Annotated in this window: 50 protein-coding genes and 1 tRNA gene (1 of these 51 cut by a window edge); 30 read left to right on the plus strand and 21 right to left on the minus strand. The window is 37.3% G+C overall.

The annotated features are described in order from the left end of the window. The 4 genes from I7X29_RS09995 to glmM all read right to left on the minus strand — a co-directional run. Nucleotides 1–17 carry the 5' end (the start) of a rhodanese-like domain-containing protein gene (locus I7X29_RS09995; protein ID WP_198467105.1) on the minus strand. The gene continues 607 nt to the left of window position 1, outside the view, so 17 of the gene's 624 nt are visible here — the first part of the coding sequence; it begins with the start codon at nucleotides 15–17; its stop codon lies beyond the left edge, outside the window. A gap of 53 nt (nucleotides 18–70) precedes the next feature. After that, nucleotides 71–1,894, minus strand: a complete 1,824-nt coding sequence (locus tag I7X29_RS10000; RefSeq protein ID WP_198467106.1) for a vWA domain-containing protein — start codon at nucleotides 1,892–1,894, stop codon at nucleotides 71–73. Between the two features lie 26 nt (nucleotides 1,895–1,920). Next, nucleotides 1,921–3,732 (minus strand): vWA domain-containing protein, encoded by a 1,812-nt coding sequence (locus I7X29_RS10005; RefSeq protein ID WP_198467107.1) that lies wholly within the window; start codon nucleotides 3,730–3,732, stop codon nucleotides 1,921–1,923. A gap of 195 nt (nucleotides 3,733–3,927) precedes the next feature. Next, on the minus strand, nucleotides 3,928–5,313 hold the full coding sequence (glmM, locus tag I7X29_RS10010; protein WP_198467108.1) for a phosphoglucosamine mutase: 1,386 nt from the start codon (nucleotides 5,311–5,313) through the stop codon (nucleotides 3,928–3,930). 151 nt (nucleotides 5,314–5,464) lie between these two features. Between glmM and I7X29_RS10015 the strand changes: the two genes are divergently transcribed. From I7X29_RS10015 to I7X29_RS10045, 7 genes are all read left to right on the plus strand, one after another. Beyond that, nucleotides 5,465–6,619 (plus strand): ATP-binding cassette domain-containing protein, encoded by a 1,155-nt coding sequence (locus tag I7X29_RS10015; RefSeq protein WP_198467109.1) that lies wholly within the window; start codon nucleotides 5,465–5,467, stop codon nucleotides 6,617–6,619. 264 nt (nucleotides 6,620–6,883) lie between these two features. Continuing rightward, nucleotides 6,884–7,735 carry a hypothetical protein gene (locus I7X29_RS10020; protein WP_225883720.1) on the plus strand — a complete coding sequence of 284 codons (852 nt, stop codon included), beginning with the start codon at nucleotides 6,884–6,886 and terminating at the stop codon, nucleotides 7,733–7,735. A gap of 73 nt (nucleotides 7,736–7,808) precedes the next feature. Then, the gene (locus I7X29_RS10025) at nucleotides 7,809–8,834 is read left to right on the plus strand and encodes a hypothetical protein (protein ID WP_198467111.1); all 1,026 of its coding nucleotides are present in this window, start codon (nucleotides 7,809–7,811) and stop codon (nucleotides 8,832–8,834) included. Between the two features lie 94 nt (nucleotides 8,835–8,928). After that, nucleotides 8,929–9,951: a hypothetical protein gene (locus tag I7X29_RS10030; protein ID WP_198467112.1), complete on the plus strand. Its 1,023-nt coding sequence runs from the start codon at nucleotides 8,929–8,931 to the stop codon at nucleotides 9,949–9,951. A 67-nt stretch (nucleotides 9,952–10,018) separates the two neighbouring features. Then, nucleotides 10,019–11,044, plus strand: a complete 1,026-nt coding sequence (locus I7X29_RS10035; RefSeq protein WP_198467113.1) for a hypothetical protein — start codon at nucleotides 10,019–10,021, stop codon at nucleotides 11,042–11,044. A gap of 115 nt (nucleotides 11,045–11,159) precedes the next feature. After that, the gene (locus tag I7X29_RS10040) at nucleotides 11,160–11,966 is read left to right on the plus strand and encodes a hypothetical protein (protein WP_225879512.1); all 807 of its coding nucleotides are present in this window, start codon (nucleotides 11,160–11,162) and stop codon (nucleotides 11,964–11,966) included. Nucleotides 11,967–12,025: 59 nt separating this feature from the next. Continuing rightward, complete coding sequence (locus I7X29_RS10045; protein ID WP_225883721.1) at nucleotides 12,026–12,871, plus strand: hypothetical protein; 846 nt, start codon at nucleotides 12,026–12,028, stop codon at nucleotides 12,869–12,871. Between the two features lie 32 nt (nucleotides 12,872–12,903). On the opposite strand, the gene I7X29_RS10050 is transcribed toward I7X29_RS10045, so the two are convergent. Continuing rightward, nucleotides 12,904–14,934, minus strand: a complete 2,031-nt coding sequence (locus tag I7X29_RS10050) for a recombinase (RefSeq protein ID WP_198474407.1) — start codon at nucleotides 14,932–14,934, stop codon at nucleotides 12,904–12,906. A 143-nt stretch (nucleotides 14,935–15,077) separates the two neighbouring features. Beyond that, a complete protein-coding gene (locus tag I7X29_RS10055; RefSeq protein ID WP_198474409.1) occupies nucleotides 15,078–17,924 on the minus strand; it encodes a TonB-dependent receptor in 2,847 nt (948 codons plus the stop codon). A 351-nt stretch (nucleotides 17,925–18,275) separates the two neighbouring features. On the opposite strand from I7X29_RS10055, the gene I7X29_RS10060 reads away from it, so the two are divergent. Then, nucleotides 18,276–19,592 (plus strand): sugar MFS transporter, encoded by a 1,317-nt coding sequence (locus I7X29_RS10060; protein WP_198467117.1) that lies wholly within the window; start codon nucleotides 18,276–18,278, stop codon nucleotides 19,590–19,592. Here the strand turns inward: I7X29_RS10060 and I7X29_RS10065 are convergent. The 7 genes from I7X29_RS10065 to I7X29_RS10095 all read right to left on the minus strand — a co-directional run bounded on the left by I7X29_RS10065 (nucleotide 19,574) and on the right by I7X29_RS10095 (nucleotide 26,717). Further along, a complete protein-coding gene (locus tag I7X29_RS10065; protein WP_198474411.1) occupies nucleotides 19,574–20,248 on the minus strand; it encodes a hypothetical protein in 675 nt (224 codons plus the stop codon). The two genes, I7X29_RS10060 and I7X29_RS10065, sit on opposite strands and share 19 nt — an antisense overlap. A 78-nt stretch (nucleotides 20,249–20,326) precedes the next feature. Further along, the gene (gene lysS, locus I7X29_RS10070; protein ID WP_198474413.1) at nucleotides 20,327–22,015 is read right to left on the minus strand and encodes a lysine--tRNA ligase; all 1,689 of its coding nucleotides are present in this window, start codon (nucleotides 22,013–22,015) and stop codon (nucleotides 20,327–20,329) included. A gap of 44 nt (nucleotides 22,016–22,059) precedes the next feature. Continuing rightward, nucleotides 22,060–23,283 (minus strand): hypothetical protein, encoded by a 1,224-nt coding sequence (locus I7X29_RS10075; protein WP_198474415.1) that lies wholly within the window; start codon nucleotides 23,281–23,283, stop codon nucleotides 22,060–22,062. Between the two features lie 4 nt (nucleotides 23,284–23,287). Further along, nucleotides 23,288–24,142 (minus strand): hypothetical protein, encoded by an 855-nt coding sequence (locus I7X29_RS10080; RefSeq protein WP_198474417.1) that lies wholly within the window; start codon nucleotides 24,140–24,142, stop codon nucleotides 23,288–23,290. A 90-nt stretch (nucleotides 24,143–24,232) separates the two neighbouring features. Continuing rightward, entirely contained in the window at nucleotides 24,233–24,649 is a 417-nt protein-coding gene (locus I7X29_RS10085; protein WP_198474419.1) for a hypothetical protein, read from the minus strand. A 16-nt stretch (nucleotides 24,650–24,665) separates the two neighbouring features. Further along, nucleotides 24,666–25,619, minus strand: a complete 954-nt coding sequence (locus I7X29_RS10090; RefSeq protein ID WP_198474421.1) for an acetyl-CoA carboxylase carboxyltransferase subunit alpha — start codon at nucleotides 25,617–25,619, stop codon at nucleotides 24,666–24,668. A gap of 81 nt (nucleotides 25,620–25,700) precedes the next feature. Continuing rightward, complete coding sequence (locus tag I7X29_RS10095) at nucleotides 25,701–26,717, minus strand: hypothetical protein (protein ID WP_198474423.1); 1,017 nt, start codon at nucleotides 26,715–26,717, stop codon at nucleotides 25,701–25,703. A gap of 217 nt (nucleotides 26,718–26,934) precedes the next feature. On the opposite strand from I7X29_RS10095, the gene gcvH reads away from it, so the two are divergent. The 12 genes from gcvH to I7X29_RS10155 all read left to right on the plus strand — a co-directional run bounded on the left by gcvH (nucleotide 26,935) and on the right by I7X29_RS10155 (nucleotide 33,295). Further along, nucleotides 26,935–27,315: a glycine cleavage system protein GcvH gene (gene gcvH, locus I7X29_RS10100; protein WP_198474425.1), complete on the plus strand. Its 381-nt coding sequence runs from the start codon at nucleotides 26,935–26,937 to the stop codon at nucleotides 27,313–27,315. Further along, nucleotides 27,308–27,688, plus strand: a complete 381-nt coding sequence (locus I7X29_RS10105) for a VanZ family protein (protein ID WP_198474427.1) — start codon at nucleotides 27,308–27,310, stop codon at nucleotides 27,686–27,688. Before gcvH ends, I7X29_RS10105 begins: the two co-directional genes overlap by 8 nt. 44 nt (nucleotides 27,689–27,732) lie before the next feature. Beyond that, on the plus strand, nucleotides 27,733–28,464 hold the full coding sequence (locus I7X29_RS10110) for an energy transducer TonB (RefSeq protein ID WP_198467125.1): 732 nt from the start codon (nucleotides 27,733–27,735) through the stop codon (nucleotides 28,462–28,464). Nucleotides 28,465–28,563: 99 nt separating this feature from the next. Further along, entirely contained in the window at nucleotides 28,564–28,989 is a 426-nt protein-coding gene (locus tag I7X29_RS10115; RefSeq protein ID WP_198474429.1) for an energy transducer TonB, read from the plus strand. 240 nt (nucleotides 28,990–29,229) lie between these two features. Then, nucleotides 29,230–29,433, plus strand: a complete 204-nt coding sequence (locus I7X29_RS15445) for an energy transducer TonB (RefSeq protein ID WP_394368707.1) — start codon at nucleotides 29,230–29,232, stop codon at nucleotides 29,431–29,433. Nucleotides 29,434–29,558: 125 nt separating this feature from the next. Next, on the plus strand, nucleotides 29,559–30,287 hold the full coding sequence (locus tag I7X29_RS10125) for an energy transducer TonB (RefSeq protein ID WP_198474431.1): 729 nt from the start codon (nucleotides 29,559–29,561) through the stop codon (nucleotides 30,285–30,287). An 85-nt stretch (nucleotides 30,288–30,372) separates the two neighbouring features. Beyond that, nucleotides 30,373–30,843: a TonB family protein gene (locus I7X29_RS10130; protein ID WP_198474433.1), complete on the plus strand. Its 471-nt coding sequence runs from the start codon at nucleotides 30,373–30,375 to the stop codon at nucleotides 30,841–30,843. Between the two features lie 8 nt (nucleotides 30,844–30,851). Continuing rightward, nucleotides 30,852–31,274, plus strand: a complete 423-nt coding sequence (locus I7X29_RS10135) for an energy transducer TonB (RefSeq protein WP_009413544.1) — start codon at nucleotides 30,852–30,854, stop codon at nucleotides 31,272–31,274. A gap of 1 nt (nucleotide 31,275) precedes the next feature. Further along, nucleotides 31,276–31,695 (plus strand): energy transducer TonB, encoded by a 420-nt coding sequence (locus I7X29_RS10140; RefSeq protein WP_009413545.1) that lies wholly within the window; start codon nucleotides 31,276–31,278, stop codon nucleotides 31,693–31,695. 14 nt (nucleotides 31,696–31,709) lie between these two features. After that, nucleotides 31,710–32,165, plus strand: coding sequence for an energy transducer TonB (locus tag I7X29_RS10145; protein WP_198474435.1), 456 nt, complete (start codon nucleotides 31,710–31,712; stop codon nucleotides 32,163–32,165). 14 nt (nucleotides 32,166–32,179) lie between these two features. After that, on the plus strand, nucleotides 32,180–32,722 hold the full coding sequence (locus tag I7X29_RS10150) for an energy transducer TonB (RefSeq protein WP_198474437.1): 543 nt from the start codon (nucleotides 32,180–32,182) through the stop codon (nucleotides 32,720–32,722). A gap of 105 nt (nucleotides 32,723–32,827) precedes the next feature. Next, entirely contained in the window at nucleotides 32,828–33,295 is a 468-nt protein-coding gene (locus I7X29_RS10155; protein ID WP_198474439.1) for an energy transducer TonB, read from the plus strand. Between the two features lie 64 nt (nucleotides 33,296–33,359). Here I7X29_RS10155 and I7X29_RS10160 read toward each other — a convergent pair whose 3' ends face one another. After that, nucleotides 33,360–34,862 (minus strand): GH3 auxin-responsive promoter family protein, encoded by a 1,503-nt coding sequence (locus tag I7X29_RS10160; protein WP_198474441.1) that lies wholly within the window; start codon nucleotides 34,860–34,862, stop codon nucleotides 33,360–33,362. Between the two features lie 49 nt (nucleotides 34,863–34,911). On the opposite strand from I7X29_RS10160, the gene I7X29_RS10165 reads away from it, so the two are divergent. Then, on the plus strand, nucleotides 34,912–36,600 hold the full coding sequence (locus tag I7X29_RS10165) for a hypothetical protein (protein WP_198474443.1): 1,689 nt from the start codon (nucleotides 34,912–34,914) through the stop codon (nucleotides 36,598–36,600). On the opposite strand, the gene dnaB is transcribed toward I7X29_RS10165, so the two are convergent. The 3 genes from dnaB to I7X29_RS10180 all read right to left on the minus strand — a co-directional run bounded on the left by dnaB (nucleotide 36,597) and on the right by I7X29_RS10180 (nucleotide 39,900). After that, complete coding sequence (gene dnaB / locus I7X29_RS10170) at nucleotides 36,597–38,171, minus strand: replicative DNA helicase (protein WP_198474445.1); 1,575 nt, start codon at nucleotides 38,169–38,171, stop codon at nucleotides 36,597–36,599. The two genes, I7X29_RS10165 and dnaB, sit on opposite strands and share 4 nt — an antisense overlap. A 514-nt stretch (nucleotides 38,172–38,685) precedes the next feature. Beyond that, nucleotides 38,686–38,759: transfer RNA gene (locus tag I7X29_RS10175), tRNA-Arg, on the minus strand. 88 nt (nucleotides 38,760–38,847) lie between these two features. Beyond that, the gene (locus I7X29_RS10180; protein ID WP_198474447.1) at nucleotides 38,848–39,900 is read right to left on the minus strand and encodes a branched-chain amino acid aminotransferase; all 1,053 of its coding nucleotides are present in this window, start codon (nucleotides 39,898–39,900) and stop codon (nucleotides 38,848–38,850) included. Between the two features lie 157 nt (nucleotides 39,901–40,057). Here I7X29_RS10180 and mnmD point away from each other — a divergent pair, with 157 nt between their 5' ends. Next, complete coding sequence (mnmD, locus tag I7X29_RS10185) at nucleotides 40,058–40,717, plus strand: tRNA (5-methylaminomethyl-2-thiouridine)(34)-methyltransferase MnmD (RefSeq protein ID WP_198474449.1); 660 nt, start codon at nucleotides 40,058–40,060, stop codon at nucleotides 40,715–40,717. On the opposite strand, the gene I7X29_RS10190 is transcribed toward mnmD, so the two are convergent. Continuing rightward, nucleotides 40,680–41,705, minus strand: a complete 1,026-nt coding sequence (locus I7X29_RS10190) for an o-succinylbenzoate synthase (protein WP_198474451.1) — start codon at nucleotides 41,703–41,705, stop codon at nucleotides 40,680–40,682. The two genes, mnmD and I7X29_RS10190, sit on opposite strands and share 38 nt — an antisense overlap. Nucleotides 41,706–41,709: 4 nt before the next feature. Then, entirely contained in the window at nucleotides 41,710–42,126 is a 417-nt protein-coding gene (gene tsaE / locus I7X29_RS10195) for a tRNA (adenosine(37)-N6)-threonylcarbamoyltransferase complex ATPase subunit type 1 TsaE (RefSeq protein ID WP_198474452.1), read from the minus strand. A 231-nt stretch (nucleotides 42,127–42,357) separates the two neighbouring features. On the opposite strand from tsaE, the gene I7X29_RS10200 reads away from it, so the two are divergent. The 8 genes from I7X29_RS10200 (at nucleotide 42,358) to I7X29_RS10235 (ending at nucleotide 51,380) form a co-directional block, all read left to right on the plus strand. Then, nucleotides 42,358–43,416: a uracil-DNA glycosylase family protein gene (locus I7X29_RS10200; RefSeq protein WP_198474454.1), complete on the plus strand. Its 1,059-nt coding sequence runs from the start codon at nucleotides 42,358–42,360 to the stop codon at nucleotides 43,414–43,416. A gap of 6 nt (nucleotides 43,417–43,422) precedes the next feature. Continuing rightward, nucleotides 43,423–44,235 (plus strand): metallophosphoesterase, encoded by an 813-nt coding sequence (locus I7X29_RS10205; protein ID WP_198474456.1) that lies wholly within the window; start codon nucleotides 43,423–43,425, stop codon nucleotides 44,233–44,235. 67 nt (nucleotides 44,236–44,302) lie between these two features. Next, entirely contained in the window at nucleotides 44,303–45,319 is a 1,017-nt protein-coding gene (locus tag I7X29_RS10210; RefSeq protein WP_198474458.1) for a PD-(D/E)XK nuclease family protein, read from the plus strand. Nucleotides 45,320–45,448: 129 nt separating this feature from the next. Next, complete coding sequence (locus I7X29_RS10215; protein WP_198474463.1) at nucleotides 45,449–45,754, plus strand: cyclic-phosphate processing receiver domain-containing protein; 306 nt, start codon at nucleotides 45,449–45,451, stop codon at nucleotides 45,752–45,754. Between the two features lie 23 nt (nucleotides 45,755–45,777). Continuing rightward, the gene (locus I7X29_RS10220; RefSeq protein ID WP_198474465.1) at nucleotides 45,778–46,686 is read left to right on the plus strand and encodes a helix-turn-helix transcriptional regulator; all 909 of its coding nucleotides are present in this window, start codon (nucleotides 45,778–45,780) and stop codon (nucleotides 46,684–46,686) included. Between the two features lie 69 nt (nucleotides 46,687–46,755). Next, entirely contained in the window at nucleotides 46,756–47,835 is a 1,080-nt protein-coding gene (gene aroB, locus I7X29_RS10225; protein WP_198474467.1) for a 3-dehydroquinate synthase, read from the plus strand. 7 nt (nucleotides 47,836–47,842) lie between these two features. Beyond that, complete coding sequence (locus I7X29_RS10230) at nucleotides 47,843–50,434, plus strand: thrombospondin type 3 repeat-containing protein (protein ID WP_198474469.1); 2,592 nt, start codon at nucleotides 47,843–47,845, stop codon at nucleotides 50,432–50,434. A 13-nt stretch (nucleotides 50,435–50,447) separates the two neighbouring features. Then, nucleotides 50,448–51,380 (plus strand): PorP/SprF family type IX secretion system membrane protein, encoded by a 933-nt coding sequence (locus I7X29_RS10235; RefSeq protein WP_198474471.1) that lies wholly within the window; start codon nucleotides 50,448–50,450, stop codon nucleotides 51,378–51,380. Nucleotides 51,381–51,398: 18 nt separating this feature from the next. Here I7X29_RS10235 and I7X29_RS10240 read toward each other — a convergent pair whose 3' ends face one another. After that, complete coding sequence (locus I7X29_RS10240) at nucleotides 51,399–52,271, minus strand: DUF4249 domain-containing protein (RefSeq protein ID WP_198474473.1); 873 nt, start codon at nucleotides 52,269–52,271, stop codon at nucleotides 51,399–51,401. 21 nt (nucleotides 52,272–52,292) lie between these two features. Next, nucleotides 52,293–54,665, minus strand: a complete 2,373-nt coding sequence (locus I7X29_RS10245; protein WP_198474475.1) for a TonB-dependent receptor — start codon at nucleotides 54,663–54,665, stop codon at nucleotides 52,293–52,295. Between the last annotated feature and the right edge of the window lie 172 nt (nucleotides 54,666–54,837).

Here is a 54,837-nt window from a genome sequence, read left to right on the forward strand (position 1 = left end):
GTTATTGAATATTTCATTATTGTTAGTTTGTTTGTTAGTTTACTACGTTTTAGGGGCAGGGGTTAGTTTATTATTTTATTTTTTCGGAAAGTTCGACCAAGCGAATGAACTCTTTGCGATAGCCCTCCTCATCTTTTCCAGTCGCATTCTTAGCTAAATCTATTACTTGTTTATATGAGGATTTTGCTTTGTATTTAGAATTTCTTAGGAGCATTCCCCATTCGGCAACAGCGGCGGCAAAGCGATAATCATCATCGGTTTGGGTGAAGTCGGTGAGAGTAAAAGGAATAGGAGTGCTTTCTTCTACGCTTTTAGCATCTTTTACCACAGGGTCTTTATAACGTATTTTGAGGAAAGCTAATTCATTAGCAAATCCTTCTTTCACTTGTTTTTGATAACGCAACCCATCGGTAGTAGCTCCTTTGGTAGGTATCAATTCATACAAAGCAGTTACAGTATGTCCTGCACCTATCTCACCAGCATCTTTCTTGTCGTCTTCAAAATCTTCATTGGCTAAAGTGCGGTTTTCATAGCCTACCAAGCGGTATTCTTTCACGTATTGAGGGTTGAATTCTAACTGTAGTTTCACATCTTTGGCTACGGTGTAAAGTGTACCACCAAATTCATTTACCAATACTTTTTTGGCTTCGGTAAGATTATCGATATAAGCATAGTTACCATTTCCTTTGTTGGCAATGGTTTCTACCATATCATCGCGGTAATTTCCCATACCATAGCCCAATACCGAAATATAAATTCCATTGTTGCGCTTCTCTTCTACCAATCGTTGCAACTCATCACGTGAAGAAATTCCTACGTTGAAATCACCATCGGTAGCCAAGATAATACGGTTATTACCTTTTGGCAAAAAGTTTTTTTCGGCTACTTCATAGGCAGTTTGTAATCCTGCTCCTCCTGCTGTAGATCCACTAGCTACCAAATCGTCTATCACTTTGGAGATTTTCTCTTTTTCTTTCGCTGGAGTAGAAGGTAAAGCAATACCTGTTTGACTTGCATAGACTACAATCGCTATCCTATCTTCTGGACGTAAGTTATCCAAAAGCAATTTGAACGATGCTTTGAGTAGAGGCATTTTATTGGGCTCGTCCATAGAACCTGAGGTATCTATTAGAAACACTATATTAGAAGGTGGCGCTTTGGTAAGATCTATTTTCTTTGCTTGTAATCCAATGCGCAACAGATAATTATCAGGATTCCAAGGACAGCTACTTAGCGTTGTTGTAGCATTGAGAGGTGTTTTGCTACCTTCGGCTGGAGGTGTATAGTTATAATCAAAATAGTTGATAAGCTCCTCTATGCGCACAGCATCTTTATGAGGCTTTTGTCCGTAGTTGAGCATACGGCGCACATTGCTATAAGAAGCTCTATCCACATCGGCAGAGAAAGTTGTTACGGGGTCTTTCGCTGTTTTCTTAAAGCCGCCTTCATCTATTGCTTTATAAGTCTCGCGAGAAGTATTTAAAGTATAGCCGTTTTTTGTTCCATAATTTCCACTAACACTTCCTGCACCTCTTATACGTATAGAAGAACTAGTTACGTCTCGTCTTTTTGCAGTTTCATAACTTGTTACCACCACTTCTTGAAGGGCAACGTTATCTTCTTCTAAAACTACATTGATGACTTTTTGCCCATTAACTTTCACTTGTTTGGTTTTCATTCCTAAAGAAGAAAACTCTAGGATATCACCATTCTTTACTTTGATAGTGTATTTACCATCAAAATCAGTAGAAACTCCTTGGGTAGTTCCTTTGATGAGTACTGAAACTCCAGGTAAAGGATTGTTAGAAACATCAGTAACCTTTCCTGTTACTTCATACTCTTGTGCGTAGAGGCTTCCTATAAATAGGAAGCAGAATAATAAAATTTGTTTCATACCATTAGTTATTTGGATTTAGGTTATTATTTTATTTTTTCGGAAAGCTCAACTAAATCTATAAATTCTTTACGGTAGCCTTCTTTGTCTTCACCGAGAGCGTTTTTGGCTAATTCAAGTACTTGATTATAAGAAGATTGTGTTTTGTGTTTAGAATTTCTTAGGAGCATTCCCCATTCGGCAACAGCAGCGGCAAAGCGATAATCATCATCGGTTTGGGCGAGGTCGGTGAGAGTAAAAGGAATAGGAGTGCTTTCTTCTACGCTTTTAGTGCGTTTGATGTAAGGGGCTTTATAGCGTATTTTGAGGAAAGCGAGTTCATCTTTATGAGCTTGTGTATTTTGCTTTTGGTAGCGCAACTCGTCAGTTGTTTTTCCTTTAGCAGGCACTAATTCATAGAGCACTGTTACAGTATGTCCTGCACCTATTTCGCCAGCATCTTTACTATCATCTTTAAAGTCTTCATTGGCTAAGGCACGGTTTTCATAGCCTATTTGGCGGTATTGTTTCACATATTGGGGGTTGAATTCTAACTGTAGTTTCACATCTTTGGCTACGGTGTAGAGCGTACCACCAAATTCATTCACCAATACTTTTTTTGCTTCGGCGATATTATCGATATAGGCATAATTACCATTTCCTTTATTGGCTATAGTTTCGAGCATATCATCGCGATAATTACCCATACCATAGCCCAATACAGATATATAGACTCCGCTTTGGCGTTCTTTTTCTACCAAGCGTTTCAATTCGCCATCGGAGCGCACACCGACATTAAAATCACCATCGGTAGCTAATATAATGCGGTTGTTTCCTTTTTCGATAAAGTTCTCGCGGGCAATTTGATAGGCTTTTTGAATACCAGCTCCTCCAGCGGTAGAGCCACCTGCTTCTAAGTTTTCTAAAACCTTAATAATTGTATCTTTTTCTTTGGCAGGTGTAGAAGGCAAAGCTACCCTTTCAGCTCCCGCATAGACTACAATCGCTACCCTATCTTCAGGTCGCAAGCTCTCCAAGAGTAGCTTAAACGACTCTTTAAGTAAGGGCAATTTGTCGGGTGAATACATAGAGCCAGAGGTATCTATCAAAAACACTATATTAGAAAGAGGTGCTTTAGTAAGGTCTATTTTTTTTGCTTGCAACCCGATACGCAACAAATAGTTATCTGGATTCCAAGGACATTTACTTAGGGTAGTGGTCGCATTGAGAGGTGTTTTACTACCTTCGGCTGGAGGAGTATAGTTATAGTCAAAATAGTTGATAAGTTCCTCTATGCGCACCGCATCTTTATCGGGTTTTTGCTTATCATTGATCATACGACGTACATTGCTGTAGGAAGCATTATCTACATCGGCGGCAAAGGTAGTAAGAGGGTCGGTAGCAGTGCTTTTAAAGCCATTCTCATCAATAGCTTTATAAGTTTCGGTTAGTCTTCTCCCTTGGGGTTTACGTTTTCGTTGTCTTCCTGCTGAGTAACTTTTTACGGCTACTGCACAAGAAACAAAAGATGCTTTCCTTACAGGAGCATAGCCAACTAATACGGTTTCTTCTATCTCGGAAATTTCTTCTAAAGCTATATCAATTACTTTTTGCCCAGTAATTTTGACTTCTTGAGTTTTATAGCCCATAGCAACAAATTGCAAGGTTTTTCCTTTCTTTACCTTAATGGAGTATTTACCTTCTTTATTGGTAGTAACTCCTTGAGCAGTACCTTTAATCACTACTGATACGAATTGCAAAGCTCTGTTTGAAGTATCGGATACAGTACCAGTTACTTCGTACTCTTGCGCGTGGAGACTTCCTATAAACAGAAAGCAGAATAATAAAATTTGTTTCATATTGTCAGTTATTAGATGTTAGTTTATTAGAGGTTAATTGTTAGTCCTTAGGGGACTACCTAACAATTGATTAAGTACTAAAATTTATTTTATTGGACAAGTTAGACGAGTCAGACAATTCGGACTAGTTGGGCGGGTATTTTACAAAGGAAATGTAGTGTTAAAAGAGTACAACTGATTATCAAGCAATCAACCTTAACTAATCGCTGCCATTTCCTCCATAAAGCGAGTGGCTAAAGCATCGGCTTCTGCCTGAGATTTAGCCTCAGTATAGATGCGGATAATCGGCTCGGTATTCGATTTGCGCAAGTGTACCCAGCTGAAAGGAAAATCAATTTTAAGTCCGTCGATAGTGGTGATTTGCTCGTGTGCGTACTTTTCTTGCATTGCGTGCAACACCTTGTCCGGATTAAGTCCGCTAGTGAGTTGGATTTTATTTTTGCTCATAAAATAAGCAGGATAACTACGACGCAAAGCACTCACAGTAGTATCTTTTTCAACCAAAAGAGAAAGGAAAAGCACTACCCCCACTAAGGCATCACGACCATAATGCAATTCGGGGAAAATGACACCACCATTGCCTTCACCTCCTATCACAGCATTTACTTCTTTCATTTTGGTTACTACATTCACCTCACCAACAGCAGCCGTAGCATATTCTACCCCATGTTTTTCGGCTATATCGCGCAAAGCACGTGAAGAGGAGAGGTTTGACACCACATTACCTTTCTTTTTACTGAGGTAATAATCGGCGCAGGCAACAAGGGTATATTCTTCACCAAACATTTCGCCTTCTTCGGTAATAAGCGCAAGGCGGTCTACATCGGGGTCTACCACCACCCCTAAATCGGCTTTTACTTCCACTACCTTAGCACAGATATCGGAAAGATGTTCTTTAAGAGGTTCGGGATTATGCGGGAACTGACCGTTAGGTTCACAGTAGAGTGGTACCACCTCAGCCCCCAAGCGTTCTAACAAAAGTGGGATAGCGATACCTCCGGTAGAGTTTACAGCATCGACCGCTACTTTGAATTTGCGTTTGCGAATAGCTTCCAAAGTTGCCAATGGCAAGAGTGAAAGCACCGCGTCGATATGGCGTTGTATATAAGTATCGTTGTGAGTGATATGCCCCAGAGCATCTACTTCGGCAAAAGTAAACTCATTGGCAGCAGCAATGCGCAAGATTTCTTCGCCTTCCTGAGCGTTGAGAAACTCACCTTTGTTGTTCAGCAATTTGAGGGCATTCCACTGTTTAGGATTATGACTGGCAGTGAGGATAATACCGCCATCGGCTTGTTCCATAGTAACCGCCACTTCTACGGTAGGGGTGGTACTCAAACCTATATCTACCACATCAATTCCTAAACCTACAAGGGTGTATTGGACGAGATTCTGCACCATTTCACCCGAAATACGCGCATCGCGACCTACAACCACCTTCACACGGGTTTTATAAATATGTTTTTTGAGCCAAGTGCCATAAGCAGCGGCAAATTTTACAGCATCAATGGGGGTTAAGTTGTCATCGGGTACTCCCCCTATAGTACCGCGAATGCCTGATATAGATTTTATTAGAGACATATTCTTACAATTAAAATTTTATAATTTAGAATTAATAAGCGCAAAGGTAATAAATTATTGCGAATTACAAGTTACGAAAGTGATTTTTTTTATCGTTAATTTGCTAATTTACTAATTATTGACTACTTTTGTCGCATCAAACCATTCGTTTATGACAAAACATCAACTCCGCGTACAAAACGCTCTTAAATTCTTTACACAAAAAGATACTGAATTAGGCTTTCGCAAACTCTTAGATTGTGTAGCCGACACACAACAAATGCCTCTCTACCTAAAGGCTATAGAACTTACCAACTGGAAGGAAAACAATCCTAATGAGTTGGATCAACTTACGGAAAAGGCTTCTGCCTTACTTGAAGAAGTAGGGCGATGCACCGTAGAGGAGGTAATAACTGAAAAAGCTGTGCTTGTTGCTAAAGACATTAAAAAAACCTACAATTCGGGAATGTTTTCATTAGGTCCTGTATCACTTACTATTAATAAAGGACAAGTTTATGGCTTAGTAGGTGAAAATGGCAATGGGAAAACAACCCTTTTGCGCATCTTAGCGCACGACCTCTCTTATAATTCGGGCGAAATAACCTATTACTTCAAAAAAACGCCCACTAATGAATACGATTTACGCACTAAATTAGCTTACATACCCCAACGCACCGACAAATGGTATGGTAGTTTGAAAGACAATCTCAAGTTTACTTTGGCGTGCTATGGCATCCCCGCTGAAGAAAACGAACCACGCACTCTGCTAATGATTGCCCGTTTAGGTTTGTGGAAATATCGCAACCTAAACTGGAATGCACTATCATCGGGGTATAAAATGCGTTTTGAATTAGCGCGTACCCTATTACGCCAGCCAGAATTATTGCTTTTAGATGAGCCTTTAGGGAACTTAGATGTATTGGCACAACAAGTAATATTAGAAGACCTCAAAATGATAGCTAACTCAGTAAATCACCCTATCGCTTTGATATTGAGCTCTCAACAACTCTTTGAAGTAGAAAAAATATCTGACAAGGTAATTTTCCTCAAAAATGGACAATACCGCGAAAATGTTGAGACTACCCAAGAGGATACCCCTACCCCACTCATCGTAGAAATTGACACTACTAACAGCAGAGAGGAATTATTAGCAGTATTTAGCACTTTTAATCTTGAAAAATTGCAGTACAATGGAGGTATTTACATCGCTTATTTTGCTGAAGGTACAGAATATTCTACTGTGTTAGAAGCTCTTGGTAAAGCTAAAATAGAGCTTACTTATATACGAAATATTTCAGCTTCTACCCGCCGTTTCTTTGTGAGTTAGTTTTTAGGGGATAGGTGTCAGGTGTCAGGGGACAGGTGTTAGGTTTTAGGAGGTATAGGTTATTAATTATAAAACACTCATTATCAATTGAAAAAATATTTATTAGAACGTTATCCAGCAATTTGGAACATTCAGATTGTGTGGCTATTTCCATTAATACTCTTATCCCATTTAGTCTTTTTTGGATTGGGATTTATAATGCTCACTGATAGTACGTTAGGGAATTCCTATTACCTGTGGGGAAGCTTGTATAATGGCTTACCTATGTTGTTAAACTTTATTATAATTGTTTTGTTATTGGTAGGTTGCCTTATTTATTTGTTTAGAAACAATGCTTTTGAGCGTTTCTACCCTGTGAGTCGTTGGCAATTGTTTGGGCGTTTTGTAGCGTACCTTGTGATTATCTTTGGAATGACAAGCACTCATATTTCGTTTATAGCAGGTGAGAAAGCTAAAGTTCATTGGCGGTATAGTGATAGCTATATCCATAGTATTTTGCAACAGTATCCTGAGAATTTTGACTCTTCTTACGAAGAAGTACGATATAGTAATAAAAACCAAATAAATGAGTTCTTTATCGCGCGAAATGCTAAGAATATGAAGACCAATACGTTTATAGAAATAGTAAAAGACAAATTGAATACTATTACAGTTATAGTTTTTGTACTCACATTGTTGCTCTTCACGGTACGCATCACCTCATTGCGCACAGTGCTATTAGCTATTGTTTTTGGAGGTTTGTTTCTTCTATTTATCCATTTGTTAGGTTTACTTATTTTATATCTTGTGGGCAATAAAAATGATTTGTTCACTTCTATCACAATAACATGCGCAAGTTTCCTCGTTCTACTCGGCATTTCAGTAAATTCTAAAAACAAACTATATAGAGAGATTGCTATAAATAATGCTATTTACACTTTTTTTCCTATAATAGCTGTTATTTTTACAGACATTGTGGATAAATTTTATTTGTGGCACTTTATAAAAGACCATTATGGAAAGTTTTGGGATAACCTACGAGAATTGCTTTTTTTGGATATTGGTATATTGCTAACCATACTTTTTATAGGACTTTATACAGGAGTTATCAAGAGGTGTAAAGCAATGCCAGAGTAGAGGTTAGGTGTCAGGGGACAGGTGTTAGGTTTTAGGAGGTATAGGTTATTAATTATAAAACACTCATTATCAATTGAAAAAATATTTATTAGAACGTTATCCAGCAATTTGGAATACGCATTTAATATGGGCGTTGCCTCTCATTCTTGCAATCCACTTATTCTTTTTCTTGTGGGGATTTGCTACTATTACCGATGAGAATATGAGCAACTATTCTTTTGGTTTGGAAAACCATTTTGAAGGGTTGCCTATGGTGATGAGCTTTATTATCATTGTACTAATGTTAGTAGGATGGTTCATTCGTTTGTTTAAGAATAATGCTTTTAAACGTTTTTATCCTGTGAGTGAGTGGCAATTATTCAGGCAATTTGTGATATATCTCTTTATTATGGGAGGCATACTCAGTTCAGGGCTTTCGTTTACAATAGGTGAATCGGCTAAAGTACATTTGCGATATACCGACAGCTATATACACAATGTATTACAACAATACCCTAAAAATTTTAACTTTGAAGATGTAGAGAGACTCCCTGAAGCACAACAAAGGGAATACAACATAGCTAACAATGCTAAAGATATCAAGAAACGCTTGTTTGTAATGGAGCTCAATGAGGAAATTACAATGGTAGAAACAGCTGTTTTTATACTCACATCGTTGCTCTTTATAGTACGTATCACTTCATTACGTACAGCATTGCTAACTATTTTATTTAGTGGATTGTTATGTTTATTATTCGCTCTGTTAGTAGTATTCATATTATTTATGGATATTGAAAATTATGGAGAAGATAGTATATTGTTTTTTCTCTTATGGATTATCTATCTCTCAATACTTTTATACTCTACTACCTCCTCTAATAAACTACAGAGAGGTATCGCTATGAATATCACAATATTAGATTTCTTTCCTATCATAATAGCTACTCTTTTCTTTTTAGAAAAGAGATACTTTAGAAGGAATTATGATAATGATATTCATTATTCACTCTGGCATAACTTCGAGGAACTTATCATTTTTAGCTGTAGCATATTGCTTTCAATTGGATTTATAGGACTTTATACGAATGTTATCAAACGATGGAGAGCAATGCCGGAATAGAGGTCAGGTTTCAGGTGTCAGGTGTCAGGGGACAGGGGACAAGTGTTAGGTTTTAGGGGGTATAGCTTATTAATTATAAAACACTCATTATCAATTGAAAAAATATTTATTAGAACGTTATCCAGCAATTTGGAATACACACGTGGTATTGTTATTACCACTGATACTCTTATCCCATTTAGTCTTTTTTGGATTGGGATTTATAATGCTCACTGATAGCACGTTAGGAATTTCCTATTACCCGTGGGGAAACTTGTTTAATGGCTTGCCTATGTTGTTAAACTTTATTATAATTGTTTTGCTATTAGTAGGTTGGCTTATTTATTTGTTTAGAAACAATGCTTTTGAGCGTTTCTACCCTGTGAGTCGTTGGCAATTGTTTTGGCGTTTTGTAGTATACTTTGCTGTTATTGGCGGAATTACAAGTTCTAGTTTTTCATTTATGGCAGGTGAGAAAGCTAAAGTATACTGGCGGTATACCGATAGCTACATTCATAGTGTATTACGACAATACCCTGAGGATATTCGCGATTCTGAAAGGGAACAATTATCTGATGATCAACTAAAGGAATATCACATAGTTCATAATGCATCACAAATAAAAAAACAAGTGTTTATAGAAAATTTTGATGATGAAATTTTTCTTGTAATCATTATTGCTTTTGTTTTAACTATATTGATTTTTACAGTACGTATCACCTCATTGCGTACAGTGTTGCTCTCTATTGTTTTCAGTGGCTTGTTGTGCTTGCTGCTTGGCTTAGTGCTCATATTGGTTTTGGAGAGCAATATGTTTGCAATACGAGATGTATATGTAGTGCTGACAATCTTATGGTTGACTTACCTTTCAGTGATTGCTTTATCTATTTTCTCTAACAAAAAACAATACCGAGGTATTGCAATGAATACTTCACTATTTGGTTTTTTGCCTATGACAATTGTTACTCTAATAGCTATCTGTGAGAGATATAATTGGTGGTATTTTTTAGAAAAGAATTACAGTTATTGGTACGATATAAGAGAACTTATAATTTCAATAGTAGGGATACTGCTTTCATTTGTGTTTGTAGGGCTTTATACGAATATTATCAAACGATGGAAGGCAATGCCGGAGTAGAGTGTCAGGGGTCAGGTGTTAGGTTTTAGGAGGTATAGGTTATTAATTATAAAACACTCATTATCAATTGAAAAAATATTTATTAGAACGTTATCCAGCAATTTGGAATACGCAGGTGATACTGTTATTACCACTGATATTCTTATCTCATTTAGTCTTTTTCGCTTTGGGATTTATAATGCTCACCGACGGAAAGTTATGTAAGGGGTATTACCCGTGGGGGGACTCGTTTAATGGCTTACCAATGTTGTTAAACTTTATTATAATTGTTTTGTTATTGGTAGGTTGGTTTATCTATTTGTTTAGAAACAATGCTTTTGATCGTTTCTACCCTGTGAGTCGTTGGCAATTGTTTTGGCGTTTTGTAGTGTATTTCGCTGTTATTTTGGGGATTATCAGTACTGGTTTTTCATTTATGACAGGTGAGAAAGCTAAAGTATATTGGCGGTATACTGATAGTTACCTTCACAGTGTGCTACAACAATATCCTGAGTATATTAGCGATTCTGAAATGAAACAATTTTCTGAAGCTCAGCGAGAAGAGTATTACATAGCTCATAATGCATCACTTATAAAAGAGCGAGTGTTTATAGAAAAATTTGATGCGCAAATTAACTTTATAATTATTATCGCTTTTTTACTCACATTATTACTCTTTGCGGTACGTATTACCTCATTGCGTACAGTGTTACTCTCTATTGTATTTAGCGGATTGTTGTGTTTGCTGCTTGCCTTAGTAGTAACACTTATTGTATATGTAGACACAAGTATAAAATTCAAAACATTTGCTGCTTTATCCCTGCTATGGATTAGCTATCTATCGGTGGTTTTCCTATCAATTACATCTAAAAAGAAACTATACCGAGGCATCGCAATGAATGCCACTCTATTTGGCTTTTTTCCTGCTATAGTTATTACTTTTGTAATTATAGAAGATAGGTACAATTTGTGGGAGTTTATAGAATATTATTTAGATGATATTAAGAATGATATAAAAATACTTATCCTTTGGGGAATTGGAATACTGCTTTCACTTGTGTTTATAGGACTTTACACAAGTGTTATCAAACGATGGAAGGCAATGCCGGAGTAGAGGTTAGGTGTCAGGTGTCAGGGGTGTAAATTATGAATTGTTAATTATTAATTGTAAATTGAAAAAATATTTATTAGAAAATTATCCGTTGATTTGGAACACTAAGTTGTTGCCAATGTTAGGTCTAGCTGCTTGCGGACACGTTTTTTTCTTTCTGTTGGGCTATATCGTTGATAAAGGCAGTATATATGAAAGAGTTTATACCATAGGAGAAGAATTTTTCCCTCTTCCTTTTTTATTGCACCTTATTGTGAGTATCTTGCTATTAGTTTTTTGGCTAATGCAACTCTCTAAAAACAATGCTTTTAAACATTTTTACCCCAGTAATCAGCTGAAGTTACTCGGTTTATATACACAATACTTTATAATTATATTTGCGGTACTCACTTTCTCTCTTTCATTTATGGCAGGTGAAAAAACGCACTTACTTGTGATTGATAGACCGTTTTATGGCGCTGAGGAAGGAACTATTGTGCAAGGGCTACTCATCGCATCACTTTTCATCTCACTATTAGTGCTTTGTGTACGGATTACTGAGGTTAGAAGCTTATTGCTTACAATTGTATTTTCGGGGGTATTATCACTCGCTTTAGGGATGGTGTCGGCATTTTTATTCAGTATTTTTTCTGATGCCAATTTGTTTTTCTTACTTGTTGTTTGGATGTATGTAGCAATTCCTTTCATTGCTATATTGGTAGTTGTTACTAATTTAGCAACGATGCCCAAACTGTTTTCGGGGATTCTCATCAACTTTTCACTGCTGTTCTTTACCCCTGCCCTTTACGGAGCTATCTTATTAATTTTCAAAGAAGAGACTTTTGACAATATGCCTCTTTTGAATTATGGGGTACTCTTGTCTAATTTCCTTTTCATATTGTTATACGCTCCTATACTGCACCAATGGAGAGCAGTGCCTGAATAGGTGCTAGGTGTCAGGTTTTAGGAGGCAGATTTTACTAATTATTAATTGTTGATTATCAATTGAAAAAGTATCTTTTAGAACATTATCCATTAATTTGGAGTACACGAGTAGTGCCAATGCTAATAATAGCTCTTGGCGCGCATTTGTTATTCTTTTTGTTAGGACTTATTGCTTCTAACAGAGGAGGAATGGGATTTGCTGAAGACTTTTGGGCACTTCCGTTTGAAATCTATCGCATTGGGCTTATTGTCTTTTTTGTGAAATGGCTGATGGATTTGTACAGGTTCAATGCCTTTAATTGGTTTTATCCTAACAGTCCGCTAAAGTTGTTTGGAACTTTTGTACTCTTTTTTCTCGTAACTCTCAGTGTGATTGGTTTGCCGGCATCATACGCTTTAGGAGTGTTATGTACTTCTTCTTTTGTAGGCATCGAGAATAGTGATTTAATTGATATTCATTTGTTTATCACCAAAGCTCCTTTTTCACTTTTTGCCTTAGGGATTGCACTTATTATCTTCTGTGTGTATATTACCAAATTGCGAACTTTCCTGCTCACCATCGTTTTCACCAGTGTTTTAGCACTTATTTTAGCAATGTTATGCATTATAATTGCTATTGTAGGTGATATTGATTTTCAGTTAGTTTTATGGATATATCTATTCGCTTACTTTGCTGTAGCGATAGCCTCGGTTATAGGTGCACCTTTGCTTCCCAAACTCTACAGTGGTATTCTCATTTGTTTCAGCCTATTACTCTTCCCTGCTGCTATTTTCACCATTGCTTTGCTAAAAGTAGATATCGACCATTTTTCTCAATCACTTTATTACCAACTTTTAGCTGGGGCTTTTCTATTTGTATTTTTATACAATTACCATATCCAGCAGTGGAAGGCAATGCCGGAGTAGGGGTTAGGGGTCAGGTATCAGGTGTTAGGAGGTTAAGATTTTTTATTTCTTACGGGGAAGAAAAAAGCTCTGGGGCGTTCTTTGAAGGCTTTCCACACGCAACGTGCTAAGTATTTAAGTTCGGAAGCGGGAACTTCACGAGAGCGTAAAGCTATCCATAGTGACAGACCAAAACTCACAATAAAGTTGCCCAAACCGATAATGCCTATCCCTAAAACACACCAAAAGATATTTTCTAAGCTGATGATAAAATTCATACCGTACAAGCCGTAAGCTAAATTACCACTGGCAAAGGTGATGTGGCGTATATCGATAGGTAAACCGAAGAATTCACCTACTGCCCAAGCACTTCCCATAAACACTCCAAACCAAATATTTGAAACAATACTTGGCCATTTTTTTTGCATCCAATTGGCAATGCGTTGCATACGTTCTTTACCAAAAAATCCTTTGAGGAAAGGGTGTTCGGATAGGCGGTAATAGAAGTTGTTGAAGTTGTTCACGCTGGCTACATTCCCCGCAATAATACCCGATAGAAAGAGAAAGACCCCAGCGATACAAGCGTGCAAGAACACGGGTGTATGCCATATATTAAGGTCTTCTAACAGATGTAAACTCTTTTTAGTCGCAATATTATAGCCCTCTAAATAGCTCATTCCGATCACTAAGAGCATCGAGATGGGGAAAGCTCCAAACACATTACCTACAAAAGCGATGAACTGCGAACGAAATAAACGCGTGAAGAGTGCTGAGAACTCAGTATATTGACGGCGTTTTTGTTTATCGTTGTTGTCGTTTAGGTTCTCTAAGGTTTTGGCAATGGTAGAAGCGGTCATTGCAGGTTGTTTGGTAGCCAAAGTAGAACCTGTGAGGTAAATAAGCACAAAACCAATAGCGTAGTTAAAACTATAGTTTAAAGCGCGGAAAAACGCACTTTGGTCAGGTACCATAGACATATAGAGTTTTACCAAACACATAAAACTCACAATTACTCCTCCCCATAAAGCCGTTTTGAGCATTTTGAAATACTCCTTACCTGTAGAAGTGATGTAGTGTTCCCCTGTTTTACCGGTATGATTTGTAATCTCGTAGGTAATGTTGTAAACACTATCGTCTATCAGTTTGCGAATATTGTTTTTCTTAGAGTTGGTTTTTACCATATCTAAGTAGAAAGCAATTGCTTTTTCGCGCTTGTCGACTTCTTTTTTTATAAACAAGTAGTTATAAAGACGTTTGATGCGTTTAATCTGCTGACGGATGAGCAAAAGTGTTTGGTTCACACTAAAGGTTACCCCATATTTTTCGGCGTTAGCATCGGCTTTGTTCACAAAATCTTCACACTGGGCAGCTAAGATATTGAGTTGTTTATAGTCTAATTCGTGTTCTTGTATATAGAGATAAGATTTATTTTCTTTAGCGAGAGTACGTGCGAGTTGATTTAGTTCGTCGTCGAGCGCGATAAAGGGGCTGTTTAAATGAGCATACTCAGGCACCATACGGTGTACATCGGTTTGTAGAGCGAGTCCTCCCATACGTTGTGAGAGAATCATTATCGCTAAAAGGATTTGTTTAGAGGTAGCTTTGCGCTCTGTATCTTCATAAAAAGTATTGACAGAGAGGATATCAAAAAGTTCCTTCCAATTGTCTAACGGGATTTGCAACACCCATTTAGCATCGGAAGGTCGATAAAAAATTTGGTTTAGTACATATTGGATATTCTCTTGAGAAGGCTGGTCGGGCAGGAGCTGACGGCTGATGCGGCGGCGTAATTCTTTGAAAAAAGAAACACTATTGAGTAAGCCAGCATCAGTGAATAGAAGTGTTTTTTGTTTGTTAGCAAATACATTGTGGAGTTTTTCTCGGAAGAAAGCGATGCGATCGGGTTCGTGTTTTATTTCGGAGATGAGCTCATCGATATTGAGAGGAGATTTTTTATCTTTACTTTTGCGGCGAAAGTAGTTCACTACATCAAACACGAAATCGATATCTTCGTAGTTAGATGAGTGCATATAAGTCTCAAAGACTTCATAGATAGATTTATATTTTTTTGCGAATAGCAACATATTTTTCAATTAACAATTAATAATTTAGAATGGTGCAAAGGTACGAAAAATTTATCAATTTGCTAATTTACTATTTATCAATTGAAAAGAGGCTGCCCGAGTAGGACAGCCTTTTGAAATCTTATCTTTTATTTTTCAACTTATTAGAAGTTGTATCGTACGCCGAAGCTAAAGGTACGACCGTCACCGAAGTATACTTGGTTTCTTACATCAATATCTTGATAAGTTTTACTGCCATTAGTAGTGTGGATACTTGTATAAGACTCTGAAATATAGTAAGTATCAAGTACATTATAAGCTTGTACTGAGAAAGTAAGACGTTGCTTATCGGTAAGTTGCCATTTATAAGAAGCTCCTAAATCAAAGAGATTATAACTTGGTAATTTGAGAGCACCTTTTTCAGCTTCAACTTTTTTATTGAAATTAGAAATATTTAAATTCGCATATAGATCATCTACGTAACGCCAATCAACATCGAATTTAAGTCCTTTTATAGGTGGTAGTATAGTTAGACCCAAAGAAGCAGTTGTTTGCGCGGTAGAACCTACTTTCACTTTGTCTAAGAAAAGTTTTACTTGGCTAGCACTACCTGCTGGTACTACATTTCCTTGATCATCGATAGTTTCGTTGCTTTCATTAGTAAGATTACCAGAAGCATCTCCTTTATAGTACCAATCACCTAATGAAAGAGAAGCATTTACCCTTACATAATCATTGATTTTAGCATTCGCTTCAAGTTCTATACCTCGGTGAATTTCTTCAATACCTAAAATATTTGCATAAGCGCGAATTGTATTATTTTTAAGGTTATTAGATTTGCGTAAATAACGATCCTTCCAAGAAGTGTGATATAGGTTCAAATTGACATTCAAAAAACTTGATTTAAACCCGTAACCGAGTTCTACTCCAAAAATTTTTTCATTAGTAAGAGAAGGGTTTAAGAAGTTTCGGTAATTAGGATATACAGCATCAAACAATGGTTGTTTAGAGTAATATCCTACATTTGCAAACACATTGTGATGTTCGTTGATATTGTAATTTATACCACCTTTGATATTATAACCTACGATATCTTTGAAACCTGTTTTAGTACTCATAGCAGTTTCAGGTTTACCTGTAATAGCTAATGTACCTGGTTTTAAAAAATTATCTATACGCTGGTAGGACTGTATCGAAGTAGCTCCTTGTATGAAAGCAGAGAAATGATCATCAGAGTATTCAAATTGAGAAAAAAGACCAAACCATTTCACTTCTCCATCATTGCTATAGCCTATTTGGTTTTCTAAAGGCTCTGTTTTTTGGAACGGATTCCAAGAAACATTAGCGGGAACAACGGTGGTTACCACATTAGGATTATTTAGATTCTTATTCTTATTGTCGGCATAAGAGTTATTTCCTAACATATCAGTAACAACTTGGTGGTGATAGCCATAATAGTATCTACCATCTAACCCAATATTTGCTGTAAAATTATCATTAATTTGGTGTTGCAAGTTAGTAAGGAAGCCATACCAGTCGTGAGAGTTCACGGAACCATTGCGTATGAAACCTTGGTTTACAGAGCCTGCTGATTTTCCGCTAGGGTCGGTTACTCTTACACTTCTACCTGCTTCACCAGGGTGTTGCATAGTCTCCAATCCACTTACTGCCTGACCTTTGTTATATTGTACTGCTTTGTCAAAGTCAATCAAACCTTCTTCAGTACGAAGTGTATTTAAATAATGTTTTTGAAGGGAGTAAGATGTAGTACCGCTCACTGTTTTTGAAGAGAAAGAGTGAGCTTCTCCTAAAGAGTTGGTGCCCATACCACGTCCTAAAGAAGCGTATACTACGGTACTAAGTGAAGTACTTTCACTTATTTTCCAATCCCAGTTGAGCATTGCTACGGGTTTGTGATATAGATTTTTCTTAATAGTATATTCTTCACCATCTAAGTATCCCCAATCTGAATTGTATTTGCGATTAGGTTCATCACCATCGCCATAGCGTAAATAATCAGACAACAAAGGACTGTTAGAGCGTTGGTGATGCCATTGTGGAGCTCCTGTAAACATCAGCTGGAAACTGTGTTTATCGGAAGGTTCATAGCCTAAAGCAAAATAATAGCTATAGCCATCAAACTTGGTACCATCTACGTATTTACGTCCGGCATTTTTACTGAATAACACAGAAGCCGACCAACCTGTAAGGCTCTTACCTGTATTGTAAGCAACTAATCCTTTATACTCTTGGTTACTACCATAGCTAAAGTAAGCAGTTCCTCCTTCGGACATATCGGCAGCACGTGTTACCACATTAATAGTACCTCCTACTGAAGCTATTGCTAACTTAGAAGCTCCAAGCCCACGCTGTACTTGCATTGCTGAAGTAACATCGGCAAGACCTGACCAGTTACTCCAGTAAACAGTACCACCTTCCATATCGTTTACAGGCATACCATTTACCATTACAGCAATGTTTTTGGTATCAAAACCTCGAATATTGATTTTAGAGTCGCCGAAGCCTCCACCACCTTTAGTGGCGTATACTGATGGCGTACGATTGAGTACTTCAGGAAGTTCACGTGTACCCAATTTTTCGATAATTTCAGTAGCTTGAATAGTAGAGACAGCTACTGGTGTTTTACGTTCTTTAGCAATGTCTAACAGTGTACTTTTAGCGGTTACCACCACTTCGCCCAACGCCTGTTGGTCGGTAGAAAGAGTAACCTTTATGTGTGCTTTACCGTTTACTAATTTGTAAGGAACGGTCTTGGTTACATACCCGAGGTATGAAAACTCCAAGGTGCCTGTAGGGGCATTTACATTTAAGGAAAACTTACCCTGCATATCGGTGGAGACACCGTGGGTAGTACCCTTAACCAATACATTAGCCCCCATCAGAGGTGCATTATACTCACCATCAATCACTTCACCCGTTACTGTTCCACTTTGGGCATACGTAATTGTTGCGAGCAATAAAATTGCGACATTTAAAAACCAGCTTTTCATTTATATTTAGTTAATTAGTTTCTCAGCCGACGGTTAGTAGATTGCTCATACACAAAGTGACTAAAAAAACAAAAAGCTGTTTCACTTCTTATTTCAGGGGCAAAATTAGTGCTTTTTTATGAAATACAAACATTTTTATCGCTTTTTTTATAAACAAAGTAATCAACAAGTTATCAAACGACAAATATACAAGTAAATTAGGAATCTTAAACAGAAGAATAAAAATTCTTAAAATCTCTGACAATAAACAACTTACAATCATTAGTTATATTTATAACAAAAATATATTGTTAAATTTTAACGTTTCTTTAAATATAAAGTGTAGATTTGCAGGCTAAAAATTGACCAATAATGAATAAAACCAAAAAATGTTTTAGAGCGTCTGTGTTTATTGCTATTTTATTTTTCTTATTTGGTGGAATTACTGTATTAGTACAATTGTTAGTTCCTCATCTAAAAGACATTTTTGAACTCAATTACGCTCAAGCAGGATTTATACTCTTTTTTTTCTTTTTACCTTATTTGCTCTTTTCAATTCCAGCGGGAGTTACGCTTAGCAAAATAGGATACCAGCGCAGTATTACCTTAGGGCTCATTATTGTAGCTTTAGGGTGTTTATTGTTTTATCCCGCTGCCGAAATGCGTTCTTTTTGGGCGTTTATGATTGCTATTTTCGTATTAGGAAGTGGCATCACCCTCTTACAAGTAGCCGCTAATCCTTATATTGCAGCTTTAGGCAAAGAAAATTCTACTCACAGCCGACTCACTTTCTCTCAAGCATTTAACGCTTTAGGAACTACATTCGCACCTATCATCGGGGCAGTTTACTTGTTGAAAGACGAAGTAAAAACGTCTGGTGAAATACGATCGTTAGATCCTTTAGAACGAAATATGTATCTACAATCGGAAGCACTAACTATACAAACTCCTTTTTTATATATTTCACTTATAGTGATTGCTTTAGCTGTTGTATTTGGCATTGCACAACTACCTTGTCACACCACAGAAGAAGAGGTGGTTGATAGAAAAAGTTATTTTTCATTGTTAAAAAGAACGCCTTTACTTTTAGGAGCTATTGCTATTTTTCTATATGTAGGAGCTGAAGTAGCTATAGGAAGTTTTGCTATCAACTATTTGGTAGAAATAAATATGTCTGAAATATCACAATGCCCTATAGGAGGACCTATGTGGAAAGCTTTGGGAATCATTTTTAACAAACCAGACCTTATCAATGCCGATCCTAAGGCTATGGTTGCCATATTTTTGTGTTTCTATTGGGGAGGTGCTATGGTAGGAAGATTTATAGGAGCACAACTTAGTAGACACTTGTCTCCAGCTAAAATGCTGATGATTGTTGGCTTATGTAACGTTGTACTCATTTTGATAGCCATCAATACAGGAGGGCTTTTCTCGATGCTGAGCCTATTATTGCTAGGATTCTTCAATTCTATTATGTTTCCTACTATTTTTGCTTTAGCTTCTGAAGGGATTGACGAATTGAAAGCTCAGGCTTCTGGACTATTATGTACTATGATTGTAGGCGGCGGATTAGTGCCTATCCTATTTGGTTTCTTCACTGATCGCATAGGGTTTAGCTTAGCATTTCTCACCTTAGTAGCGTGCTATGGTTATATTGCTTTCTTTGGATTCTACAAAAGTAGTAGATGATTTTTCGATTGACAATTGAAAAATTCGTTGATTCTTTTCAACCCTTTATAAATTCCTAAAAGCGCTGCTAACCTTACCCCTTCATAAACCAATGGAGTTGCTAAATTTGCCAACTTTATTTTTGCTTGATATCTTGAAGAAAGCACATCGTTATCAATAAAATACAAAAAAGGAGAGGGGAATTGCCATACTATTAGTTCTATAATATAAAACAGAAGAAATGCACAAAATAACTGCCAGTGATAATGTAACAACTCCTTTTTCTTTGTTGCCAAATACAACAGCAAAGCGCCGTTTAGCAAGCTCAACACACCAAAAATACCATTGTTGTTGAATTGCATCACAGCACTAATACCTACCAATAAGGCTGTTATCAAAAGTAAATAACCTATATTTTTGCACAACATAAAACCGTATAAATAATCTCTAAACTTTATATTTAGAGCCAACAAACGATCACGTTGTTGTTTCTCTTCATCGTTTAAAAGCTCATAAGCTGTTCCTGCTGAGGGCATCATTTCTTTCATTACCTCTTTGAGCAAACGTTCGTCTTTAATCTGTTCAAGGAGTTCAGCAGGGTATCTTCCTTGTGCTAAAATCATTTTAGCTCGCGTGATGAGTCTTTCTTTATAGGCTAATTTCTCGGTGATATTCATTACTATATTTTTTAAAAGAAAATGCCAAAGATTATAACACAACCTTTGGCATCTATAATTTGCTAATTGACAAATTGACTAATTTGCTAATTCTACGAACAGTTCTTCTCCTTCTTTTACTACTTTAGCAACTTTCTTGCTAGTAAGTCCTTTGATAGCTTTATCCCATTTCTTGTTAGAGAAAGCTGTTTGTGTTTTAAGAGCATCTAAAAGAAGTTTTTCTGATGTTTTTAGCAATTCAAACACTACTTTTTCATCTTCTGACAACTCTACCCCTTTCTTTTCAGGACGCATTTGTGGGAAGAAAAGTACTTCTTGTATGCTCTCATTATTGGTTAGGAACATAATCAATCTATCCATACCTATACCTAAACCTGAGGTAGGAGGCATACCATATTCAAGAGCGCGTAAGAAATCTTGGTCGATGAACATAGCCTCATCATCACCTTTTTCTGAGAGTCGCAATTGCTCTTCAAAGCGCTCGCGCTGGTCGATAGGGTCGTTGAGCTCAGAGTAGGCATTAGCAATCTCTTTACCACATACCATTAGTTCAAAACGCTCAGTAAGTGCAGGATTGTCACGGTGTTCTTTGGTAAGAGGGGACATCTCTTTCGGGTAATCGGTGATGAATGTAGGCTGAATAAAGTTGCCTTCACATTTCTCGCCAAATATCTCATCTATGAGCTTGCCTTTGCCCATTGTTTCATCTACTGCAATACCAATAGAATGTGCAAAGGCTCTTAGTTCTTCTTCTGTTTTCCCTGTGATATCAAAACCTGTAAATTGCTTGATAGCCTCGGTCATTGTAACACGTGGATATGGTGCTTTGAAATCTACTGTATGAGCTCCAAAAGTAGCCTTAGTAGTGCCATTTACTGCCATAGCGCAATGTTCGATCAAACGCTCGGTGAAGTTCATCATCCAGTGGTAATCTTTATAAGCCACATAGATTTCCATCGCAGTAAATTCTGGGTTATGAGTTCTATCCATTCCCTCGTTACGGAAGTTTTTAGAAAACTCATACACTCCATCAAAACCACCCACAATAAGACGTTTTAGATAGAGTTCATTGGCAATACGCATATAGAGCGGAATGTCCAACGCATTGTGGTGAGTGATAAACGGACGCGCGCTAGCTCCCCCTGGTATAGCTTGCAATATAGGTGTTTCTACTTCCAAATAACCTGCCTCATTAAAAAACTGGCGCATCGCATTGAACAGCTTTGTACGTTTGATAAACACCTCTTTCACGTGTGGATTTACTACCAAATCTACATAGCGCATACGGTAGCGTTGTTCAGGGTCGGTAAAGGCATCGTGCACTTTGCCATCGGCATCTACTTTTGGCATTGGCAGAGGGCGCAATACTTTAGATAAGAGGGTAAAATTCTTAACGGCTACTGTTTTTTCACCCATCTTGGTGATGAATAAATAACCTTCTACCCCTATAAAGTCGCCTAAATCGAGGAGTTTTTTAAACACCTCATTGTAGAGCGTTTTGTCTTCCCCAGGGCACATCTCATCGCGATTGAAATACAACTGCATTGTGCCCTCGCTGTCTTGCAAAGTAGCAAACGAGGCTTTTCCTTGTACGCGCAAGGACATCAACCTACCAGCAACCACTACTTGCTTGCCTTCTTCATAACGGTCGGCTACATCCTTAGAGGTAGTATCGACAGGATATAATGGAGCGGGATATGGATTAATCCCTAATTCTTTCAATTTAGAGAGTTTTTCTCTACGAATGATTTCTTGTTCTGATAACATCTTTTTTAATGATTAATGTTTAATGATTAATAGTTAGTGGTTAGTTAATACATTTCATATTGGAAATAGTAGGTAACATCTTCTGAATCTTCCATATCCTTACGTTTAGATTCTATTTTTATTACACGTCCTTGTTTATCCCAATGGAATTTATTTGTTTGGTTATAACTTTCAAAAACCCAAAGAAGGGGATTTTTTTGGATAAACTTTCCTTGACCTCTTTCACCATCTTCTTTACCAAAAGTTATAGTGATAGGTAGGTGATTTTTAGTATTAGAAAGTGTGTATACCGTTTTATTTAGGTCATCTTCATCAATAATTTTATTACCTTCACGTTTGATTATGTTTTCATAAATTGACCAAGTATCGGTGGAAAAATTTGTTCTATAGCAATTTAAAAAATCATCTTGCAATTGGTAATAATCACAACTATAATAGAAATGCTTACCGTCATACGGAGGTGTTTCCTCTTTTACAACTTTCTTAAAAATTTCATTGTCGTTATACAGATATTGAGTAGTAGTGAGAGGTTCTGCATCTGACTGATATTCTACGAGTTCTCGCAATAATCCGTCTTCATATTTACATTCCATATATACTTCGCCATCTTGTCGCTCTATACGAGATAGTAATCCTTGTTCATTGAGACAGAGTCGCATTTGCACTTGTTTGTTTTCTTTTAATGTAATGCGCTTGACATTTTTCAAATTTAAAGAAAAAACAGGAGAGAGCATCAAGGCTTGATTGATCAACACATCTTTCACATATCTATCTGATACTTCTTTGGAGCGCGATGTAAGATGTTCTTTTTTCTGTTGAAAGTGCTTTAAACGTTTTTGAAATTCGGTATAATAGCTTGATTCAACTTTCTTTTTGAGTAGTTTAGGTGAAAAATATTCAGTAGCCCCTACTAAATCATTGTACAGTAAGGGAGTAGAACTTTTTTTACCATCCCAATAAACCACTCGCACACAGCCTTTACCCTCTTCATTATCAAAATGAATAGTAGAGTGTTTGTAATTATCAAAAGTTAAAGGCTGTGTACTGATCCAAGCGTAACGTATTTTGGGGTTTAAAGATTTGAAATTCTTTGCTAACTCAGCTTCTTCACGTGTGCCAAGATTGTTAGGAATACCACAATATTCTCCTATTACAATAATAAAAATAGGTTGTCCTGCTGCTATAAAATTATTGTTTTCATCGTCGTTTTGGGCGTGAGCAGGCACTAACATTAAGACGGTAAGACATAAAAAAAGTAAGTGTTTCATAAGTTTAATACATTTCATACTCATACGTATAAACTGTTTTCTCTTTTCCTTCAGTAACTACAATTTTGCTAATACGCCGGTTGTTATCCCAATGATACTCTGTTTTTTCTCCTTCAAAAATATTTTCCCAAAGAGTAGGCTGTTTTGCTATTATTTTACCTTCCTTACTTTTGTATTTATAAGTGATCGGTAAATAGTTCTTAGTCCTTGAAAGATGAATAGTAAGATCTAATTCTTTATTAACAATAAGATTTCCTTGCTTGATAACAGTTGCTCTTTCAATCACCGAGTGATTATAAGCTGAAAGTATCACAACATATATATCTAAAAAATCATCTTTGAGTTGTGCGTAATTACAATTGTAATAATTCCCAAAAGGCGGATTATCTTTGGATGTAGCTTTTGCAAAAATCTCATTATCATTATAAGCATACAAGGTTTCATCTATAGCACCCTTATTTGATTTTTCTATCTTTTTGCACAATAATCCATTTTCATAAACATATTCATTTATTGATGACTCCTCACCATCTTCAAAAAAAGACCTTGTTTTAATAAGTTGCCCCTTTTCATTAAGATAGATAGTTCGACTATTTTTTCCATTGCATTTTACTTGAATCACCTTAATTCCTTTTGTATTAATGGGCAAAAGTTCATAAGAACTCATAAACTGACTATAGTCTATTTTTTTAACAAGTTCATAATAAACAAATCTATCAGAAACTTCTTTAGAATGAGAAGTGATTTTCTCTTTTTTACTTTTGTATTGCTCAAGCCGAGCTTCATACACCTCTTTTTGCCCATATACAGATATAGACAGCAATAGACTAATACACAAAAGAAATAAGTGTTTCATCATTCTTAAAAAATAGATTGTATGATTTTCTGTTGGATTTCTAATAAATAAGTTCGTTTGATACTTCCTACCCTTTTAATAATATCACCCTGTCTACACTTCATTTTCTAAATACTTTTCTATCACTGGTGCAGCCATACGTTTAGCATTGCTCAAAAATATTTCTCTCTCTTGAAAATAATCAATGAGCATTGTCCTGTATTCTAAAGCCTTATTTAGTATATGAAGCGCTGACTGACGTATTACATCTGAAATGTCTGTTTGCAAGGTCATATCTCTAAGAGTATCAAATAAGGGTAAACTATCAACAAGAGCATTGTAGTCCACTTCTTTTTGAATAAAAGGTATTTTCCAAAAATTAGAAATATAACTATCTAATTTTTTATCTGTTCTTTCTAATACTGATAAGGCATAATCATTATAGTTAGTGTGTTGATATTCACTTATAGGAAATGAATTAATCACACCAAATGATGAATACAAATCATTTTGTAAAACTGCTGTAGTCATATTTTTAGCTTTTTTACTACTCCTTATACACTCCCATATTGAGATATTTATTCATACGCTTTTCAACTAAGCGGTCGGCAGGAAGTTTTTTGAGTTCTTTATAGGCGTCGAGAATCACCTTACGCACGGTCTTGAATATAGCTTCGCGATCGTGATGAGCTCCTCCAAGAGGTTCTTTGATGATTTCGTCGATGAGTTTGAGTTTTTTCATATCGGGAGCGGTGAGTTTGAGGGCTTCGGCAGCCTCTTTTTTATACTCCCAACTACGCCATAAAATAGAAGAGCAAGATTCTGGTGATATTACTGAATACCAAGTATTTTCAAGCATATATACCTTATCGCCAATACCGATACCTAAGGCACCTCCTGAGGCACCTTCACCTATGATAAACACGATAGTAGGCACTTTGAGTCGCGACATTTCCAAGAGGTTACGCGCAATAGCTTCCCCTTGTCCGCGTTCTTCGGCTTCAATACCTGGGAAAGCGCCTGGGGTATCCACAAAGCACACTACAGGAATATTAAATTTTTCGGCTTGTTTCATCAAACGGAGGGCTTTGCGGTAGCCTTCAGGATTAGCCATACCAAAATTGCGATATTGGCGCATTTTTGTGTTTGAGCCTTTTTGCTGACCAATAAACAAAAAACTTTGATTATCTATTTTGCCAAAGCCTCCTATCATCGCTTTATCGTCTTTCACATTGCGATCGCCGTGTAATTCTAAGAATGTATCACCAGCAAGCGCCTTAATATAATCCAAGGTATAAGGACGCTCAAGATGGCGAGAGATTTGTACTCGTTGCCAAGCTGTGAGGTTACCGTAAATCTCTTTTTTTACTTGGTTGAGTTTTTTTTCTATTTTTTTGCAAGCGTCGGTCATATCCACATCACTTTCATTCCCAATGGTTTGACACTTTTGCATTTGTTCTTCTAACTCTTTGATTGGCTGTTCAAAATCTAAATATTCCATAGACTTAACTATTAATTTGGTTTATTTTCAGAGGGCAAAGATATGAATTAATTAACAATTGACAATCAACAATGAACAAATTTAATTTGCTTCGCCATAAATTCGGCGTTCTGAAGGTTGCTCACACTGGTAGTGAAAAATAGTTTGAGGCTCTATTTTCAGCTTTTTAAGATCTGTAGTACTTTGTTGCAGTTCTAATATTTTAAACTTGTGATACTCAATATTGTTATAAGGATCTTTATAAACATTTTTAGAGGCGTCATACTGCAAAAAAGAGTCTTCAATATTAGACGAAACTGTCTCATCTTTAAGCTCCATATACATTGCTTGAGGATCGTTTAATACATCAAATCGAAGCATTTCTTCCAGCTCTTTATCAACTTCATCCTCGTCTTCTTTAGCAAAGGCGAATTCACTAAGTTCCTCTATAGGTATTTTTTTTATTTGCTTTTTAATACTTTTTACAGCTTCTTGATTCTGTTCAAGTGTTCTCATATTGATAAAAATCAAACAAGTATGCCCTTCTTTTTCTACCAAAGCTCCTGCTCCATCAAGTTGATAATGAGAACGCTCGCCATACCAAATGAGAAAATCATTATTGTCATTCAAAGTAAAACGAGCTGTATTTTTAAGTCCTTGCGTTAGCAAAGGCAACTCATTTGAAAAATCAGCAATAAGTGTTAGGCTATTGCCTATCTCTTTTTTACTGAATGTATGTACGTAACGACTTGGTAAACAATTAGGATTCTCATTGAACACCGAGAACGTTTTGCCGTTCTCATACTGAAGATAATTTTTTCCATCTTCAAAGTTAGCAAATCGAATACGTACCTCATCAGGTTTTAAGTTTTTGTTGTGATTGCCATAAACTAAAAAGAGAGGACTCTTCTTAGGTTTAAAGAGTACCATTCCATCGGGAAGCACTTCATAAGTACCTGGAATCATAGTCATATACCCATATAGCGCAAACATTTTGTTAGGAAAGAGAAAAATTCCTCCTCCTCTACCTTTATAACTTCCCACTAAATCTTTATTTTGAGCAGAAAGTCCACCAACAAACATTAAAAAAATGAATGATGTAAGAGCTTTGTTTTTCATAACGTTATTTTTTTGGGGACAAAGATAGTAAAATAATTGACAATGAACAATTGATAAGTACGAATAACAATTTTAGTTTAAGGTGCTGCATATTTTTTCTTTTTTAGGACATTTTTACTAGCCTCTTTCTTTCCTTTTAGAAACTTTTTTAAGAAAAATTTGGCAGTTTAAAAAAAACATATTACCTTTGGCTCGTTTTTAAAAAAATATTACTTTTATGGAGTTTCCTCCTGAACTAAAATACACCCCCGACCATATTTGGGCACGCCTTGAAGGCGATATTGCTACAGTGGGCATCACCGATTTTGCTCAACAGCAACTCAGTGATATTGTGTATGTTGAAGTAGAAACTATAGGTGATACCTTAGCTAAAGACACTATCTTTGGCACTGTTGAAGCTATCAAAACTACCTCAGACCTCTTTATGCCGATGAGTGGTGAAGTACTCAGCTTTCACGAAGCCTTAGTTAAAAAACCTGAAATGGTAAATGCCAACCCTTATGGTGAGGGCTGGATGATACAAATAAAAATCACAACACCAGAAGAATGGGATAGCCTGCTCTCAGCAAGTGATTATCAAAAACTTATCAATGCTTAAAACTCATAAATACACGCTATTATGGGTGATTTGGACAATAGCAGTTATCAGCTTAAGTCTCATCTCCTCTAACGAAATACCCCAACCTCCACGTATTCCTTATGCTGATAAGATTGCGCATTTTGGGTTTTATTTTGGTTATACCAGCTTGTTTGTACTTTCTTTTGGCAAAGAAACTCAATGGGTACAATCTATAAAAAAAGTATACCTATGGGCGTTTATTACTGCCCTTGTATTAGGGGCTACAATGGAGTTTTTGCAAGGTGCGCTCACCACCACCCGTAGTGCAGACCCTATAGATATGCTTTTCAACGCATTTGGCACAATTGTTGCTCTATTATTTATAGCAAAATATAAAGAATTATTTAAATAATTTCTTTCAAGTATATTTAGTAACCTTTTAAAAAGAAAATCATTATGCAACCTAAAAAAAATCCAAAAGCCGATTTGGCTAAAAGCAGTGGATTGTTCTTCGCAATAGGATTTGCTCTTGTTTCTGGACTCTCTCTTTTCGCTTTTGAATACACTCGCGAAGACAAAGGTCCAGATAAAGTTACCTTATCCGATGCCGACAAAAATCTCGACGAAGAACAAGAACAATTCGTAATGGAGAACCCTGATACTCCACCGCCACCACCACCTCCACCAGCTCCTGCTGTTGTAGAAGAAGTGAAAGTGGTAGACAACAAAACTGATATCAAGGACGAAATTATCGCTAGTACTGAAACCAGTAAAAAAGAAGAAGTAGTAGCTGTACAAAAAATTGAAACTCCTCAAGAAGAAGAAGTAGCTATTGATGTACCTTTTGCTGTGATTGAAGATAAACCAATGTTTGAAGTTTGCAAAAATGTTCCTAAAGACAAACAAATGCAATGCTTCAAAGAAAACTTGGACAAACACGTGAAAAACACTTTCAAATATCCACCTGCTGCTCTTGAAATGGGTATCCAAGGACGTGTGAATGTGAGTTTCCGTATCAATACTGATGGTACTGTATCTATCCTTGGTGTTCGTGGTACAGACAAATTACTTGAAGAAGAAGCTAAACGCATTATCAAGTCTATCCCTAAATTGATTCCTGGTAAACAACGCGGTAAACCTACCCCTGTAACGTTCGCTTACCCTATCAACTTTACTCTTTCTAACTAATTAAATTAACAAAATATAAAGTCAGTAGTGAGGACTCCTTACTACTGACTTTTTTAATTATACAACCTTTTATCAAACCCTATTACCATTCATTTTATTATGAAAAATCTAATCTTTACACTTTTAGCTACGTTCTTCACTATTATTAGCTATGCTCAACTAAAAGATCCTAACGGCAACCTTATCAGCCATTACCCTAAATTCGACAAATGCAAAGATGTAACTGAAGAGGAGGCAGCGTTGTGCTTTAAAACACAATTAAACAAATTTATAAAAAGACATTTCATCTACCCTAAAAAAGCTAAAGAAAAAGGACTACAAGGAAAAGCCATTGTTTCGTTTTGCATCAATGCCCAAGGGAAAGTTGAAATCATAAATGTTAGCGCAACCGATAAAATCTTCGAGGAAAACGCAAGGCGTCTTATCGAAAAACTTCCGCAATTAATTCCTGCTGAAGAAAACGGAACTCCTACCCCCATAATGTTTGCTTACCCTATTAATTACACATTAGGTGATAACTTTTAAAATTTTCCAAAAAATGAAAAAATATATACTTATCTCTTAACACTACTTTTTATAGGTTTTAGCTACGCACAAAACAAAGAAGAAGAAACTGATATACCCTACTCTAAAGTAGAACAAAAACCGAGATTTCAGGAATGTAAAGATGTTCCTGAAGATGAAACTTTCAAATGTTTTCAAGAAGTACTCAACAAACATATAGAAAACACGCTAAAATATCCTACTGAAGCTAAAGAGGTTGGGATAGAAGGAAAAGTAAATGTATCTTTTCGCATCAAAAAAGATGGCAACACAGAAGTTATAGGACTAAGAGGTGTTGATAAAGTTTTAGAACAAGAGGCTAAACGTATTATCGAAAGTATGCCTAAACTTATTCCGGCCAAAGATAAAGATGGGAAACCAACAGAAGTAGCGATAACTTATCCTATCAACTTTAATCTATTGTAGTGAGTAAATTTTCACCCTTTTAAACTTTGGCACACTTGTTGATTTACAGCTTATAACAAACTGTTAAAAAGCTTTTTAAACCTTTGTTGATAGTACATTTAATAACCTTTTAAAGAAAAATCATTATGCAACTTAAAAAGAATCCTAAAGCCGATTTGGCTAAACAAAGTGGGTTGTTCTTTGCTATTGGTTTTGCCGCTATCTCTGGGTTTACCTTATGGGGATTTGAGGCAAAAATGCAAGACAAAGGCAACCTCAGCTATCAATACGCTACAAATGACAAAGTAGTGATAGAGGAAGACCCCGTAGCAATTGAACTTCCTACTCCCGAAATGCCTCAGCAAGTTCCTCCTCAACCAGTCCTCACTCAGGAAATTGAGGTAGTAGAGAATGACAAACCTGTGGAAGAAGTGCTTATCGGGAATACTGACCCTAGTGATCCTACTCCCCCTGCGCTACCTGAAAGTATCCCAGTGGTAGAAGATGAAAATCCAGAAATAGTAGTCCCTTTTGCAGTAATTGAAGACAAACCTCTTTTCCAAGAATGTAAAAACGTGCCTAGAAGTGAGCAAATGAGTTGTTTTAAAGAACACTTAGACAAGCACGTGAAAAACAACTTCAGATACCCACAAGCGGCTCTTGATATGGGCATTGAAGGACGTGTGAATGTGAGTTTCCGCATCAATACCGATGGCACTATCACCATTTTAGGTGTGCGTGGCACCGATAGAATATTAGAGGACGAAGCAAAACGTATCATCAGTACAATTCCAAAGCTAATTCCAGGCAAACAACGCAACAAACCTACTGCTGTAACCTTTGCTTACCCTATCAATTTCAAATTAAGTCACTAATTTTTAAACCTTAGTCGTTAGTATTGTGTTGTTATCCTTAACACCCAATTACTAACGACTATTTTTATAAACAATTCTAAATCTAATGAAAACAAAAATACTTATACTATTTACATTTCTTTTTGTAGGTTATAGCTATGCACAAATAGTAAGTTGTGATTTTAATGCTAAAGGAGTGCAAGAAAAAGAAGAATATGCCATTCCTTTTCAAGTAGTAGAAGAAAAACCTAAATTTATGGCTTGTGAAGATGTTTCAAAAGAAAAAGAAGCAGAGTGTTTTAAAGAACAGCTCAACAAACACGTGATTAGGTATTTCTATTATCCTAAAGAAGCGATTGACAAGGGGATCGAAGGCAGAATAAATATAAACTTTCAAATTAACACTAATGGTTCTGTAACCGTTATTGGCGTTCGTGGAACTGATAAACTTTTAGAAACTGTTGCCAAAGAGATTATTGAAAAACTACCTACTTTCATTCCTGGCAAACAAGGCGGAAAACCTGTTCCTGTAACCTTTAGTTATCCTATCAATTTTAAGCTAACATACAAAAATTAACAATTATTATGACAAGATTTCTATTACTATTGTTTTTACTATTAGGTTATACTGTTTATAGTCAAGAAGACCCTTTTACTTTACCTTATACATTTGTGCAAGAAAAACCAATGTTCGAACAGTGCAAGGATAGTTTGAAAGAAAAGCAATTCGGTTGTTTTAAAGAGCAATTAGACAAACACATTTTCAAATACTACAAGTATCCTATGGCAGCACTTGAGATGGGTATCAGTGGGAAGGTGAAATTAAAATTCCGTATCAATACCGATGGCAGTGTTACTGTTTTAGAAGTACGAGGAATTGATAAACTATTAGAAAAGGAAACGGAACGTGTTATCAAAACTCTACCACCTTTTATCCCTGGCAAACATTTAGGCAAGCCCGTTGCTGTAACTTTTTCGCATATTGTCAATTTTAAAATTGAACAATAAAATGAAAAAGTTATTACTAATACTATTGTTTGCAATCACTTACTACAATACCTATTCGCAAACTGACACCCTTTTCTATGCTAATGTAGAGGAAAAACCGAGATTCGTAGAATGTAAAGAGGTAGCTAAAACTCAAGAAATCCAATGTTTTAAAGAACAGATGGATAAAATTGTAAGGGAATATATCAAAAGTATTACTTCTCAAGGCACTTGTGGTTTTATTCAGGGAAGAGTGAATGTGAGTTTCTGTATCAATCCTGATGGTACTACCAAAGTACTTCAAATGAAAAGTACAGATAAAGATTGGGAAGCTGTCACACAATCTATTATTGAAAGTCTTCCGCCTTTTATTCCTGCTAAACAGAATGGGAAACCTGTAGTAGTAAAAATGTTATGGCCTATACGATTTGAATTATTTTAAAAGTTAAGATACTAATGAAAGTAATTATTACCTTTATGATATTGTTCTTTGTAACTTTAACAAGTTACTCACAAGTACGTTGTGGAGAACCAATAGCTTCAGATATTTCAAATCTTGATACGATTCCTTATGGAATAGTAGAAAAAAAGCCAATATTTAAAGAATGTGAAAACTTAACTAACAATGAACAAACTATTTGTTTTAAACAACAGCTTGACAAACATATCGCAACACACTTGCGCTACCCTATAGAATTTTGTGGGCAAGGTAGAGTACTTGTAAGTTTTTGTATAGGTACTGATGGTTTTTCAAAAGTGTTGAGAGTAAATAGTTTTGGATTACCTAAAGTATTTGAAGATGAAGCCAAACGCATTATCGAAAGTTTACCGTGTCTTACTGCTGGTAAACAAAACGGAAAAACCGTAGCGGTAATTTTTAGTTACCCTGTGAAGTTTATAGTTCAACACTAACGATTTTTTATATTATGCGAAATAGTATCTTTATATTTTTAGTACTTTTACTGATGGGAATAGGTAATAGTTATGGACAAAAGAAAAAGAACAAGGCTACTCCACTACCAATATTGAAGGTAGATATACAAACGTGTACTTTACCTAAATACAATGATAATACTTATTATAGTGCTCCTACTGAAATAGAAGAAAATGACACGATTCCTTATCATTGGGTAGAGGAAAAACCGCGATTTAAGGAGTGTGAAGATATTCCAGAGGTACAACAATTGGAGTGCTTTAAAAAGCAGTTAGACAAACACGTAAATACGTATATACGTAAGATTATACCTCAAGGGACAGCTTGTGAAATGACACAAGGAAGGGTTATTGTACAATTCTGTATCAATACTAATGGCTCTGTAACAGTGCTCGCTACACGCGGTAAAGATGAAAGTTTGAAGCGCGAAGCCAAACGCATTATTGAAGCATTACCCCATTTTACTGTAGGAAAAGTAAAAGGAAAGCCCATAACAGCAACTTTTGCTTACCCTATTAATTTTGTCATTCAATAATAAAAGACATAAGCTACAAGAAACACATCGGCAATAGAATTAACTAATTTGATAATTGGCTAATTAGCCAATTATTCCTATTTTTGCTTCTTTAAATTTATCTTTATGAAAAAAATTGCACTTTTATTTGTAATGGCTGTACTGATAATAGCTTGTAAAAGCTCTAATTCTATCACTGCCAATAGCTATACACAAGAAGATGAAGATGAAGGTATATACGACATTCCTTTTGCTATTATAGAGCAAAAACCTATGTTTGAAGCTTGTAAGGATGTAGATAAAAACGAACAAGAACATTGTTTCAAGCAACATCTCAACGAACATATTATCACTCATCTTCGCTATCCTAAAAGAGCTTTAAGGAAAGGAATACAAGAGAAGGTGGTAGTAGAGTTTGCTATCAGGAAAAATGGTACCGTAAAAGTACTTGAAGTTATTGGCACTGATAAAGACCTCAAAGCAGAAGCTAAATTCCTAATTGAAAGTTTACCTTGTTTCATTCCCGCTCTCCAACGTGGTAAGCCAATAGCGGTGCGTTTTCGATGCCCTATCAGATTTAGTTTGGAAGATTAAACTTGCTTCTATTTGTAACCTTGTGGTTTTCATCCATAGATCATATCGTTACAGCCATTAGCCTCTAATGCCTAACCGGACTACTAACAACTAATCGCTCCACCACGCTTCTATCGTTTGCTAATCGTTGTATCTTGTTTTGACCACCGAGTTTGCCTTGTGACTTCATATAAGAGGCAAAACCACCTTCGGGAACTTCAGTGATTTTGAGCGGTTGGAGTACTTTTCCTTGTATAAGGTCGTAGTAATACATATTCTGTTTTTGCAATGCCTTGTCTATCACTTGGGCAAAGCGTTTCATATCAGTAGGTTTTTGCTCAAATTCTACAAACCATTCGTGATAAGGCAATTCACCTCCTGCCGGATTCACCTGAGGGGCAACCGTAAACTCTGTAATACGCGCTCCCGTAGCCTCTAAGCCCTCACGCATTGCCTCTTCCACTTCTTTGCCAATCACGTGTTCGCCAAAAGCCGAAATAAAATGCTTGATGCGCCCCGTAACTACTATGCGGTAAGGCGCCAACGAGGTAAATTGCACTGTATCGCCTATGTTGTAACCCCAAAGTCCGGCATTGGTAGATATAATGATCGCATAGTTTACCCCCAATTGTACATCCTGCAAAGCCACTCGTTTGGGGGCATCGCTGAAGAAAGTATCGGCTTCTACGAACTCGTAAAAAATACCCGAATTGAGCAATAAGAGCATTCCTTTTTCCGTTTGACTATCTTGATAAGCAAAGAATCCCTCGCTGGCAGGATAGAGTTCTATGCTATCCACTTTACGACCAATAAGATGCTCAAACTGTTGGCGATAAGGCTCGTAGTTCACCCCCCCATAAATAAACAAGTTGAAATTAGGAAACAGTTTTCCTACTTTAATGCCAGAGCGCGTGTACAATCGCTCGAAGTACATCAGCACCCACGAAGGTATCCCGCTGATAAGGGTCATATTTTTAGAAAAAGTTTCGGTGACAATGGCTTCTACTTTGGTTTCCCAATCTTCTATACAGTTAGTTTTGTATGACGGCATACGATTGCGCTGCAAATAAGCAGGCACATAGTGTGCCACGATGCCCGAAAGTCGCCCTGTTTTGATGCCGTTTTTTTCACCTAAAATAGGACTTCCTTGCAAGAAAATCATCTTTCCTTCTACAAAATCGGCTTTTTTAGTTTCGTGTATATAGCAGAGAATGGCATCACGTGCTGCCTGAATATGGAAGGGCATTGAGGCTTTGGTAATAGGGATATACTTCGCCCCGCTGGTAGTACCCGAAGTCTTGGCAAAATAGAGCGGTTTACCTTTCCAAAGTACATTTTTTTCACCCTCCACTACCCTATCAATATAAGGGCGCAAGGCTTCATAATCGCGTATAGGTACGCGAGCCACAAAATCTTGATAGGTTTTAATTTCCTCAAAATGGTGGTCGCGCCCAAAAGCTGTATTTTTAGCTTGTTCTATAAGTGACTGGAATACTTTTTGTTGTGTGTCTATTGGAGCCTTAGCCCAACGGTCTATCTTTTTTTTAACGATAGAGGCAAATATTTTGGATAAATATGATTTGATCATAATGAAGTCTGTTTGACTCCGCAAAGATACTACTTTTTTTAATTTCAATATGATGAAAGCACTAATTTTATGCGTTTTGTGTGGGATATTGCCCTTACAAGCGCAATTTATTCTTCCTTCTAAAGATGTTTCGCTCATAGCAGTTATCAATAAAGAATATCATTTTTATCACCAAAAGAAGAACGGTAACTATGTAGCGATGCAGCTCAACTTCCGCAGGGAATCCTTGCCCGATAGTACTTTCTACGCCTATACACCTTTTTGGACAATAGATAACAAAGAACTTAGCTACAATGATTTACAGTTGCGAAAAGACGCTTTTATTGAAATGAAAGATGTGCGCCCTACTATACTTGATGAAATGATTGGCAAAAACTTTGGTGACCCTACTGTGATGCTAAAGAAGCAGAAGACACATTGCTTTAGTTTGCTCAATACTTCGGTAGCCAGCGAAAGAAAATTAGAATTTGAGACCAAAGCATATAAGGGTGAGAGACTTATCATTGAAGACGAGGAGGGGTGGTCTCATATTGTTAAAGACACACTACCGCGATGGGAATCTTACGAATTTCAATATTATGCTTATTTCGTTTTAGATGCAGGTAAAGGAAGATACTTTTTCTTACTCTCTGACTTAAAAGGCGGAGACAATACCCCTTATATTTCAAAAATTTATTTTCCTCCGAAAGAAAAAAAGACAATCGCAGCATTAGATCGCTATAGTTGGCAAGAAAACATTAGCAAAATGGAAGAACTGCCTCCTATAGAGATGCGTTATACCAAATGGATGAACTATTGGAATGTAAATGAGTTTTTGACACTTCGAACCCAAGGAAAACAATATGAGTTGGTAAATCGCTTTAACCACAAAGTGTTACCTAAATCCTATGACACCATTTACTACAATGAATACGGAGTCATTGGCAAGAATAAAAATTCTTTAGAGTTTTATAATTACCAGCATCAACCTATCAAATTCAAAGGGGTGAAAGTAGCTTATTTGTACAACATAGGTATAGAAGTTCTTACTGAAAAAGGAGTAGAACTATACGATATGAACGGACAAAAAGTTGCAAAATTACCAAAAGCTTATAGAGGCTATTGCGGGCTCAGTTTTCGCGAGGAAGTGTATCAACTTAATAAAGATACGATTGAGAAACACATTACTCATTATATAGATTTTAAAGATATCCCTTTGATGAGTGATAGTGAAGTAGCTGATGAGAGATACCGCCTTATAGACCGCAATGCTGAAGAGGACATCGCCTTTATAAATGCAAGAAACTATTACGAGAGAAGCTACTTAAGTTGGGATAAAAAAGAAGAGCAAAGAACGCGTTTATTCCCGCACTTACTCAGTGTAAAACGCAAGGGAAAAGTAGGACTTTTTTACTACGATTATTCAAAAGCTATAAACTATACGAATGAAGAAATAGAAAATCTCTACAACAATTTCTTTTTTAAAGATAAAGATGGAGCTTCCATCTTTATACTTGGGAAGCTCCCTACTGTTATAAAATATATGAAAGGCAAACAGTTATTGCCTTTTGTATTCGATAAAATTAAGCAGAAAGAAAACGATGTTATCTATTTATACAAGGACGGCAAGATAGGATTCTACCCGCAAACCTCAGCCCAATACGACAAAGCCATTCCTCTCTCGACATCATTTTATGCAATAGAGAAGAATGGCAAAAAAGGGTTCTTGGATATTCACACACTCCAAGAGTATTTTTAGTAAGGTATATCGTCGTCGGTTGAGGTGGTGGAAGGAGCTCCAAAAGCCTGAACAGGGTTCGCCATTGGCACGGCATCAAAAGCTACATTTTCGTTCATTTTAGAAGTAAACTCTTGAGGTACTGTTGATAAGAAACCTCCACTGCTATATTCATCTAAATTTGCAAATCTACCTAAATGTCCTTCAAACTTCAAACGTATATTGTCTAACCCACCATTACGGTGTTTTGCTACGATAAATTCGGCTTGTCCAGCAGTAGGAGTTTGAGCTTCGTCGTCCCATTCCATTATTTTGTAATACTCAGGACGATAGATAAACGATACAATATCAGCATCTTGCTCAATCGCCCCTGATTCACGCAAATCGGATAGTTGAGGGCGTTTGTGACCAGGGCGTGCCTCTACGTTACGCGACAATTGTGAAAGCGCAATTACTGGTATGTTGAGCTCTTTGGCAAGAGCCTTGAGGTTACGCGAAATGGTAGAAATTTCCTGCTCACGGTTACCAGCTCCTTTGCTACCTCCGGCAGTCATCAGCTGCAAATAATCAATTACAATTAGCTGAATGCCATACTGTGAGGAAAGTCGGCGTGCTTTAGCTCGAAGGTCAAAAATAGAAATAGAAGGAGTATCATCTATATATAAAGGGGCTTTTTCGAGGTCTTTCACGCGGTTGTTGAGCACATCCCATTCGTAGGCTTCCAATTTACCGGTACGAAGTTTTTCGGAGGAAAGTCCTGTTTCTGAAGAGATTAAACGGGTAATAAGCTGTACTGACGACATTTCCAAAGAGAAGAAAGCCACCGGTATTTTTTGCCCTACAGCGATATTGCGTGCCATAGAGAGCGTGAGTGCTGTTTTCCCCATACCAGGGCGCGCTGCCACAATAATAAGGTCACTTGCTTGCCACCCCGAAGTGAGTTCATCTAATTTTGTAAACCCTGATGGCACTCCACTAAATCCATCGGTTTTATTAGACAATTCTTCGATTTTCTTTACCGCTTTATACACCAAATCACCTGCTGTTTCAGTAGAGCGTTTTAGGTTGTTTTGGGTAACCTCATAGAGTTTTTGTTCCGCTTGGTCGAGTAGCTCAAAAGTATCGGTAGTTTCGTCGTAAGCATCTTCTATAATTTCAGACGAAAGTTCTATCAAGCGGCGTTTGATAAACGTCTGCAAAATTAATTGAGCGTGGAACTCCACATTGGCAGACGACGATACGCGCTGAGTGAGGTTGATAAGATAGAATTCTCCTCCTGCAGCTTCTAAGTTGCCATCTTTGCGCAATTGTTCAGAAACTGTGATAAGGTCGATAGGTAACGATTGGTTGAAAAGTTCAAAGATAGCTTGATAAATTAATTGATGTTGTTTTTTGTAGAACACATCGGGGCTAAGCATATCGATAGCGTTATCAACACCGCGTTTATCAATGAGCATAGCGCCAAGCACTACTTCTTCGGCATTGAGGTTTTGCGGGGGGAGTTTACCGCGTTCAATACTCGTCTGTTGCTGAGTAAAACGCTGATATTGAGGTGTAATTTCAGGAACTATTATATTTTCAGATTCATTCATAGCGCAAAAGTACAAAAAAGAATGATAGTTGCCGTAATTATTTACTCACAGCCATTGTTAATAAGGTGTTGATAACAATTTGCCGATTTGCTGATTTTTTAGTATATTACAAATGTAGAAGGTATTGAGGACGGAAATAAAAATCCTGACTGCTTTCAATTTATAGTTAAACAAAAATAGATTGCTAATAAATAAGTTTATTTTTAGGGAGGTGTTTGCAAAACGCCCGTACACAACATACTATAAAAGTGATTGATTATCATATTTATAGACTTTGTCAAAGTCCAAGGACTTTGACAAAGTGCAGTGATGCATTTTATAGAAGAATAAAAACTTTAGTTGTTATTTTTCCTGACAATCAAGTAAAAGTATACAAAATTAAGAGAATTCAAGATTTTATAAAAAAGACACCTCAAAACTAATTAATAAATATTAGCCTTGAGGTGCTGGAGGTGCGGGCTTTATAGCTTATCAATAGAAGCGTCCCCCACCGCAGGATCTATGTCCTATTTTGTGACCTCGACAGGATTCAAACCTGTAACCTTCTGAGCCGTAATCAGATGCGCTATTCAGTTGCGCCACGAGGCCATTGTCGTTTTTGTTTTACGGGTGCAAAGGTACAACCTTTTTTGAAACCTGCAAATTTTTCAACAACTTTTTTTCAATTATTTTTTTCTTACTTCACTTGTACTCTCCATCCAAATGGGTCTTCAGCCTTGTTATACTGAATGTTAAGTATAGCTTGTTTGATTTTATCGGTATATAATTCAGCAGGACGATTTACACTGTAATCCTTGCCTTTATAGCCAAATCCAGATATAGGGCTAATCACCGCAGCCGTTCCGCAACCGAATGCTTCTTTCAATTCACCTTTTTCAGCCGCTTCGATAAGTTCAGTTACTTTCACTGGACGAATTTCGGTTTTGATACCTAATTTTTCGGCTACTGCAATGATACTTTTACGAGTTACCCCATCGAGAATACGCTCACTGGTAGGGCAAGTAACAAGGGTATCACCAAAACGGAACCATAGATTCATTGTACCTGCTTCTTCTAAGAATTGGTGAGTAGCATCATCTGTCCACATCACTTGTTGGTAACCTTCATTGGCAGCTTCCTGAGTAGGGAAAAACTGACCTGCGTAGTTACCTGCAGCTTTAGCAAAACCAAAACCACCATTAGCCGCACGGCTGTAATAGTCGGCTATTTTTACTTTTACATCACCTTTGTAATAAGCTTGTACAGGGGCGGTAATAATCATAAAGAGGTAGTTTTTAGCAGGGGCAGCTTGCACGCCAGCAGTAGTAGCAATCATAAACGGACGCAAATAGAGAGCATTGCCAAATCCTGGTTTTATCCACTCACTATCAATATCTACAAGAGTGCGAAGTGCTTGATCAAACCATTCTTCAGGGAACTCAGGCATTGCCAATCGTGAGCAGGATTTATTGATACGTTTGTAATTTTCTTGTGGACGGAAGAGAAAAACGTGTCCGTTGTCATCTTTATAAGCTTTCATTCCCTCAAAAACAGCTTGCCCGTAGTGGAATACGCTTGCTGAAGGCTCAAGGGTAATAGGAGCATAAGGTTTGATGGTTGGATTTTGCCACTGTCCATCTTTGTATTCACAGATGAACATGTGGTCAGCAAAAGTTTTACCAAAACTCAGTTTTGAAAAGTCTATTTGGTTGATACGACTTTCTTTTACTTTTTCAATCTTTAAATTCATATTGTTTTAGTTTTTAATTCTTAAATTTTTGTCAAAGGTACGAAATATTTTTTAACTTTGTCGCTTAAAAGACAAAAATCTTTATTGTGTATCCACCAATATACTAATTATGAAATAATTACTTGTTATTTACTACCTGTTACTTTTTATTTGAATTATGACTCACGAACTTATAAAAACCTCCGACGGCTCTACCAGCCTCTATATTCCGCAGTTAGATGAGACCTATCACTCGGTACACGGCGCACTTCAAGAAACTCAGCACGTGTTTATCAAGAACGGATTGCAACTGTTTGACCACCAGAGTATCTCTATCTTAGAAATTGGCTTTGGTACAGGGCTCAATGCTTTGGTTACTTACAAGGAACACAAAGTCTTAGAACTGAACATTCGTTACGAAACGGTAGAAGCCTATCCTATTTCGTGGGAGGAAGCCTCCCAAATGAACTTTTCGGAAGTGCTCTCCCCTACCCTATCCCCTATTTTTGAACAGATGCACTGCTGCCCTTGGGACGAAAATGTTGCTCTATCTCTTACTTTCAGCTTCAAAAAACGACTACAACGCTTTGAAACTATTAACGATGTCGACACTTTCGACCTTATTTATTTCGATGCTTTTGGAGCGCAAGTACAACCTGAATTGTGGCAAGAAGCTATTTTCCAACAAATGTACACTGCCCTCAAACGAGGAGGCTATTTGGTAACTTATGCTGCCAAAGGCAGTGTACGCCGTGCGATGCAGGCTTGTGGTTTTACGGTGGAACGATTACCAGGACCACCTATGAAAAGGGAAATGTTACGTGCTCACAAGGATTAAAGCCTAAATGTCCGTTTTTTACATAGAGTGGAAAAGGTAAGTTGTTAGTATACAATGCTCCAGTTCCTAAACCTTGAGGCATTGGGCTGTGAAGTGTGTACGTCCACTGCGCGATGGCATTGAGCCCTATGTTACTCTCCAAAGCCGAGGTTACCCACCAACCTATACCCAATGTTTCGGCAAGCGTTATCCATTCTTCAGAACCTCGATAACCTCCTATGAGCGAAGGTTTTAAAATGATATACTGCGGTTGTATCTCTCTTAAAAGTCGTTGTTTTTCTTCAGAAGTAAATACCCCTATCAATTCCTCATCAAGGGCGATCGGCAGGGGTGTTTGCTCACATAGTTCAGCCATTGCTTCCCATTGTCCTGCGCGTATAGGTTGCTCGATAGAGTGCAATTGCAGGGCAGCTAATCGTTCTAAATACACTAGAGCCTCAGTTGCTTGAAACGCACCATTAGCATCCACCCTTATCTCTATATCACTTGCTGAAAACTCATTGCGCAAGGCTTTTAAAATACGATATTCCTCTTCAAAATCAATGGCGCCTATCTTCATTTTGATACAGTGAAATCCCTGAGCGAGTTTTTCTTTTATCTGCACTTTCATAAAGTCGGGGGAGCCCATCCAAATAAGTCCGTTGATAGGAATAGCGTCTTTACCCGTTGTAAAATCAGAAGGAAAGAGTTCGTGCCACTGTGATGCTGCTGCCGATCTAAAGGCTTGTTCCACACCGAATTGTATAGAAGGAAAAGTAATAAGTTCTTTGAGCAATGCCTCTTCACCCAAATGCAGGTGTTGTTCTACCCATTGCAATTTAGCTTCATAATCAGGTACATCATCGGCACTAAGTCCACGAAAGAGGTTGCATTCTCCTATGCCTTTTTTGCCCTCTTGTTCTATTACCAAAAAAAAGGTTTCTTTGTAGGTAAGCACCCCCCGTGATGTCCCCGAAGGACGTTTAAAATTGAGAATATGTTTGATCATAATATCAATTTGCTAATTCGCTAATTTTTAATTTTCTATGATTTTTATCTACTTGTATCAATTCGACTATGGTATAAGTCTCTGGCAAGTATTTTTCAACTCTTTCTGCCCATTCAATAAAACACCAATCGCCAGAGTAGAGGTATTCTTCAAAGCCTATATCAAAGGCTTCTTCCTCATTTTTGATACGGTAAAAATCGAAGTGGTAAATCTTATCATTAGTGCCTTCATAAGGGTTCACCAAACTAAAAGTAGGGCTACTCACATTATCGGTACTGCCTAAAGCTCGTACCAAAGCCTTAATAAGGGTTGTTTTGCCAAAGCCCATTCCTCCTCTGAAAATCACTACTTTGGAATGCAAATAAGGAAGAATTTTTTCGGCAATGGCGTCTATTTCGGCTAAAGTATAAGTAAATTCCATAAGGTTTGTTTCTTTTATTGGGCAAAGGTACTAATAATTGAGAAATTAGCAAATTAACAAATTTTCTAATTAGCTGGTCGTGGTTTGACCGGATGGAGGTGTATTTTTGCCTCGAAAAACAATAAAAATGCTTTTATGATGATTTTAGACAACTTTAGTAACAAACTAAAAACCACCGTTTAAATCAATTTTAATCCTTATATTTGCAACGAAAAACTAAAACAAACCAATATGAGTAAATTCGTACCCGAATTAGAACAATGGGCAGCTGAAGTGATAGAAAAAATCACCCCCATTGCCGAACAAATTGATTTAGCTTACTACCCTCTACAAACAGAAGCTAAAATGAACCCCGAACTCTTGATTATTGGGTTAAACCCAAGAGCAGTAGATGAAAAAGAAGCTCGTCTTGACAGTCAAAAAAACAATTCTATATGGGAGTTCAAAGACGGTAAGATGAGCACAGAACGCTTGTTAAAAGGCAATCCTTGCTATTCTGAAAAAGATACCTGGACTGTTATCAAAGGAATAGAAAATATCAACTTTGTTAAAAGGTCAATAGAAAGTGGCAATTATTGCTTTATGAACTATATTTTCTTCTCCACAAAGGATGAAAATACATTAAAAGGTTTAAAAAACTTTAAACTAATTGAAGATACTTGTGTAGATTTTACTAAAAAAATTGTAGATATCATCAATCCTAAGCAAATTATTGTGTTAGGTGTAACCGCAAGTGATAAGTTAGTTACCAATAAGAAGACTATCTTGCAAAGTAACAATGCTAGATTAGTGGTTGAAGGAAACATTTCAGGAAGAAAGGTCTTTGCTATATACCACCCTTCGAGACTAAAGAGCTATTTGGATAAAAATATCATCAATAAGTATTTAAGTGAACTTTTAGAAGGAAAGAAAGTTACTCCTATCAACCTTAACAATAAGATAAACATTCAAAATGTTTTATCTGTACTCAAGGAAAAAGGCTTTGAGTTTACCAAACTACCAAAGGGCGAATATTACAAATTTATAACAAAAGGACTTAATGACGATGAGTTGGATTTTCGTATTGACTTACAAGACAAAATCCCTTATATTGCTTTCCGTTCTTCAAACCAAAAAGATTTTTTAAACCTAAATGCTACAGATTTCTATTTAGAACATTTCCCTAAGGCAGAGACTACACCACATTGGATAGGGCGAAAGAATCTTTATGTTTATTCAGAGAATAATGTAGATCAAGAAGTGATTTCTGACCTCCTCTCTCTTCTAAACGCTATCAAAGCACAGCAATAGCAACCTATGAAAATACAATACTGTTCGGACTTACACCTCGAATTTGAAGATAACCTAAACTTTTTAGACAACTACCCTATAAAACGAGTGGGTGATATTCTTATTATTGCGGGCGACCTTGTACCTTTTGTAAATCTCTCTAAAACTCTCTATAAGAGTGAGATTGCCGACCTTTGTAAGGGTTTTGAGAAAGTATTTTGGTTACCCGGTAACCACGAGTATTACCTCTATACGCACCACTATGCTAGCAGTCGCTATGAGCAGCCCCTGAAAGAAGTGCCTAATCTCTACTTGGTAGACAACTACAGTGAGCATATAGGTAACACCCAGCTGATATTCAGCACTATGTGGAGTCACATCAGCAAAAAGAACGAGAAAGCTATAAAGTACGGAATGAATGATTTTCGGTATATCACAGTGCTAAATCCTGCTAAAGGAGGTGAGATAGATTCTTTAGAAATAGCTGATTTCAATCATTTCAATAAAGTAGCTGTAAACTTTCTCAAAAAAGAGGTTAAAAAAGCTACTCAAGCCAAAGAAGCAGGTAAAATAGACCATATTATTGTCGCCACCCACTACGTACCTACCAAAGCACATTACCCAAAAATATATACAAGTAGCCCGCTAAATGATGCCTTTGTGCAAGACTTGACCGATTTTATCGTCTCAAACCCTATAGATTATTGGATTTATGGGCATCACCATTTTAACCAGCCCAACTTTAAGGTAGGTAACACCCAGCTACTCACCAACCAATTAGGCTACGTAATGCGAGATGAACACGAAGGATTTGATTGGGAACGATGGGTGGAGGTGTAAAAAAGTTAATGTTGTATAAAAAAAAATGTATATTTGCAGTGTTAATATAACCATATAAAGTATTCTTATGAAACCAAATATTTTTGACATTGCCACTAAAGAACTTAGTCAGGATGCTTTTATCACTTGGCTATTGGCTTTTGCTGATGATGACAATCAGCAATATGACAAGGAATTAAACCTATGTGCAAAAGAATTTGTTTCTATGCTCATAAAAAAACAAATTCCAAATTTTAATGAGCCCATACTTACAGTTGAAGCAGGGCGTCAGTGGGAAAACATTGATGTATGGGCGGAAGTAAATAGTAAATATCTTATTATAATAGAAGATAAAACCATTGGTTCAGAACATTCTAATCAATTAGAACGTTATAAGGAAATAGCAGAAAAATGGTGTTCAGAAAACAAATATGAAACACCTATTTGTATTTATCTTAAAACAGGTAACGAAAGTTTGAACATTTTTAATGCAATAAAAGAAAAAGGGTTTGCCATCTTTGATAGAACAGACTTCATAACTTTACTTAACAACCATAAAGAGATTAAAAACAATATTTTTATTGATTTTTATGAACGTATGATGAACTTAGAAAAGTTAAGTACTGACTTTGAAAACAAGCCTTTAGATGAATGGAATGGCAATGATTGGCAAGGTTTTTTCAAGCTTATTGAAACTAAAATCAATATACTAAAATGGCATTATGTAAACAATCCAAATGGAGGTTTTTGGAATGCTATTCTTAATTGGGAGTATTGGGGTGATTATCCTGTATATATACAACTTGAAGAAGGAAAATTGTGTTTTAAATTATCTACAGATCCTGACGACATTGATTTGCCTGATAATTTTGACAGAGCAAACACTCGTAATGAGCTTTACAATTTAATTATTGAAAAAGCAAGCATTTCAGGATTAGACGAAATTAGAAAACCTGATAGATTTGGTAATGGCAAATATATGACGGTTGCTGTTGTTGATAAAGAAAACTGGTTAGCCAATGAAAAAGGTTTTGTAAATGCTCAAAAAGTAGTTGAAAATCTAACTAAATATCTAAAATTCTTACGAGAAAAAATTCTAAAATAACAATAGTTATAAAACTCCCCTCCCCACTCGTAAAAAAGTGGGGATATTTTTTTTCAAAAAACGCCATCATCGGTCATAGTTTGTCCATTTAATATTGTATCTTTGCAGTGTAATTTTTAAAGTAATACAATGAATCTTTACTTAGACGACCTCCGCCCTACTCCTGAAGGCTTTGAGCGCGTGTATAGCTATGAGGATTTTGTAGCTTATCTTCAGCGTTATAGTTTGCCTGATTTTATCTCGTTTGACCACGATTTAGGGGAAGAGTTTTCGGGTTATGACTGTGCTAAATATTTGGTGGATTATTGTTTAGACCGTCAGTTGCCTTTGCCTGATTTTGCAGTGCATAGCCAAAACCCTGTGGGCAAAGAAAATATTGAGCGGTTGCTAAATAATTTCAAAGAACAACAAAAAACAATTTTAAAGGCAATTTAACTACTTAACACTTTTCACTTATTATGGCAAAACCTATCCAAATAGCACGTTTGGTGCATATCATTAGATTGCTTACTACTCATAAAAATGGACTATCAGCTCAGAGTATTGCTGATTATTTGGCTGATGAAGGCGATGAATATGCTTTCAGTAACCGCACTATTCGCAGGGATTTCGACGATATATACATCGCTTTTGGTATTGACATCACCCTTAATGCAAAGGAAAAAGTATGGGCTATCAACCCCGATAGCATTGCCAATAAACAAAGCATATTAGACCATCTGTTGTTAGTTGATGCGCACCGCAAGGCAAAAAATACGGGTACCCTTCTCTTAGAAGTACAACCTGAAAAGGGCTTGGAAATGCTCGACCCTATCCTTACAGCTATTTCTCAAAATGTATTGATTACCTTTACTCATACTTCCTTTGGTTGGGAAACTACTAAAGCATATCAGGTACTGCCTTATGCTGTGAAAGAATATCAAGGTCGTTGGTATCTCATTGCGACTGATAACAAACAGCCTATCAAACTCAAAGCTTTTGCTCTCGACCGTATCAGCAATTTAGAGGTAACCGACATCCAAGTGAAACGCAAAAAAATAGATATGGAGTCGTTTTTTGATCATTTCTATGGGGTTGCCATTGCTGAAGGCGATCCCTTGCAAAAAGTAATACTTTCCTTTGATTATGAACAAGGTAAGTATATCAAATCACTAAAACTACACCCTTCCCAAGTAACTCTAATAGATAATGAGGAAGAACTACGAGTGCAACTCACTCTTGCTTTTCCTAATGGTAAAGCTCCCTACGATTTGGTGATGAAACTCTGTTCGTTTAGCTGTTCAGTAAAGGTTATAGCACCTCAATCTTTAGCTGATGAGGTTGCTAACTACCACAAAGCCGCTTACGAACAGTATCAGTCCTCGTAAAAAAATAGCCTTTCGTAACTCGTTATTCGTAATTATTTTTTACCTTTGCCCATTAGAAATAAAAAACTTATGGTAACCACTACAATTGAAGCACAGAACTACTGCATATACTTCAACGAAGAAGGAACGCGTTTTATCAATGATTTGATAGCTGAACGCCGTCCCTCTAAGCTCTTCCTTTTAGTAGATAGCCATACTAACGAACACTGTTTGCCGGTATTCCTCCCCGATTTGGCTACCGATATTCCCTTAGAAATTATAGAAATAGAAGCGGGTGAACCTAATAAAAACATCGATACTTGTACCCAAGTGTGGTATGCCCTTTCTGAATTGGGGGCTGACCGCAAATCATTGCTCATTAATATAGGTGGGGGCGTTGTTACCGATTTGGGGGGCTTTGTCGCCTCTACTTTTATGCGCGGTATCGATTTTATCAATGTACCTACGAGCTTGTTGGCAATGGTCGATGCCTCGGTAGGTGGTAAAACGGGAGTAGATTTAGGTGCTTTAAAAAACCTTATAGGAGTGATCAACAATCCGTTAGGGGTAGTGGTCGATACTCGCTTTTTAGCAACTCTACCTGCTGAAGAACTCCGCAGCGGAATGGCTGAAATGTTCAAACACGGTCTCATCAGTTCACCTGAATATTGGCAACAAATGTGTCATCTAAATGAACTTCCTGCAGAATATTTAGGAGTGCTCATTCGTGAATCGGTAGTGATAAAAAATGAGGTTGTACGCCAAGACCCTACCGAAAAAGGATTGCGCAAAACGCTGAACTATGGTCATACACTGGGGCACGCGATAGAATCGTATTGTTTGCAAAACCCTGAAAGAGAACGCTTGTTGCACGGTGAAGCTGTTGCTATTGGGATGGTACTTGCTACTTATCTTTCGGTAAAAGAATTGGGCTTCCCACAAGCTGAATGCGATCATATCAAAGCTGTTTTAGCTGAATACTTCCCCAAACAATCTTTTTCTAACGAAGAAATTACCGATATTTGTCAGCTGATGCGTTTTGATAAGAAAAACGTGGGCGGCAATGTTTATTTTGTGCTTTTAGAAGCCATTGGCAAACCAAAAATCGACTGTATTGTTCCTTTTGAAGAGATTTATAAGGCTTTTGAGTATTATTTAACTAATAACTAATAACAAGATGAGAAAATTTTTAATCCTTTTTTTATTTTGCTTCCTATGGGTAGGGCAAGCTAAAGCACAGAGTTATTGGCGCAAAACCAATTTCACTACCCAGCGTGGCACTCATTCCACCGACCCTTCTTTTCAGTATTTCACCTTGGATAAAGCAGCCTTTGCCCGTGTACTACAAGCAAGTGAAACGAGTCGAAGTACTGTTATCGTGACTATTCCTAATGCTGAAGGGAAGCTCATCAACTATTACATTACTCCCACACAAGTGCTCTCGGAAGCGGTAGCTCGCAAATTTCCTTCTATTAAAACCTTTGTGGGCAAGGGGGTAGACGATGCTACTGAGCACATCCGCTTTACGTGGAGTGATTACGGATTGGATGCTATTATGCAAAAGAATCTGCATTATAGTTTTGTAGAAGCTGAAGATCAAGAAGGAGTTCATTACAGAGTTTATAAACACGAAGATACCGAAAGACCTTTGGTAGACTGCAAAACTTTGGATGTACCAGCACTTGTAGCAGAAAGTCAAGCATTACAACGCGCTACTTTTTCAAGCGCTAATGTGCATCGCACTTTTAGAATTGCCATTGCTTGTACCTATTCATTCACCACATATTTCAATGGAAAAGCAGCCGCTTTTGCACAGATTGTCAATATCTTAAACAAAGTGAATGAAGTGTATGGACAACAGCTTTCCATAGCCTTTCAGTTGGTTTCAGACGATAGCATCGTTTTTGATAATAAAAATACAGACCCTTTTAAGGATATTGAATACAAATATTGGGAATATAGATCTGATGTATTACAACAAGTACTTGATGATAAAATAGGTAGTGCTAGCTATGATATAGGGCACTTATTCCACAATGGTAATGATGGTGGCAATGCAGGTTGCATAGGTTGTGTGTGTGAAAGTGGTGAAAAAGGACAAGCTTTTTCCTCTTATCCATTTGGAAGAAGAGGAATCCTTAACAGTGCTTTTGCCATAGATGTAGTCGCTCACGAAATAGGACATCAAATGGGAGCACGACATACTTTTTCATACCGCAGAGAGTTAGGCTCTGGCTCACAAATGGAACCAGGAAGCGGCACTACCATAATGAGTTATGCAGGTGTTAGCCGCGATTACGACGTGCAACAACACGCCGACCCTTATTTACACCACCGCACTGTGTACGATATTACAAATAACCTGCAAAGGAAATCTTGTGCTACTGAAAATTCTACAGGTAACACACCTCCTGAAATCCCTAATCTAAAAAGTTATACCATTCCGTATAGCACTGCCTATTTATTAGAAGGCACTGCTACCGATGCCGATGGCGATGCGCTATTGTATACGTGGGAAGAAAGTGATAATTACACTGAATCTGGCAACTATTATTTTTCACCTACGATGCGTTCGGGAGCTACAGCCCGCTCTATGAAACCCTCTGCACAATCGTATCGTTATATACCTCGCTTAGAGCGCATTGTAGCAGGTACACTCACCCAGCAAAACCCCAGAAAAGGAGATGCTTGGGAAACAGTTCTCAACATTGGGCGTACCCTTCATTGGACGTTTATGGTAATCGACCGTCCTTTGGCAAGTAATCAAACGGGAAATACTGTTTATAAAACCATTGAGGTTGTAGTAAGTGCCGATGCAGGCCCTTTTAAAGTAACTTCTCACAACCAAAATAGCACTTGGATTGTAGGACAGAAAGTAAAGATTGAATGGGATGTTGCCAATACCGATAAAGCCCCCGTATCGGTAAACAAAGTGAAAATACTCTTTTCTACTGATAACGGAGCTACTTTCTCACATACTTTGGCTACTGGCTTACCTAATAATGGCAAAGCTGAAGTAACTATACCTGCAAATATAAAAACTACTCAGGGGCGTTTTATGATCAAAGCTGAAGAGAACATCTTTTTAGCAGTAAATGCGGGAACTATTACTATAAAAGAAGATGAAGATACCGATGGTGATGGTATAATGTCCAGCGTCGATAACTGTCCGTTTGTAGCGAATCCCGACCAAAAAGATAGCGATGGCGACGGCATAGGTGATGCTTGTGACGATGATATAGATGGTGATGGCATTCTCAACGCATTCGATAATTGCCCTACCGTGTCTAACACTACCCAACAAGACCTCGACAACGATGGTATAGGTGATGCTTGTGATAACGATATCGATGGTGATGGCATTCCTAACGCTCAAGACAACTGTCCGCTGATTTACAACCCCGATCAAGCCGACCTCGACAGTGATGGTATAGGCGATGCTTGTGATGATGATATTGATGGGGATGGTATCCCCAATAAAGAAGACCCTCAGGTAGATTACGTACTCATTTCCAACGCCTTTACTCCTAACGGTGATGGCATCAACGATACTTATACGATTGCTCACGCCGAAAAATATCCTAACAACACTCTTTATGTATATAATAATTTAGGTCAGTTAGTATATGAAGCGAGAGGCTATAAAAACCAATGGGACGGCAAAATGTCTAACGGAACATTGGTAGCGCGAGGGTCGTATATAGCGATATTTAGCATCGATGGCTCTGACGAAAAACAAACTAAATACTGGATTTACATCAATTATTAGCAAAAGATAAACTATGAAAAAGATATTTTTAAGTGCTGCTTTATTGCTCGCTGGGGTAGCTCAAGCACAAACTATAGATCCCTCTTATATATTCTATTATCAGCACCAAAACTTGGTAAACCCAGCAGCTGTAGGGTTAGAGAGAGGTCACACCATTTCGGTGGATATACGCAACCAATGGCGCGGAATGACTGAAGCGCCTCAAACGCAAACTTTCTTCACCACTCACCGCCTTTCCGATCGCGTAGGGGTAGGACTTTCGCTTGCTAATAACAAAGTTTTTATACAGAAACAAGCCGGTATCTACGCCGATTTTTCCTACTCAATTCCTATTACTTACAACTCTAATTTAATAGGAGGTATAAAATTTGGGGGAGATTTTTTCAATGTAGATGGCAGTGATTTGCGCACCTACAATAATTTGTATAATATGTATTACCCTAATGGGAATCGTAAGCACCCCACTTACTACAACGACCCTTATTTGCAAAGTATTTCAGGGAAGTTTCAAACCAACTTTGGTGCAGGACTCTACTACGACCACCCTGATTTCTATATAGGTATGGCAATTCCTAATATGTTGGCTTCTGATAAAGTGCGTATGGATAATGAAGTAATGACTTCTATTGCCGATAATATGTTCTTCTATTCTATGGTGGGCTACTATTGGCGTGTAGCTACCGATTTCACTATAAAACCACGTTTCCAAACGCGATTTGGCAAAGGTGAAAAACCTTCTATCGACCTTACTATAGCAGGCAATTTTGCTAATCGCGCCGAATTAGGAGTCACTTATCGCACTGATAAAGCGGTAAATGCTTATGTATTCTTTGAAATTCCTGATTACTATGTAGCAATAGGTTATGGGTTTGAAAGTTACTTCCAAACCCATCTCAACTTGCAATCGCGTAACTCTCACGAGTTCTTAGTACAATTCAAATGGTAGTGTGAGCCACACGGGCGATTATTTTACTGTATATTGAAGTGTAGTGTATTGGGCAACACGAAAAGCACCAAGAGGGTTTTCGCGTTTGTTAGTTGTATTCACGATGTTGCCTATGGGGCGCGTAGGAATAGTAAATGGGCTTTGTCCTTCTGATAATCGAACGAGCATTTGCACAAACTCCTTATATTGAGGATGAATACGGTAGAGAATAATATTCACTACATCATCTTTTTTGAGTTTATTATCATTATCAACCCCTGTCATTACAAAGAAGAATTTATTATTAGCTATGTAATTATCGTCTAAGGTGCCATAAACTGTTTTGGAAATATTATTCTGTGCAATCTTAATTAAATAGGCATTTGCAACCCCATCATTGATACCATCAAAATAGAAACGCACCTCTTTGCGGTCTTTTAAAAAGCCTCCGTTTTCTTTCTGTACAATTCTGTTAGAAGGTATTATGGGGGCTTCAAGCATTTTATCTTTGGCGGTATAAGTTTGCCCGTTGAGTTCTACAATCAATTCATAGTTTTTGCCTAACTCAGGGGTGATACCCGCAGGAAATACATAACGACTACCTCCTTTTAATTCAGGTAGATTATCGGAAGTGATAGTTGTGGTACCATCCCAAAGGGTAAGACTGTAGGTTTGGGTACCCGAAACTATCTTCACCACTGCATTATCTATCGCAGGTGAGTGCGTTTCACCAAAATAAGGTTCAGTATAACTGATATCGACTATTGGGTAGGCTTTGGTTTCTCCTTTTTTCCAGTCGAGAGCTGCATCAATCACTAATTTCTTAGGAGCAGTATCTAAATTCAAATCAATAACTTCTTCGCAAGAAGTTAAAGCAAAGGTACTGAGGAATATGATATAAAGGTTTTTCATTTTATTCTACTATTTATAGGATTAGAAACTAAAGTTATAAGTTATACTAGGTATGATACCAAAGATGGAGAGCTTCACTGCTTCATTTTTATGAGTATCTTCGTTTTCACGGAAAGAAACACTTACGGCATTTTTGCGGTTATACACGTTGTACACACCAAACACCCACTCACTTTTCCAGCGTTTTGCTCTATCCGATTGTGGAGTATAGGTAGCCGATAAGTCTAAGCGGTGATAAGTAGGCAAGCGGTATTCGTTGCGCTTGCTATAATCGGGGACAGTTTGTCCTAAGTAAGAATAACGCCCTACAGGGTAGTTTGCAGGCAAACCCGATTGCAAGTTGAATATAGCCCCAAACGTCCATTTAGGTGAAAGTTCGTAAGTAGCTGTAATAGAAAGGTCGTGAGGCTTATCATAAGGAGCATTATACCAATCGCCGTAGTTGATACCTATTTCTTCAGGGGTACGCCCTTTGGTTTGCATTTCCGATTTAGAGAGTGTATAGGCAATCCAACCGGTAAGTCTACCTGTATTTTTACGCAAGAGCACTTCCAAGCCATAAGCTCTGTTTTCTCCTGAGAGCAACACACGTTCAATAGCTTCGTTAGCTATTAGGTTTGCCCCATTGATATAATCCAAACGATTTTGTACCTTTTTGTAGTAAGTTTCTACCTCTATGCTGTATTTATCGTCAAAAACATTAGAAGCATAGCCTAATGCCACTTGGTCGGCGATTTGAGGTTTGATAAACTCATCGCTGGGCGCCCAAACATTCAAAGGTGAGGGAGAGGCAGTGTTAGAAATCAAGTGTACATATTGGGCAGTGCGCGCATAACTCGCTTTTACTGATTTGGTATCGCTAAAAGCATAACTCATTGTAAAACGCGGTTCAAAATTAGAGTACAAATCGATAATGCGGTTACTGCCGTAGTATTTAGTACCTATAGCAGTACCTTGGTAGTACACTTGTCGGTTAGCATTGTAGCCCACGGGATTGTCATTAGGATAAACATTCACAGTGCGTTTGCCCAAACTGTAGAAATTGCTAAAGCGCAAGCCGTAAGACACCGTAAGAGCTTCAGCTAATTTTTGTTCTACATCGGCATAAAAGCCCATTTCGGCAGCATAGCGATGTTCGAGTATGCGTTCTTTGATAGTAGAAGCTGAGGTTTTAGGCACAATTTTTCCTGGTTTGAATATGTAGTACAAGCCCTGTACTCCGTAAGTAAGTTTGAATTTTTCGGAAATATAGTTTTTGAAGTCGTATTTGAGGTTAAAATTCTCAATTCCCGACGTCCATTTCATATCAATAAAACTAAAATCAAACTTATAGTCGTAGTTGCTGTAGATAGCCGAGAGGTTAGAGAAGAGTTTATCGGTAAACAAGTGATTCCAACGCAAGTTTACTAAGGCATTGCCATAAGTATTGGTGAGGTTCTCAGTAAGTACAAAATTATCCCTACCAAAATAACCTGAGAGATAGAGCGCATTGTTTTGGTTGAGTTGATAGGAAAGTTTGGTATTGAGATCATAGAAATAAGCTGAATTTTCGTTATCGCTCAATTTGAGAAAAAGATGAGCATAAGAAGCGCGCCCTCCTACTAAAAATGAGGCTTTGTCTTTCACAATAGGACCTTCGGCAAGCAAGCGTGAGGAAAGTACCCCTATACCGCCAGTCGCTGCAAATTTATTTTTATTACCTTCTTTTTGATAAATATCTAAAACTGAAGCTATACGTCCACCATAGCGCGCAGGAATTCCGCCTTTGTAGAGCTTCATATCGCGCACGGCATCGGCATTGAAGACACTGAGGAAACCAAAGAGGTGAGAAGCATTAAAGATGGTAGCCTCATCAAGGAGTACCAAGTTCTGGTCGGCAGCGCCACCACGCACGTTAAATCCTGAGGAAGCCTCGCCTGCATTGCTCACCCCAGGCATTTGCATTAAGGTTTTGATAATATCTACCTCACCTACAAGCACAGGAAGTTTCTTGACGGTAGTAATAGGAATGGTAGCTACACTCATTTCGGGTTTGCGTACAGCCGCTTTAGGAGCAGAATGCGCATTGAGTTCCACGCCTTTAAGCTCTATAGCCTCAGGTTTTAGTTTATAGTCTCTACGGATATTTTTGTTAAGCTCTATGGTTTCTTGGTGAGTACCAAAGCCTATATATTCAATCACGATAGTATATTTACCTTCGGGTAAAGTGATAGAATAGAACCCATACTCATTCGTAGAAGTACCCGTATGGAGTTCTTTGACAATGAAGTTTACCCCTAATAATTTTTCACCATTAGAAGCATCGGAAATAGAGCCGCTAAGAGTGTACTTGTGTTGTGCAAACACAGCGGTTGTTACTACTAAAAAAAGTAGCAATAAGCACTTTTTTTTCATAAGATAATTTTTATTTTTTCAGGGGCAAAGATACAAATAAAAACTTTTGATACAAAATAAGTTTCTATTTCTCTATACCAAAAGAAGTATTTTCTATACAAAAAAGTTAGCAATTAGTTTTACACTAACTGCTGCTTTCTATTTTCACTTGTTTTTTAGGGAATCTGTAAAT

The organism is Capnocytophaga periodontitidis (assembly GCF_016126015.1).
GTDB lineage: Bacteria > Bacteroidota > Bacteroidia > Flavobacteriales > Flavobacteriaceae > Capnocytophaga > Capnocytophaga periodontitidis.

Coding starts and splice junctions, on each gene's coding strand:
- I7X29_RS10140 (WP_009413545.1), top strand. CDS start 31,276: ATGAAAAAGTTATTACTAATACTATTGTTTGCAATCACTTACTACAAT.
- I7X29_RS10190 (WP_198474451.1), bottom strand. CDS start 41,705: ATGATCAAACATATTCTCAATTTTAAACGTCCTTCGGGGACATCACGG.
- aroB (WP_198474467.1), top strand. CDS start 46,756: ATGGTAACCACTACAATTGAAGCACAGAACTACTGCATATACTTCAAC.
- I7X29_RS10210 (WP_198474458.1), top strand. CDS start 44,303: ATGAAACCAAATATTTTTGACATTGCCACTAAAGAACTTAGTCAGGAT.
- I7X29_RS10000 (WP_198467106.1), bottom strand. CDS start 1,894: ATGAAACAAATTTTATTATTCTGCTTCCTATTTATAGGAAGCCTCTAC.
- I7X29_RS10080 (WP_198474417.1), bottom strand. CDS start 24,142: ATGATGAAACACTTATTTCTTTTGTGTATTAGTCTATTGCTGTCTATA.
- I7X29_RS10090 (WP_198474421.1), bottom strand. CDS start 25,619: ATGGAATATTTAGATTTTGAACAGCCAATCAAAGAGTTAGAAGAACAA.
- gcvH (WP_198474425.1), top strand. CDS start 26,935: ATGGAGTTTCCTCCTGAACTAAAATACACCCCCGACCATATTTGGGCA.
- I7X29_RS10040 (WP_225879512.1), top strand. CDS start 11,160: ATGTTAGGTCTAGCTGCTTGCGGACACGTTTTTTTCTTTCTGTTGGGC.
- I7X29_RS10130 (WP_198474433.1), top strand. CDS start 30,373: ATGAAAACAAAAATACTTATACTATTTACATTTCTTTTTGTAGGTTAT.
- I7X29_RS10075 (WP_198474415.1), bottom strand. CDS start 23,283: ATGAAACACTTACTTTTTTTATGTCTTACCGTCTTAATGTTAGTGCCT.
- I7X29_RS10110 (WP_198467125.1), top strand. CDS start 27,733: ATGCAACCTAAAAAAAATCCAAAAGCCGATTTGGCTAAAAGCAGTGGA.
- I7X29_RS10155 (WP_198474439.1), top strand. CDS start 32,828: ATGAAAAAAATTGCACTTTTATTTGTAATGGCTGTACTGATAATAGCT.
- I7X29_RS10095 (WP_198474423.1), bottom strand. CDS start 26,717: ATGAAAAACAAAGCTCTTACATCATTCATTTTTTTAATGTTTGTTGGT.
- I7X29_RS10060 (WP_198467117.1), top strand. CDS start 18,276: ATGAATAAAACCAAAAAATGTTTTAGAGCGTCTGTGTTTATTGCTATT.
- I7X29_RS10160 (WP_198474441.1), bottom strand. CDS start 34,862: ATGATCAAATCATATTTATCCAAAATATTTGCCTCTATCGTTAAAAAA.
- dnaB (WP_198474445.1), bottom strand. CDS start 38,171: ATGAATGAATCTGAAAATATAATAGTTCCTGAAATTACACCTCAATAT.
- I7X29_RS10220 (WP_198474465.1), top strand. CDS start 45,778: ATGGCAAAACCTATCCAAATAGCACGTTTGGTGCATATCATTAGATTG.
- I7X29_RS10180 (WP_198474447.1), bottom strand. CDS start 39,900: ATGAATTTAAAGATTGAAAAAGTAAAAGAAAGTCGTATCAACCAAATA.
- I7X29_RS10215 (WP_198474463.1), top strand. CDS start 45,449: ATGAATCTTTACTTAGACGACCTCCGCCCTACTCCTGAAGGCTTTGAG.
- I7X29_RS10005 (WP_198467107.1), bottom strand. CDS start 3,732: ATGAAACAAATTTTATTATTCTGCTTTCTGTTTATAGGAAGTCTCCAC.
- I7X29_RS10235 (WP_198474471.1), top strand. CDS start 50,448: ATGAAAAAGATATTTTTAAGTGCTGCTTTATTGCTCGCTGGGGTAGCT.
- I7X29_RS10165 (WP_198474443.1), top strand. CDS start 34,912: ATGATGAAAGCACTAATTTTATGCGTTTTGTGTGGGATATTGCCCTTA.
- I7X29_RS10245 (WP_198474475.1), bottom strand. CDS start 54,665: ATGAAAAAAAAGTGCTTATTGCTACTTTTTTTAGTAGTAACAACCGCT.
- I7X29_RS10230 (WP_198474469.1), top strand. CDS start 47,843: ATGAGAAAATTTTTAATCCTTTTTTTATTTTGCTTCCTATGGGTAGGG.
- I7X29_RS10135 (WP_009413544.1), top strand. CDS start 30,852: ATGACAAGATTTCTATTACTATTGTTTTTACTATTAGGTTATACTGTT.
- I7X29_RS10050 (WP_198474407.1), bottom strand. CDS start 14,934: ATGTTGCTATTCGCAAAAAAATATAAATCTATCTATGAAGTCTTTGAG.
- I7X29_RS10150 (WP_198474437.1), top strand. CDS start 32,180: ATGCGAAATAGTATCTTTATATTTTTAGTACTTTTACTGATGGGAATA.
- I7X29_RS10125 (WP_198474431.1), top strand. CDS start 29,559: ATGCAACTTAAAAAGAATCCTAAAGCCGATTTGGCTAAACAAAGTGGG.
- mnmD (WP_198474449.1), top strand. CDS start 40,058: ATGACTCACGAACTTATAAAAACCTCCGACGGCTCTACCAGCCTCTAT.
- glmM (WP_198467108.1), bottom strand. CDS start 5,313: ATGTCTCTAATAAAATCTATATCAGGCATTCGCGGTACTATAGGGGGA.
- I7X29_RS10105 (WP_198474427.1), top strand. CDS start 27,308: ATGCTTAAAACTCATAAATACACGCTATTATGGGTGATTTGGACAATA.
- tsaE (WP_198474452.1), bottom strand. CDS start 42,126: ATGGAATTTACTTATACTTTAGCCGAAATAGACGCCATTGCCGAAAAA.
- I7X29_RS10085 (WP_198474419.1), bottom strand. CDS start 24,649: ATGACTACAGCAGTTTTACAAAATGATTTGTATTCATCATTTGGTGTG.
- I7X29_RS10055 (WP_198474409.1), bottom strand. CDS start 17,924: ATGAAAAGCTGGTTTTTAAATGTCGCAATTTTATTGCTCGCAACAATT.
- lysS (WP_198474413.1), bottom strand. CDS start 22,015: ATGTTATCAGAACAAGAAATCATTCGTAGAGAAAAACTCTCTAAATTG.
- I7X29_RS10205 (WP_198474456.1), top strand. CDS start 43,423: ATGAAAATACAATACTGTTCGGACTTACACCTCGAATTTGAAGATAAC.
- I7X29_RS10240 (WP_198474473.1), bottom strand. CDS start 52,271: ATGAAAAACCTTTATATCATATTCCTCAGTACCTTTGCTTTAACTTCT.
- I7X29_RS10200 (WP_198474454.1), top strand. CDS start 42,358: ATGAGTAAATTCGTACCCGAATTAGAACAATGGGCAGCTGAAGTGATA.
- I7X29_RS10145 (WP_198474435.1), top strand. CDS start 31,710: ATGAAAGTAATTATTACCTTTATGATATTGTTCTTTGTAACTTTAACA.
- I7X29_RS10015 (WP_198467109.1), top strand. CDS start 5,465: ATGACAAAACATCAACTCCGCGTACAAAACGCTCTTAAATTCTTTACA.
- I7X29_RS10065 (WP_198474411.1), bottom strand. CDS start 20,248: ATGAATATCACCGAGAAATTAGCCTATAAAGAAAGACTCATCACGCGA.
- I7X29_RS10115 (WP_198474429.1), top strand. CDS start 28,564: ATGAAAAATCTAATCTTTACACTTTTAGCTACGTTCTTCACTATTATT.
- I7X29_RS10020 (WP_225883720.1), top strand. CDS start 6,884: ATGTTGTTAAACTTTATTATAATTGTTTTGTTATTGGTAGGTTGCCTT.